This window comes from Chitinophaga sp. 30R24, assembly GCF_049056765.1.
GTDB lineage: Bacteria > Bacteroidota > Bacteroidia > Chitinophagales > Chitinophagaceae > Chitinophaga.
In genome coordinates this window covers 115,344-173,014 of record NZ_JBJGXX010000001.1, presented here as the reverse complement: position 1 = coordinate 173,014, position 57,671 = coordinate 115,344, and the positions used below count along the sequence as shown (strand labels likewise).

Genomic DNA, 57,671 nt, shown 5'->3' with positions numbered 1-57,671 from the left:
ACAGATCCTGTTCCCAATACCAAATGGGGGAAAGAGCTGGAATATATCCGCCTCATCGCCAAGCAAACCAACAGCTACGAACAAGCCATTAAAAAGGCCGCTGCTAAAGTAACTTCCCAGGGGCCTTATCCGGCTAACAATAGCCTGGCAGAACAGCTGAAAATTGTGGCCAGATTAGTGGCCGGCGGTCTCAAAACCCGCTTGTATATGGTGAGTACCGGCGGTTTTGATACACATGCCAATCAAGCAGAGGGAGGAGACACGAGTAAAGGTGGGCATGCCAGCCTGTTAGGAGGCGTGTCTGATGCCATTAAGGCGTTTATGGACGATCTCAAGGGCTTACAGGCTTCCCGCCGGGTAGTGGGTATGACCTTCTCCGAGTTTGGCCGCCGTATTAAATCTAATTTCAGCATGGGTACCGACCATGGTGCTGCTGCCCCCATGATCATTTTTGGCGACTATGTAAATCAGGGTGTGCTAGGCAATTCCCCGGCGCTGCCAGATGCCAGCAGTGTGGTAGATAATATTCCTATGCAATACGATTTCCGCTCCGTATATGCGTCTATCCTGGAACAGTGGTTCTGCATAGAGCAAAACACCCTGCAAAATATTTTGCAGAAAGATTATCAACGCCTGCCGCTCATTAGTGGAGTGGCCTGTGGCACCGTTACCGGTTTGCCGGATCTGAATACCGATGATAAAAAATTGATTACCAACGCGCCCAATCCCTTTACTGGGTATACCAATATTACCTATGTTACGGGTAGCGGCAACACGCTGATACAGATTTTTGATACCACCGGCCGGTTAGTGAAAGTGCCAGTGAATAAAGTGCATACTCCGGGTACTTATTCTTTTACTTTTGATGCCCATCAACTGCCTAGCGGCATCTATTATGCCCGTTTCCAAAATGGCCCGGTACAGCAGGTAAGGCCTATGCTCAAAGTAAATTGATCTTATAATTTCATTAAAATGATGCAACGCTGTTGCAAATAGGTGAATTTTATTACCTTTGCCCCGTGTATAAACGGTATCTGCATAAAATATTAGCAATTATTCTCCTGGGGGTGTTCATGATGGATACCTTCCCACGGGAATTTATACACGATTTTGCCGGCCATCACGATACGGTGGATACACCCCATCATCAGGATGGCCCAGCTTTTTCAGTGCATCACCGTCACTGCGGTTTTCTCCAGATCGGAATAGAGCCCTATGAACCATTTGTTACTTATTATATAGCGCCGGTACAACAGGTGATCTGGATCTTTTCCCCGCTCCCGATACCTGAAACCCCGCACACGGATTATTATAACCTCACACCCAGGGCGCCACCATATATTATCACCTGATTTCTTTCATGGCAATGTGAACAATCCGTACACATTGGTTATTCATTATTGGGTAATCCCCAATATTTACTGATTCTATATTTATATTTCTCTGATATGCATTATTTGCGTGTATTTATACCAGTACTTTGGAGTGTCTTGCTCCTGGCCTTGCCTGCTGCCTATGCCGGCACTAACCCTAACGATGGGGTATATACTAATTCGCTGACGGGTAAGGTAGTAGATAAAACTTCCCATACCCCCCTGCCCGGCGCTACTGTTTATTTGCCAGACCTCCACGTAGGAGCTGCTGCCGATGCACAGGGAAATTATACAATCAAAAATCTTCCTAAAGGAAAATTTCTTGTGGAAGTACATTATATCGGTTATGCCGCCTATACTGAAACGGTGGTAATATCCGGCAATACAAACAAGGATTTTGAATTGTCTGAAACATTGATCGAAAAGAACGAAGTGGTGATTACGGGCGTCAACCTGGCTACTTCGGTGAAAAAAACACCGACGCCTATCAGCGTAATCCGCCGCGATTACCTTGATGATAACATTTCTACCAATATTATTGATGCTATTGCTAAAGTGCCTGGTGTTAGCCAACTGTCTACCGGTCCGGCTATTTCCAAGCCATTTATCCGTGGCCTGGGTTATAACCGCGTAGTGGTAGTGGGAGATGGTATCCGTCAGGAAGGGCAGCAATGGGGAGATGAACATGGTATTGAAATAGACGATTATAACGTAAGCAGGATAGAGGTACTGAAAGGCCCTTCTTCCCTGATCTATGGCTCCGACGCATTGGCTGGTGTAGTGAATATTGTGCCGCCGGCTCCCCTGCCTTTAGGTAAAATAAAAGGTAACCTGGACGCAAACTATCAGACCAATAGTGGTTTGATGGCCTACCATGCAGATATTGCCGGTAATAATGATGGTATTAGCTGGAGTGCATATGTTACGCAAAAACAGGCACACGATTACAAAAATAAATACGATGGTTATGTGTTCGATTCCCGCTTTAATAACACCAACTATGGCGCAGCTATCGGCATCAATAAACAATGGGGGTTCTCCCGGTTGAGCTTTACCTCCTTTAACCAGCATTTGGGTTTGGTGGAAGGTGACCGCGATAGCACCGGCGGATTTGTAAAACTGGTGAATGATAATGGGGAAGAAGCTGAGGTGCCGGTAACCAACAGTGATCACCGCTCCTACAGCATGACGATTCCTAAACAGCAGATCAATCACCAGAAAATAGTATGGGATAACAGCCTGTATCTTCATAATGGTAGCCGTATTGGCCTCACCCTGGGATATCAGCTTAACCAACGCCGTGAATTTGGTGATGTGCTGGAGCCTACTACGCCCGGCCTTTACCTGTACCTACAAACCTTCAATTATGGAGTGAAATATTACCTGCCGGAAATGGGCGGTTGGCAAACTACGGTTGGCGTGAATGGGATGGCACAGAAAAACCAGAATAAAGGAAATGAGTTTCTCATTCCGGCGTATAACCTGTTCGACTTCGGCGCCTTTGCTGTTACCAGCAAAACCTGGAATAAACTCACCCTGAGCGGTGGTCTGCGGTTCGATACCCGCACGCTTACTTCAAAAACATTGCTCCTGGATGAAAATGGCCAACCTGCCAAGATTGGCGATGTGAAGTTTGAAGCCTTTAACCGTAATTTCGCCAATGTGTCCGGAAGTGCGGGTATCAGCTATGAAGCCAGCGATCGCGTAGTCCTGAAGTTAAACGCCGCCCGCGGTTTCCGCGCTCCCAATATTGCGGAATTGTCTGCCAATGGTGTGCATGAAGGCACTATCAAATATGAATACGGTAACCAGAACCTGAAACCGGAAGTAAGCACCCAGGCAGATGCCGGAATAGAGTTCAACACACAGCACATTTCCTTAACTACCAGTGTGTTTTACAATCATATCAGTAACTTTATCTTCTCCCGCAAACTGTTCAATGTGGAAGGCACCGACTCTATCCCTGCTACAGACAATGAAGAAGGTTATGCAGCGTTTAAATACCAGCAAACTAATGCTAACCTGTATGGTGGTGAAGTAATGTTGGATATCCATCCGCATCCGATCGATTGGTTGCACTTCGAAAACACTTTTTCTTATGTAAGAGGAAGGGCTGTTAACGGTACCGACTCTACGAAGAATTTGCCCAATATACCGGCTAGTCGTTGGCTGTCTGAATTAAAAGGCACTTTCAAGAAAATAGGCAAAGGCCCGTTGAAGAATGCTTACATCGGTGTACAGATGGACCTCAACTTTGCGCAGAACGATGTGTTTTCGGCCTATGAAACAGAAACGCCTACCGCTGGCTATACCCTGTTTAATGCCGGATTTGGATCTGATTTCGTGAATAAACAAAATAAAACCCTGTTCTCTCTGCACTTTGCAGTGAATAACATTGGAGACGTAGCTTACCAGAATAACCTGAGCAGACTGAAATATGCGCCGGTTAACGAAGCAACTGGCCGTGCAGGCGTGTTTAATGTAGGACGGAACTATAGTGTGAAGCTGTCGATTCCGATCGATTTCAAATAAAGTTACTTTAAACGTTAAAAAGCTCCTGCGGCAGCAGGGGCTTTTTTTATTGTATCGTTATCATTGCCCGTAGCTGCTTTGCTGTAAATGGCCTGGTTGTTCTTGATCCGGAAAAAGAAATTCCCAGTACTAAATCCTACCACTGTATCTCCGTTATCAACAATAAGCTGTGGTACCGGAAATGTTTTACTGACAGAGGAATCAATGGCACGTATATAATTGATCAGCCGTTTTCCCTGCCGGATCAGCTGAATGGTTTGCATGCCGGCTTCATAGGTAAATGTAGTTTTTATATCTCCCCGCTCAAATGCCGCACTGTCTCCATCTTTCTGCCCGCTAACCAGTTTAAATGGCACAGGCACAGCACCTTCATGATGCGGTTGTGCGCCTTTTTGTTGCGGCACTTGTTCACATGCTAATAACAAAACCGGGAGTAATAAGAAATATCTATACACAAATAATAGCTATTTTAATGATAAAGCTATTGAATTTTAAAGGAATTCAACGGCCCCCGGATTCAGTATTTTTATTTTTTATGAATTAAAAAATAAAATAATATAATTAAAAAATCACCTACTGAATTTATTTGTTCCGATATGCTTAAAACCTATACAGGCGACAGCTATCGGGGAATGAAGCTAGTTACCATGAATTTACCACCGATGTAAATAATTAATTAAAATAGGGATAGATTTTGTAGTTTTAGCAAACTATTGTCTACAACATTATAAAAGATCCTGCCGGGATTATACACAGTTCCCTCAATTTTTCAACAATTGGTTTTTTGTATTGAAAGATTTTTCTGACCACCATTGGTTCAGATTTTGGTTGAAAAAGAAAGGGGCTGTTTTTACAGCCCCATATTTTTTGATCATATTTTTAAAGATAAACCAACTCAATAATGAACCGGTTTTTCCAGGTGAGCGGTGCTTTCATCGTAATACACAAAGAAGTATAAGTAGATGACCCGCGATATCCGCATTAGCCAGGGTTGCAGTAGCACTAACAGCACTCCGTTCACACCCAGCCACACCAGGATACTATTGTCTCTCCAGGTTAATCCGAAAAACAGCCAATACCAGATCAGGTTGAATACGCTGAACGCAACCGATAACGCATAACTTACGTATCCTGTACCAAACCAGAAGCCAGTTTCCAGCTCATATTTTTGGCCGCATACCGGACAGTTTTCGTACATGTCGAAGATCTTAGAGAACTTTAAATGGAACGGATTGGCGTCCTTAAACATGTCTCCTTTCCTACATCTTGGACACTTCATCGTCAGCAAGCTGATAAAGTAATTCGGGCGTTTGGGTTGCTGTGTACTCATATTACAAAATTAGTCAATTAAGTGGATTATCACACTGCTTCTATTTTGCGCTCTCCGATCTGTTGTCTCCACATAGCATAGTACAGTCCTTTTTCATCTACCAGATCCTGGTGTTTGCCTACCTCTACAATGCGGCCTTTTTCTAATACATAGATGCGGTCTGCATGCATAATAGTGCTCAGGCGGTGCGCAATCATTACTGTAATATGTCGTTTACTGGAAGTAACCTCCCTTACAGTAGTGGTGATTTCTTCTTCTGTAATAGAATCCAGGGCAGATGTAGCTTCATCAAATACCAGCAAACGTGGTTTACGCAATAATGCGCGTGCGATAGACAAGCGTTGTTTTTCTCCGCCGGAAATTTTAATGCCACCTTCCCCGATTACAGTTTCCAGACCTTTGTCGGCCCTTGCCAGCAGTGAATAGCAAGAAGCTTTATCCAATGCGTCCATTATTTCTGCATCGGAAGCGCCTGGATTTACAAACAACAGGTTTTCTCTGATAGTACCAGCAAAAAGTTGGGTATCCTGAGTTACAAATCCCACCTGGTGGCGTAGCTCTTCCATATCTACTTCGTTGGCATCTATACCATTATAGTAAATATTACCTTCGTTTGGTTTGTATAATCCTACTAAGAGCTTTACCAGCGTGGTTTTACCGGAGCCAGATGGACCTACAAATGCAATGGTTTCTCCCAAACTGGCAGAGAAGCTTACGTGATCCAGCGCCTTGGTGGCGGCAGTCAGGTGTTTAAATCCTACTTCTTCAAACAGCAGTTCGTTAATATGCGTTACTTTCACCGGATCGGCGGGCATTTCTTCTACTGGCGTGTTCAAAATACTTTGGAAGTTCAGCAGTGATACCTGTGCTTCCCGATAGTTCAGAATGATATTGCCCAACTCCTGTAAAGGTCCAAAAATAAAGAAGGAATAAAGCTGCAACGTCATCAGCTGTCCAATGCTCACTACATCGCGGTAAATGTAAAATAACAACAGAAACAAAATGCTCTGGCGCATCAGGTTTACGAAAGTACCCTGCACAAAGCTGATACTACGTATGCTGCGCACTTTTTTTAGTTCCAGCATCAGGATCTTCAATGTTGTGGAGTTCAGGCGGCGTATTTCCTGATGGGTAAGCCCCAGGCTTTTTACCAGTTCAATATTGCGCAAAGACTCTGTAGTGGCGCCTGCCAGCGCAGTGGTTTCTTTCACAATCGTTTTCTGTATTACTTTAATCCTGCGGCTTAATATGCTCATCAGCACTGTTAGCAAAGTACAGCCGGTAAGGTACACAAAAGGTAAGGTCCAGTGAACGGTGATGGCATATACCATCACAAACAATACGCCTATCAGCGATACAAAGAGCACATTTACAAAAGAAGTAATGAATTTTTCGCAATCAATCCTTACTTTTTGTAAAATAGCCAGCGTTTCTCCGCTTCGCTGATCTTCAAACTGCTGATACGGCAGTCTCAGGGAATGTTTAAGTCCGTCAGTATATACCTGTGCACCGAATTTTTGTACAATTACGTTTACAGCGTAGTCCTGAAACGCCTTCGCTATACGTGATACCATGGCTACTCCTATAGCAGCGCCTACCAGCAGCAGTACTCCCCATAAATATTGATTTTCCGGCCTGAAAATATTGCCTTCCTTGGCAGTAGTGGCAGGGTGGGAAGCAAACCTGTCTATGATCCAACCAAAAATCATCGGGTCCATCAGCGAGAAAAGCTGGTTTATACTGGCTAAAGCCATTGCTAATACCACCAACCATTTATATCTCTTCAAATAATGCAATAATAGTTTCATATATCCAATTTCCTGAGCTGCAAAGTTACTGCATGTTGCCACATATTCTTGAGATGATGTTGGCTATTTTAGTCAAAAAATGTTAACTTAATAGTAAGTTCTTTTTTAAGGGATAGGTGATGCTGGATTATCTAAATAAATCTCCACATATGAAAGCGTATGATGAAAAGCATGTTAAGAACATCGTACTGTTAGGCGCTCCCAAAAGCGGCAAAACAACCCTCTCTGAAACAATGTTATTTGAAGCTGGTATCATCAATAAACGTGGAACGATTGAAGAAAACAGCACCATTTCCGATTATCACGATATAGAACACGAACGTGGCAACTCTGTATATGCTACTTTGCTGCACACGGAATGGAAAGATTATAAGATAAATATTATTGATACTCCCGGTTTGGAAGACTTTATTGGTGAAGTGATTGCAGCCATCCGCGTATCCGATACCGCTGTGATGCTGCTTAATGCCCAATATGGGGTGGAAGCGGGTACAGAACTTATCTGGGATTATGTGGATAAATACCGTAAGCCTACCTTGTTGGCCGTAAACCAGCTGGACGCTGAGCTGGCTAATTTCAATAAAACGGTGGAAGATGCTGCCAGGGTGTTCGGGCACGGGGTTACCATTGTGCAATACCCTGTTAGTACAGGTCCGGGATTTAATGCCATCATCGACCTGCTTAAAATGACGCTGTACCGTTTCTCCGAAACAGGCGGAAAACCCGAAAAATTGCCGATTCCTGACGAAGAAAAGGCGCGGGCCGCCCAATTACATAATGAATTGGTGGAAAAAGCTGCGGAAAATGATGATGCGCTCATGGAGCTATATTTCGAGAAAGGAAGCCTGGATGAAGATGAGCTTAGAAAAGGGATCAAGATAGGTATGCTGCAGCACCAGGTTTTCCCCGTTTTTTGCTTGTCTGCCAAAAAAGATATGGGTAGTGGCCGTTTGATGGGCTTTATCGATAATGTAGCCCCTTCTGCACGGGAAATGCCGGCAGAACTCACTACCGGCAAAAAATCTGTTCCCTGCGACCCGGCTGGCCCTACTGGTATATTCGTGTTCAAAACCCTGCAAGAACCACATATTGGCCGGCTTTCTTTTTTTAAAGTAGTGTCGGGGGAGATAAAGGCGGGTATGGAGCTGATCAATGAAAACACCAACAGCGCAGAACGCATCAGCCAGCTCTTTATTGCTGATGGCAAAAACCGTAATGCGGTAGAGCGCTTGCAGGCAGGAGATATTGGCTGTACCCTTAAACTGAAAAATACGCTTACTAATCACACGCTGGGAGATAAAAACTTCCCGGGAGAGATTACCCCTATAGTATTTCCGGCACCTAAAGTAAGGGTGGCAATTGAAGCGAAGAACAAAGGGGACGATGAAAAACTGAGTGAGGTATTGGCAGAGATTCACATGGAAGATCCTACACTTTCCGTAGAATTTAACCGTGAGCTTAAACAGGTGATTCTGCATGGACAAGGAGAACTGCACCTGCAGGTGACGAAATGGAGGCTGGAGAATATTTATAAGATGCAGGTAGCTTTCCTGCCCGCCCGTATTCCTTACCGGGAAACGATTCAGAAGCCCGCGCTGGCTACCTGGCGGCATAAGAAACAATCTGGCGGCGCCGGCCAGTTTGCAGAAGTGTTCATGGAAATAGAGCCCTGGTACGAAGGTATGCCTCCTTACAAAGCCCATCCGGTAAGGGAAACAGAAGAAATTGATCTGAGCTGGGGAGGTAAACTGGTGTTCAACAACTGTATCGTAGGTGGTGCCATAGATAACCGCTTTCTTCCTTCTATCCTCAAAGGAGTGATGGAAAAAATGGAGGAAGGGCCCTTAACAGGGTCATATGTTCGGGATATACGGGTAAGCATATACGATGGAAAAATGCACCCGGTAGACAGTAACGATATTTCATTCAAAATTGCGGGTATGATGGCTTTCCGGGAGGCCTTCCATCAGGCGGCGCCCCAGCTGTTGGAGCCCGTGTTCGACCTGGAATTGGTGGCCCCCGATGTAATGATGGGAGATATTATGAGTGAACTGCAAAGTCATCGGAGTATTATAACTGGAATGGATACACTAAATAGTAACCAGGTCATCAAAGCCCGTACGCCACAGGCGGAGATAGATAAACTGTTTGCCGGCTTGCGCAATATTACACAAGGCAAGGCAAAGCTCACCACACAGTTTGCAGCGTATGTCCCTGTGCCGGCAGACCTTCAGAAAAAATTAAGCGAAAACTATAAAGAAGAATTAACCGTTTAAAACCATGCTCAACAGAAAGTGCTCCTTTATCTGCTCCCTCAGCATTACCGCGTAAGCTTTTCCCTTAACTTAACCATACTGTATAAGCAGGTGCTTAGTTTCCCCATCCTTCCCGGTCGAGGCTCCTGAATTGGATAGCTTCTGCCATATGCGAGGGTGCCACCTGCTGGCATCCTTCCAGATCGGCAATAGTTCTGCTCACCCGCAGTATTCTGTCGTAGGCCCGGGCAGAAAGTTTCATTTTTTGCATGGCCAATGCCAGCTGCTGCAGGCAATTATCGCTGATCTCGCAGATGCTGGTGAGCAACCTACTATGTATTTGCGCATTGCTGTAAATACCTTCATAGGCGGCGAAGCGGTTGGCTTGTATAGCCCTGGCGGCTGTTACACGGTCGCGGATATACGTACTTTTTTCAGCAACCCGGTTGGCTGTTAGTTCAGAAAATTTCACCGGGGTTACTTCTACATGCAAATCTATACGGTCTAGCAAGGGGCCCGAAACTTTATTCAGGTAGTCTTGCACCTGCCCGGGAGCACAGGAGCATTCTTTTTCGGGATGGTTGAAATAGCCGCAGGGACAAGGGTTCATAGAGGCCAGCAACATGAAGCTGGCAGGAAAGTCGATGGCTATTCTGGCCCGGGAAATAGTTACCTGTCGTTCTTCCATAGGCTGCCGCAATACTTCCAGCACTTTGCGTTTAAATTCCGGTAGTTCGTCCAGGAATAATACGCCATTGTGTGCCAGCGAAATTTCTCCTGGTTGAGGAATACTGCCTCCGCCTACCAGTGCGGTGTCGCTGATGGTATGATGGGGACTGCGAAAGGGGCGGTGAACGATCAGCGAAGTATGTGCCGGTAATTTACCGGCTACAGAATGAATTTTTGTGGTTTCCAGGGCTTCCTGTAGGGTAAGTGGAGGCAGAATAGTAGGTAGCCGCTTGGCCAGCATGGTTTTTCCGGCGCCAGGCGGCCCTATCAGGATAGCGTTGTGTCCGCCGGCAGCGGCAATTTCCAACGCACGCTTAATTTGTTGCTGGCCCTTTACATCGGAGAAATCATCGGCAAAAGCATGGGTAGTTGAATGGAAAATATTAGAAGCAGGTTTTACGGGTGGTATGCTTTGCGGTGTATTGAAATATTGTACTGCTTCGGAAAGATGCGCCAGGCTAAATACATTCAAACCACTTACCATAGCTGCTTCCTGTGCATTTTGCACTGGAAGGAGGAAGTCCCGGAAACCATCTTTTACAGCTTGCATGGCAATAGCTAGGGCGCCTTTGATGGGGAGCAGGGTGCCATCCAGTGAAAGTTCTCCCATCATCAGGCAGCGGCCTGGCTCTCCGGTAGGGATCTGCCCGGAAGCAGCCAACATGCCTATGGCAATAGGCAGATCATAAGCGGCGCCTGCTTTCCGTATGTCTGCCGGGGCCATATTTACCACTGTCCGGGTTCTGGGCATACGGTAACCCATATACTGAATAGTGGATTCAATACGTCTTTCACTTTCCTTAACGGCATTATCCGGTAATCCTGTAATGTAAAATCTGGTGCCCTGGGAAGAAACGTTTACTTCTATAGTAATGGTGATGGCATGAACGCCGTGGATGGCGCTGCCATAGGTTTTAACAATCATGGTTATTGGGTTAACATCACGAATATAAAGAAAAATGGCTGTATCATTCAATGATACAGCCATTTTTCTTATTTGATCGCTTTTAGCAGATCCAGTACTTTTTCGCGTTTCAATATCAGGTAACCGATTTTTTCTTTGGCAATGCCATCTTTCAGTAAATAGGTAAAATGGAGGTCATCATTAATAACAGTCGATTCAAAATATTTAAACTGGATACGTTTTTCCGACTGTAGTTCTTCCGCTACTTCGTAGAGATGAGTAGACAGAATAAAAAGACAGTTACTGCTTTGTAAAAAGCCGCGGATCACTGCCAGGGAACAATTGCGGGCATCTTCTACGTTGGTGCCTTTAAACATTTCATCGATCAGCACCAGCCAGTTTTTACCATTATTGATCTGAAGGATGGTATTTTTGATGCGTTGTACTTCACTATAGAAATAGCTTTCGCCCTTAAAAATATTATCCTGTACCTGTATGTTACTGAAAATACCATGGAAGAAACCCAACTCCATGTGCTGAGCGGGTACGCCCATGCCTATATGTGCCAGGAACACCGCTACCCCAACCGCTTTGATAAAAGTGGTTTTGCCGGCCATATTGGCGCCGGTGAGGAACATAAAATGTGCGTTTTCATCCAGCGTTACGTCATAAGCTACTGGTTGTGGCAAAATAATATGATACAGTTGTGTTGCTTTAATCAATGGCCGGCTGCTATCAGCAAAGCGGGGAAACGATAGCCCGAAATGCCGGATGGCTTTAGCCATGGCATAATAGGCATCTAACTGTTGGTAAAGGGCCACTAATTCAAGGATCACTTTCCGGTGCCTTTTTCTAATGAAATTATCATACCGGAGAATAGCGATGAAGTTCAGTTTCCCTTCTTCTTCCGTTTTCAGGATATCATAAAAATCTTTTTTGGTTAACAGTTGCTGTGCTCTGTCCAGTAAGGTTTTTAATTCGCTGGGGGTATCGTTGGTGTTAAATACGTTGATGAATGAACGGAAACCTTTTAATAATACAACCAGTTGCGTAAAAGAAAATTTAATGAAGCCGAAATCCGGAGCATACAACGTTTTGTTGATCACAGATTGTATGTATAAGCCTGCTCCTTCTGTGTGGGAAATGGGTTCTATATGGGCTTCCATATAGTTTTCCACCACTACGATAGTGCCATTGGAAATAATGGAAGGCCAGTTGTTTTCTTGTTCCAGGATATATTGAAGGGCTTTTTGCCGCTTGCCGATAGCATTGATATCTCCTAATGGATTGCTGAATAACTGGCGTAGGTATTCCCGGCCTCCTGCGGTGGTAGTAAAGTCGAGCCGGTGAAACAGGGAAAATTCTTCGTCGCGGTTAAAAATAGACAGATCGTAGTAGGATGTTTTGTCCAGTTGCATGCAGCGTCGTTTTAGTGAGTATAAGTTGATAGATGCAAGGAAGGGAAAATTCCACACTCATTCAATAGAGATATGCAGATTTTTTATTCAGTAAAGCTGGCTGGCCCTGAATAAAAAAATCTGCATATTTTATCGCTAAGAGCGGTTAATTACCTGTTAAAGGCCAGGCGCTGCCCCTGTATATTTTCATTGAAAACGCCGTTGGCATATGCCAGGTGCCCGCTTACAAAGGTATGGGTAACAGCTGCCGGGAAGGTATGGCCTTCGAACGGGCTCCAGCCGCATTGATAGTAAATATTTTGTTTTTCTACTGGAGAGTGGCCTGCCAGGTCTACAATTACGCAGTCGGCGTAATAGCCTTCCCTTAAAAACCCTCTTTCTTTTATCTGGAAGCAGATAGCGGGGGCATGACTCATTTTTTCCACTACTTTTTCCAGTGAGATATCTCCCTGGCGTACATGTTCCAACATCAGCAACAGGCTGTGTTGTACCAACGGAACGCCGGAAGGGGCTTGCAGGTAAGGCAGTTGTTTTTCTTCCCAGGTATGTGGGGCGTGGTCGGTGGCAATAATGTCCAGGCGGCCGTCCAGGAGGCCCTGCCATAGTGCTGCTTTGTTTTCCGGCGCCTTGATGGCGGGATTGCATTTGATCAGGTTGCCGTACTGGGCATAGTCATCTGCAGTAAAGTGAAGATGGTGTACACATACTTCTGCGGTGATCCTTTTCTCTTCCAGCGGTAACATATTGCCGAACAGCTGAAGTTCCCTGGCGGTGGAGATATGAAGGATATGCAAGCGAGCATTGTGTTTCTGGGCAAACTGTATAGCTACGAGCGATGATTCAAAGCAGGCTTCTACGCTGCGTATCAGCGGGTGATCTGCTGCCGTGAGATGATCGCCTTTTTCCCGCTGGAATTCGGCCATATTGGCACGGATGATCTTTTCATCTTCACAGTGGGTGGCTATCAGTAACTCACTGTTGGAAAACACTGTTTCGAGGGTCAGGTAATTATCTACCAGCATGTTACCGGTAGAGGACCCCATGAATATTTTTACGCCGCAAACGCTGTTTTTTTTGGCGTTGGTTTTTAATATTTCTTCCACGTTATCATTGGCTGCTCCCATAAAAAAGGAGTAGTTAGCCAGCGAGTGGTGTTGCGCGATGGTGTATTTATCTTCCAGCAGTTCCTGGGTAAGTGCGGCTGGTTTGGTATTGGGCATTTCCATGAAGCTGGTGGTGCCGCCGGCTACGGCAGCGCGTGCTTCCGTATAGATAGTACCTTTCTGGGTTAACCCTGGTTCCCTGAAATGAACCTGGTCGTCGATAACGCCAGGTAGCAGGTGCTTGCCTTCTCCGTTGATTTCTGTATATTGACCGCTAACAGTAATACTAGGCGCTATTTTCTCAATACGGCTATTTTTGATCCATACATCCTGTACCGTGGTGCGCCCTTCATTTACCACGGCTATATTCCTGATGAGATAGTTTTGCATGGCGCAAAATTAATCAAATTTCACGCAAGGAGGTGGCCATTATCCTTCCAGGTGAATGGAAAACACGATCATGCGCGATTGCAGCTTGTCGATAACGTTAGAATAACGCAGGCTGGGATCTTTTACGTGCACATTGCCAAAACCATTACTGATCTTGAACTCGGGCGCGAAGATGAAGCTTTCAAAATAAAATTCAAAGCCGGCGCCGGCTTCATACCCGTAATCCCCCTTTTTCACTTTTACCAGGTTGTCTGCCCGGCGGGTACGGGCATTGGAGGCGAGGTCGTAATCGTATTTAAGCCCGGCAATGGTGTATACGCGCATATTGCCGATGCGGTCTGATTTAAATTTGATCTGCAGCGGAAAGCTGAGTAAAATGGATTCAATTCTTTGTACGGTATCCTGTTGTGGTTTAGGATAGGTTTCCCGGTAGTACAGGTTTTTAGAAGCAAATACCAGCTGCGGGTTTATGCGCAGGTCGAAGTGCTCGCTGAGGCGGGCGTTAGCCAGCAATCCCAGGTTAAATCCCATTGTTCTCAGCGGCTCAGCCACCATAATGGAATCAGTAGCCAGGAAGGCATTGGAATGTCCTAATTTAAAATTAGATTGGTTGGCGGCTAATGTAATGCCGAAATAATAGGGTTTTGCATCGTGTTCCAACATATTCAGATTGGTTTGCTGCCCCTTGGCTGGAAGCACCAGTACCAGCAATAAGAATATTAGCGTGTAGCGCAATAGATGGAACATATGCCGAATGATAGCGTTTTGCATGTAACGGCCTGGAAACCTGTGTTAGTTAAAATTGTTCGCATTGCTTCTCCCTGTGGGAACGCTTTCACAGATTCCGGCAGATAACTGTAGGCCGCCTGGCTTTTGGCTATCCATTTCCCAATCAGGGGTGTGATGTAACGAAAGTACGAATTATATAATTGTTTAATAGGAAAAACTGTAGGATTCGAAAATTCAAGGATCACTAATTTGCCGCCTGGCTTTAGTACCCGGTACATTTCAGATAGTCCTTTTTCCAGGTTTTCAAAATTACGTACCCCGAAAGCCACTGTTATGGCATCAAACGTTTGGTCCGGAAAACTTATTGTTTCACTATCACCGCTCTGCAGGGTTATTTTATTGCTCAGTCCCAGTTTATTGATTTTTTCCCTTCCATGGGTCAGCATGCCTTCGGAGATATCTATCCCTACAATGCGGTCGGGATGCAGGCGCTTTTCGGCCATAATGGCAAAGTCGCCGGTACCGGTAGCCACGTCCAGCATAAGTTTGGGCTGCAGCGACTTCAAATACCCCAGGGCTTTTTTACGCCAGATAATATCGATACCGAGCGACATAAAATGGTTGAGAAAGTCGTAGCGGAAAGCAATATCATCAAACATGGTCGCTATCTGCTCCTTCTTGCTTAATTTTGATCCTTCAAAGGGAACAATCTTCTGAACATTTGCATTTTCTGACATAGTGCGCAAAGTTAAAGAAATGTAGTCATGTGACAGTATGCAATTACAGAGATCCGCGATTTTTAATGGAACAAAGCAATATCATTATGGTGATTAAATCAGCAGAATATCTTATCAGCAGTCCCAGTTGGGAAAAATGCCCCAATCCCATCTGGCCGGAATACGCTTTCATAGGGCGTTCCAATGTGGGTAAGTCTTCTTTGATCAATATATTGGCCAACAATGAGAAATTAGCCAAAACATCGGGTACTCCCGGTAAAACGCAGCTAATCAATCATTTTACGATCAACGATTCCTGGTACCTGGTAGATTTGCCTGGTTATGGATTTGCTAAAAGAAGTTTGTCCCAGCGCAAGCAATGGGAAAGGATGATCGAAGACTATCTGCGCAAGCGCCCTAATCTGATGACCGTATTTGTATTGATTGATAGCCGCCATCAGCCACAGAAGATAGATATTGATTTTATTAATCAGTTAGGAGAATGGAATATACCCTTCAGTTTGGTATTTACCAAGGCAGATAAAAGCACCCAGGCAGAGGTAAGTAAAAATGTAAAAACTTTCCTCAACAAAATGAGGGAAACCTGGCAGTTCCTGCCTCCCAATTTCGTTACTTCTACCGTTAAGAAAACCGGCAGGGATGCTATCCTGGGCTATATAGAAGAGTTGAACATGCAATTCAGGGCTATTGCCTGATTGGAGGCTGTAGATGTGGTTCTTTTAAGGCAAAAGGATCACATCTATAGTAGATGAGCAAATGTGGTGGGTATAAACGGTAAAAATTGGGTGGATAGGGGGAGAAAAAGCCACCCGACGTGGTGTGTCACGTCGAACATATCTGAGAGAGGTACAAAACAGGCGCCTTAATTCACTACTTTATTGGCGCAGCTACTGCTGGCAAAGGCTTCGGGTTTAGCTTTAAAGGCAAATCCCATTCCCAGGATATAGCCCATTGCTTCCCGTAAAGCCAGGTTACTTTTAAACTGGGGATTAGTATTGATGTCTGCATGTACTTCCATATCTACATCATAAGCTGTAAACAGGTCGCATAATTCATAGGCGATCTCAATACTTTTGGCCACTTCTATGAGCATGCGCTCTTTGATAGAGTAACGGTCTTTGGTTTTTTCGTTGTGGATAAACATAAACCCGCCGTGGCCTTCCCGCAGGAATACAATAACGGTGGCGAATTCTGTATCCATTCCTTTTACCTGGGAATCGGTACCAATGCAAACTTTGAGGCGGAAACCTTTGGCGGCTTCCCGGACAATGGCTTCCCGTACTTCTTCCTTGATCGGAAGGTGGATAACCTCTCCATTAAATCTTCTCCATTGCATAAATGTATAGTTAAAGGGTGAACATGCTTATTGGGTATTGCTATAATGCCAGCCTGATGAAGTAATGCCATGCGGTGAATGGTCAACAATATGGGATGTATTCATTGGGGATAACAGCCATTTCGATATATACGAATATACGAAAAGCCGTTAGCATTTTACCAACAGCAGCCGATTAAATTTAGGGGAAAAGCGGTAGCTAGAATTGTCCGGTACTCAGTAGTACCAGGGTGCAGGCTTCTATTGGCTGGATCTGATGTTGCCGGGCAATGGCCTCCAGTTCTTCATTTTCTGTTCCGGGATTAAAAATAATGCGGCGGGGCTGCAATTGCAGGATATAATCGTAATATTCCTTTTGTGCAGCCGGGTTCAAATACAGGGTGATGGTATCTACCTTTTCCAACGGCAGGAGTGTGGTAAGGATGGGAGTATCTCCAATGTTGGCGGCACGTTTTCCGATGGCTACTACTGGGTGTTGGTGGGCTTTCAGGCTGTTAACGGCAATATTACTGTATCTATCCGGGTTAGGCGAAGCTCCTAGTACTACGGTAAGCTTTTTATCTGTTCTTTCCATATTACTAATTTACGTATTTCGCTGTAAGTGATAAGCGTCCGGGGCAGGTGCGCTAGTATGTCGGTAGAGCGAATGTTTCAAAAATTTCAGAAAAAAATGAAATTTTTGAACAAAAAATTTTATTTAATGAGTTTCAGCAAGCTGCTGTAAAACCAACTTTCTTCAGATTTAATGAAAGCGCTAATGGTTTTATCTGTTTGCTGGGCAAATTTGGTAATGTTGGAGATAGAGTCTTTGAAAGCTTTCATCTCTTTGTCTTTAGGATCGCCTTCTGCTTGCTGCAGTTGTTGCAGTACTTTCATAATAGGGTCTAACTCACGTTTCTTTCTCTCTCTGGCAATATAGGTCGCTACTTTCCAGATATCTTTCTCTGCTACAAAAAACTCCTTTCTTTCTCCGGGAATCAGGATACGCTCTACCAGCCCCCAGTTAATCAGTTCCCGTACGTTCATATTGGTATTTCCGCGGGAAATATTCAATTCCTCCATGATATCATCGGCACTCAACGGATCGGGCATAATCAACAACAACGCGTGGATTTGGGCCATGGTGCGGTTAATCCCCCACTGGGCGCCTAAAGATCCCCATGTTTGTATAAACTGCGCCTTTGCTTCCACTAAGTTCATTGTAGGTTGTATTTTTTGTAGCGTGTTTTAATTAATCTTGTCAAAAATAAACCAAGTTTTTGAACTTTCAAAACATAATGAAACATTTTTACCTGGTAATGACGGGTATTCATTAATACGGAATAGTAAATAATAGGTAACAAGGGCGGTACATGCTCTTTTCCTGTTTACCTGAAAAATAAAAAAGGCGGAGTATGTACTCCGCCTTTTTTATATAGTAAATAATATAATAATATAAGCTTATGCCAGCATGGTTACCGGGTTTTCCAGGTAGCCTTTCAGGGTAGCCATAAAACGGGCGCCTACAGCTCCATCCACGCTTCTGTGGTCGCAGCTCAGGGTTAGCTTCATGATATTGGCTATTTTCACCTGGCCTTTTTCCACAATGGCGGTTTCAGTGATACCACCTACTGCCAGGATAGCTGAATCTGGCGGGTTAATGATAGCAGTGAATTCGTCGATACCCAGCATACCGAGGTTGGAGATGCTGAAAGTATTGCCGCTGAATTCCTGTGGTTGCAGTTTTTTGTTTTTGGCTTTATCGTACAGGCCTTTGGCGTCGCTTGCAATCTGGCTCAATGATTTTTGGTCAGCGAAGCGGATCACCGGTACTATCAGGCCATCTTCAATAGCTACGGCAGAACCGATATGGATATGGTGGTTCTGACGGATAAAGTCGCCCATCCAGCTGCTGTTTACATCCGGATGTTGACGCAGTGCCATGGCCGAAGCCTTGATCACCATATCATTGAAGGAAATTTTAACAGGAGATATTTCGTTAATAGCTTTACGTGCTTCGATGGCTTTATCCATGTTTACATCTACTTTCAGGTAGAAGTGAGGCGCAGTAAACATGCTTTCGCTGAGGCGTCTGGCAATAGTTTGACGCATTTTAGTCAGCGGAACATCGGTATAACCTTCCTGGCCGGCAGGCATAAAGGCAGGAGCTGCAGGAGCCGCTGCTTTGGTGGCTGCAGGAGCTGCTTGTGGAGCGGGTACGAAGTTATCCACATCTACCTTGATGATACGGCCGCCGTCGCCGGTACCGCTGATCTGGCTGATGTCGATGCCTTTTTCCTGTGCTACTTTCTTAGCCAGTGGAGAAGCTTTTACGCGGCCATCTGTATGTGCTACCGCAGCAGCAGGTGCGTAGGCAGTAGTGGTAGCAGCAGGAGCAGCCGCTTCGGTGGGTGCAGGAGCCGCGGCGGGAGCGCCGTTTTCTGCTGCCAGAATAGCGTCTACATTGGTGCCTGCTTTACCTACAATGGCAATAATGCCATTTACTTTAGCAGCATCGCCTTCTTTTACGCCTATATATAATAAAGTACCGTCTGCATAACCGATTACTTCCATGGTAGCTTTATCGGTTTCTACTTCGGCCAGTACGTCATCGCTTTTTACGGTGTCGCCTACTTTTTTATTCCAGGCAACTATTTTACCTTCTGTCATGGTATCGCTCAACAGCGGCATACGGACAACAGTAGCATTTTTCAGCGCTTCTTTTAATGCAGCATCATCAGCAGGAGCTGCCTGAGGAGCTGGCGCAGCGGCCGCCTGTGCAGGAGCGGCAGGTGCTTCTTTTTTACCTTCCAGCAGAGAAGAAAAGTCTTCCCCTGGCTTGCCTACAATGGCTATGATCTCGTTTACCTTAGCTGCTTTCCCTTTTTCCACACCAACATAAAGGAGGGTACCTTCTGCGTAACCCATCACTTCCATGGTTGCTTTATCCGTTTCTACTTCAGCTATAACATCGTCTGCCTTTACTGTATCGCCCACCTTTTTATGCCATTCCGCAATCACCCCTTCCGTCATCGTATCACTCAAAAGGGGCATTCTGATAACTTCTGCCATAGTGTTTTATTCAAAATTTTGTTCAAACCTACATGTTTTTGCGCAAAAACGCAAAGAAGGAATTGTAAACTGTTTAAAAATGTATATCTATCGTTAATATTCAGTCACCCGCTTTCTGCTAGAAATCCAGTTCCATATTCAGTCTGTCTTTCAGCTCTTTAACCAGGGGATATTTTTCCGACATCTGTTGAAACTGTTCCCTGCTGGAAAGAGGTGCAGGGCCTATATCTTGTGCCTGTTGACTTTCGTCCAGTTGCAGGGTAAGTACAATAGCCGGATTGTTAAATTTCTGTTTCAGGAATTCAGCAATCACGAGTTTTTCTTCTTCCATAAACCGGAACTGAACGATATTCCGGCTTACAATACCTACTTCGGTAGCCCCGAGCAATTTTAGTTGTGCCAATTGCAGGTTGCTAACCACCGTCATTTTATTGGCCTGGCGGTATTGGTGTATAAACTCTTCCCAGTATACATGAATAGCTCCCATGGTAAGTGGAGTGGCTTGTAACGGGGTACTTCCCTGTTGCTTGGAGGCCATGGCTTCTTTCATGGCGGCAAGGCCGGTAAGTTTGCCGGTAGCTGCTGGTTTGCTTACTGGAGCTGTAGCGGTATGGATGGCGGCAGGTGCTGTAGGTGCGGTAGCCATAGCAATGGGCGCTGTGATAGCCGGTGTTGTTGCAGCAGTTGTTTGTACGGGCATTGTAGTAACCGTATGGTGGTCTGTTTGCACCGGAGCAGTTGGGATTGCCGGGGTGCTAACAGGCGATGTTACCGGGGGAGCCGCTGCAATGCTATTGCTGCTGGTAGGAGCCGACGCAATTGTTTGGGCTGTTATCGGTTGTGCTGCCCGGAGCTTTTGTGGGGCCGCGCCATCAGGTACTAATTTTTTTTTTGATATTTCCCCGCTACTATCATCACTCACGAGGGTAACCGCTTGCTGCAGGTAACATAATTTGATCAATGCCATTTCCACATGCAACCGCTTATTGCGGGCCATCCGGTAATTGATCTCTGTTTCGTTGAGCAAATGCAGGGCGGTGATCAGCCAGGCCGGACTTATTTGCCCGGATAACTGTTTATAACGTTCTTTCAGGTTGCCGGATACTTCTACCAGGTGCAGGGCTTTATCTTCTTTACATAAAAGGAGGTTACGTAAAAATTCTGCCCACCCGTTCAGGAAATTGTCTCCTTCAAAGCCCTTTTGCAGGATCTCATCAAAGAGCAGCAGGGCGCCGGCTACGTCTTGTTCCAGTACGGTGGCCATTACCCGGAAAAAATAATCGTAATCCAGTATATTCAGGTGTTCCAGTGTGTTCTGGTAGGTAAGATGCCCGCTGGTAAAGCTTACGATCTTGTCTAGTGTGCTCAGCGAGTCACGCATGCAACCATCTGTTTTTTGCGCTATCAGGTGCAAGGCATCTGTTTCCGCCTGGATATGCTCTTTGGTGCATATCTCCTGTAAATGCTCTACAGTATCCTGTATGGTGATACGCTTAAAGTCGAAGATCTGGCAACGGCTCAGAATAGTAGGTAATATCTTATGCTTTTCGGTAGTGGCCAGAATAAAAATGGCGTAGGAAGGTGGTTCTTCCAGTGTTTTTAGAAAAGCGTTAAAGGCGGAGGAGCTGAGCATGTGCACCTCATCTATGATATAGATCTTATATTTTCCTGCCTGTGGGGCAAAACGCACTTGTTCTACCAGGGTACGTATATCATCTACTGAGTTATTGGAAGCTGCATCCAACTCGTGAATGTTGAACGAACTGCCTTCATTGAAGGATTTACAGGAATGGCATTCATTACAGGCTTCTCCATCCGGCTGCAGATTTTCGCAGTTAATGGTTTTAGCCAGGATACGTGCACAAGTGGTTTTGCCTACTCCACGTGGACCGCAAAATAAAAAGGCATGCGCCAGTTGGCTATTGCGGATCGCATTTTTGAGAGTAGTGGTAATATGTGCTTGTCCTACAACAGTTGAAAAATTCTGTGGACGGTATTTACGGGCTGAAACGATAAAATTCTCCATATGACTGCAACGCTTTCGCGAGCGCCGAAAATACGCACAAATTCAGTAAGAGAAAAATACATAGCAGGAATGGGGGTTCGGGTGAGGCAACGGCTTATCTGGGAAATGAGCGGATCACCCTGGTCAGGAAGACGCCGGTTCCTGCGCTAAAATAAATTCTAAATATTCTTTTTTTAATAATATAACACCATTATTGTAATGCTCCATCAGTGCCGAACTGATTTCATGTAATTCCTGTATGGCTACATAATCCGGGATCATATCGTCCATAAAAGAACAATCTTGCTGCTGGAATTTGCGTAGTTTCTCTTCCAGGCCGTCCGGAAAAGAATTGTATAGTGGGGCATTGAGGATACGTTCTGTTAGTATGCGGAAACTCCAGCATTCAGCCGACAGTTCGTCGAAAAGACCGGGTAGCAAATCCATGTCCTGCTCTCCGGAATTAAATAGTTGACTGATGCAATGTATGATCCGTATCACCTGGTCGTTCAGTTGCTGGCCGGTTTGCTGGTATTGCAGTACCTGTTTGTATTTTTCGAGCAGTAACGCACCTGCAGCGGGACTTTGCTGCAGCGCTATTGTATAATGATAGCGGAAAGCAAAGCGGTCGTGGGCCAATAGCCATTCCTGTTCTTCCCCTACTTTCGTATAGAGCATACGTGCCAGCTGCCTGGCCCTGGGCGCACTGTATTTTTGTCCGTCGAATTCAAAGAAACGGGTCTGGAATTGCCCACAGCTGATAGCTTGTAGTGTTTCTGCATCCTGGCGGTCGCGGTAAAAGGTCCGCATCTTTGTAATCACATCAGGATGATAAATGCTTTGGAGGTTGCCGTGGAGCATTTCTTCGGCAGATAGTGGCAGGACGGCGTCGTCTTTTATTTCATTAAACGGCCGGTTGTCGTAATAATCATTAAATACCTTCGGATATTCATATAGGCGATGACGTTGGGAAAGCTCTGTTATATACGCTTCAGGTGTCATCTCCTGGAAATCTGCTGTAGAAGGCCGGACGGTGAGACTGTACACAAGTGTAGTCATGTGTTGTTGCAGGTTTTCCGGCTCATTAAATAATACCCAGGCGCTGGTAGTAACAGGCGTACAGAATACATTGGCTTGTATATAATGCTCTTCCCTGGCTTCGCGGCTAAGATGAGATGTCCATTGTTCGCGCAATTGTACCCGGCTTTTCAGAAAGGTTTGGAAGTAGTTGTTGGTAATAACCGGAAGGGCTGCATCATCCAGCGTCAGATGATTTTGTGCAGCAAAATAGCGGATCAAGGCATGTTGTATGGAAAAAATATTCTGGAACCGTAAAGTCCGTTCAGCAAGGTCTGGTAATTTATGGATGCAGTGATCCAAGCAATAACCACCCATTTCTACACGGCGTAAGCTGCTGATAGCGGTATCTGTACTGCTCAGGCTTACGGCTACCGTATCTGCGTGAAATTCCATTTCCTTGCTCAACTGTAAGTATCTGCGGTTAATGAGGGAATAAATTTTCCTTAGCAAAAACTGCATCGCTGTTAATATCTGTGTAGTGATATGTGCAAAAAAACTTAACAGGCTGCTACCGCTGCTCCAGCGTATTTCCAACTCCTGCCAGCGGTCGTTTTCATATAACATGTTATACAGCCGTTTATTTAAAGCATATATATAACTGCCCAACTTCATACTTCTCTGCGAAAAATGAGAGAATTCATAGGCCAGCAACGTTTTAAATTCGCTGATATTAACACTGTTAATTAATCCTAACCCGATCTCCAGATTTTTCCGGGGAGGCCAGAACAGGTTTAAAAAGCTGGAATTATAAAATATAGCTGCATTCATATCTGGCACCACAAATATTTTTTGGGGAAACCGGATACGGGTATCCTTCACCAGTTGAGTAATAAAATCGAATAAGCGGGGGTGATGATCAGCAAAGACCTGCATCCGGTAAGGATTGGCAGTTTGACGGGTATTAAACAGGAACTTGAACAGAAAAAACAATACCATGCCACCCAGCAATACAAGGCTGAGTCCTATGACGCCAGTAATCCAGGTGGGATAAGTGCGGAAAAGTATTATCCCTCCTGATACACAGGCAACAGCCAGGGCAATGGCTGTAAATAATAATACCACGTAAAGGATAAAGAACAACACAACGCAACTGATTGCCTTGATTATTTGTTGCCTAAATAATAACGTGGGTTCGATAAGTGCCTGGTCCGCATTTTTAGGGCACTCAGGATATAAGTTGGTCATAACAAAACATCAGGTTAAATACGATCGTAACAGCAAAAGGGATTTAAATCTATATAATATTCATTAACTAATTATGCTACTCACAGGGTCGGATAATGATATGATAAGGGAATAAGGGCCACTGCTACGACTTTAAAGGGATAGGCAAGTTGTATTTTTTAAAGATTTATATATAATTGGTAATATGTTTATAACCAATGCATTAAAGGTGCCTGGTGATCATCACCAGGCACCTTTAATGATTATCCGATTAGCGGGTGCCTTTTGAATGGCCGGCTTTGATCAAACAAATAGCGGTAGGTGGTAAGTACCCTGGAAGGCTTTGATCCCAGGCTTTCTGCTACGTTTTGCATCTTTGGATTAAAATCGCCGATCCACTGCATTTCATAGTCCGAATATTTCAACTTATTTTGGATCACTTTGGCGCCTTCTACAATAAGAAAAGCATCTACCCCTTTGCCCTGGAACTCAGGTACAACGCCAAATATGATCCCAACCATTTTAGTGCAATAGCCGGTTTGTTTCATCCACAGGAATTTCAGTTTTTGCCATAGCCCCAACTGTCCATTCATATGCTTTACGTACTGGTTCATATCCGGTAGGTTTAACCAGATGGCTATTGGTTCTTCATGATAAAATACAAACCAAGCAATTTTTTCATCTATCAGGGGCTTCATTTGTTTAAACAGGGCCATGGCCTGCGCTTTCCCCATTTCCTTGCCCCCGGCATGCTTTGCCCAGGCTTTATTATATACAATGCTGAATGCTTCCGCATATTTATCCAACTTATTTTTCTGGATATGCTCTGCCCGGAATGCAGGGTTAGCAGCAATGGCATCGTGGCGGCTATAGAATTTGGGTTGGATCTGGTCTTTTACTTTCATGCCATAACATATCTGGTTAAAGAAAAGCCGGAAACCGTACTGTTCAAAAAGCCGGATATAATAAGGCGGGTTGAAGTTCATGCAGTACATAGGTTCGTAAAAGCCCTGGGTGAGCAAGCCCCACCAGTTATTGCGCTCACCGAAGTTAATGGGGCCGTCCATCGCTTCCATTCCTCTTTCCTGCAACCACTGTTGGGCGGTGTTGAAAAGCAGGTTGGCGGCTTCCTGGTTATCAATACAATCAAAAAAACCTACACCACCTACCGGAAATTCATCTTCTTTTGATTTGTACTTTTTGTTAACAAATGCAGCAATCTTCCCGATCAACTGGCCATTGTCATCTTTTAAAAGCCATCTTACGCATTCTCCATGACGGAATGCTTTATTGTGTTCAGGATCAAATACGGCGTTAATGTCTTTGTCCAGCGGTCGTATCCATCCCGGAACGTCCTTATTTAGTACGATGTGGGTGTCGATAAACTGCCTAGCTGTTTTTTCGTCCTTTACAATAATCAGTTGCATATTGACCATTTGCGCAAAAATAAGGTATTGGCATTATTTTTTCTCTGCCCCTGGCATGAAAAGAAATTATCTTTACCCGGTTATCTTGTTGCTACTAGTTATCCTATTTAGTTTGGGGTATTGCCAGCAGCAACGGTACATTCGCAAAGTGTTGGCTGAAAATCAACGCCTTTTGAATGAGAACCGGGACCTGCACAAGGGATTGGCACAATCAGACGCTGTAAGCCGGCAAATTGCAGGTCATCGTGAAGTACAGCAACGGGTGGCAGGCCAGTTCATTGAACGCCGCGCCTATTATCGCCGCAACTGGCAACAATTTATTGCCGTTACTGCCAGCGATTACCACACCGGGTTACTTGGAGGGATCAAAGACCTCACCATCACTGTTAGGAACCAAACAGAATATCCCCTGGACAATGTAGTGGTAAAAGTAGTATACATGCGCAATAACAACGAGATCTTTAAAACGGAACAATACACGATTAATAATATCCCAGAAAAGGATATTCGCAGTATTACCGCTTCTAATAGCCGTAAAGGCAGTAAAGTAGAGATACAATTATTGAGCATTACCAGCCAGCCGATGAACTTCTGCTGGTCGGTAGATAAACAGGTGGTGCCTGGTGATCCAGATCCTTATCAGTGCAGCAAGTGAGAAAAAATGTTGATGATACAACAGCGTGTAATTAATTTTGAAGTGATTTATCGGATATTAATATGATTTATTTGATACCCCAGCCAGTGGCTACCCCGCTAATGAAAGATTTATATGAAGAAGCTTTTCCTGAGCAGGAAAGAAGACCCTGGGAAAAGGAGCAGCAACTCATTGCTGAAGGAAGACTGCAATTGTGCCACATTGTTCTGGATAATACCTTTGTTGGATTTGTGTGCTATTGGCAATTACCATTATTTAGTTTTATTGAACATTTTGCGGTTCATCCGCAGGCGAGGGGCGGTGGTATGGGCACTCAGGTAATGCAATTATTGGAAGCAGCTTTGGAAAGTATTGTGCTGGAAGTAGAGCCTCCTGTAACGGAACAAGCTATACGTAGAATAATCTTTTATGAAAGGTTAGGATATCATACTTTTAAGGAAAGCTATTTTCAACCTTCCTATTCTCCAGATTATCCTCCATTGGAGCTGCGTTTGATGTATAAAGGACTTTCTTCGCATATTGCCGAATTTACACAAGTACGCGAACAGTTGTATAAACACGTTTATCATCAATAAAAAAATACGAATGAAATCCAGTAAATAACTATGCTACTGATTTCATTCGTATTTTTCTATTTTACAGGCTGTCATCTTTCACGGACAGGGCGCTGTTGCGGCGCTTGTTCCTGTTTTTGTTGCTGCTGTTGATTCCTTTGCTGTTGTTCTCTTTGTATTTGCTGTTGTTGTTGATTCCTTTGCTGTTGTTCCCTTTGTATTTGCTGTTGTTGTTGCTGTTGATTCCTTTGTTGTTGTTCTCTTTGTATTTGCTGTTGTTGTTGCTGTTGATTCCTTTGTTGTTGTTCTCTTTGTATTTGCTGTTGTTGCTGTTGATTCCTTTGCTGTTGTTCTCTTTGTATCTGCTGTTGTTGTTGCTGATTCCTTTGTTGTTGTTCTCTTTGTATTTGCTGTTGTTGTTGTTGATTCCTTTGTTGTTGTTCTCTTTGTATTTGCTGTTGTTGCAGGGGTGTTTCCCGTGTAGGTCTATTCCCGGGTAGATTACCATCTTGTCCGGGAGTAACCCTACCTGGTTGGTGTCCTTTGTTATCGTTACCTGGTACTCCTCTGCCAGGATTATTATCATTACCTGGTACTACGCGGCCGGGCTGATTGCCAGGGTGATTGTTATTGGCTGGGTTTACCGGCTGCACTGGTTTGTTGCGGTCTGCCTCCCTGCCACGTTGAAGGGCGGGGGCTGCCGGACGGAATAATTGCAGGCGGTTATTATCTATCCTGCCCGGTCCTGGCTTATTGGTATTTTCGATTCTGGCTGGCCGGATTTGTTGCCCGGTATAGCGTTGTACTTCTTTTGCTGAAGGACCTGCATATACCCGGTTACCCAAATAATTGGTGGTATTATTAATAACAGTGGTATTGTTGATGATAGTAACATTCCTGCTGTTATTAACATAATAATTGTTGATGTGTGGGTTACCAATGTATTGTCTGGGTACAAAAGACCAATAAGCGGCTGGTGCATTATAGGTATACTGAGGTCCCATAGGCGCCCAGCCATAATAATCTCCACCTGTTCTCCAACTTACCCAGGCGGGGCCCCACTCGTTGCCTGGTATCCACATCCATCCTTGAAAATCGTCGTATAGCCAACGGCCGTAGTGGAAGGCTGCCCATCCCCAGGGATAGTCAGACACCCAGGTCCAGCCATAGTCGGTATACACCCAGTGTCCATCGGTGTAATAAGGTCTGAAACCGGTGCCGGCATTGGGAATCCACACCTGGCTGTAGCCAGGGTAGCTAACCCACCGGCCATAAGGGCTCAGCTGATCATAAAAAGAAATAGAAGCGCTTACTTGTACTTGCGGCCCGGAAGCATAACCGGCGTTGTATTGTTGACTATCGCCGTAGGCTGGGGAATAAGAAGCGCAACTAATCATAAAAAATGATATAATTACTAGTGATATTCCTGTGTATTTTATTGTATTGTTCATACTCCCATTTTTAAGTAAAACCAAACCCTTAAAAGCGTTGAGATTGTCGGGTAAATGTCTGTTACATCAACGTGCAGTTTTTTAAATTTAATGATGTGCTGGCGGAATCATGGCATAACTATTAAGGATGATGCTAAATTTTTTATAACGCAAATACTGTAGCTACAGCGTTATAGCAGGAGTAAGACAAAAATGGTTCCAAAACTAAAAAATCCATTAAAATGCTGTATTACAGCCTTTTAATGGACAGAGCATCATTATAAAACCTCCCTGTAATATTGTAACCATTCCTTAATTTTAGAAATGTCTTCATTTTTCAGTATCCATCACTATTTCTTTACGGTTTTAGGCTACGCGGTGAGCTACGTTGAATTTATTGGCACAGTAACGGGATTGTTGTGTGTATGGCTTGCTGCTAGGGATCATATCCTTACCTGGCCGGTAGGATTGGTGAATGTAAGCTGTTTTTTTATCCTGTTTTGGCAATTGCAGTTATACGCTGATATGTTGCTGCAGGTGTATTTTTTTGCTACTGGGGTGTATGGTTGGATATTCTGGTATCGGAAGAAACCTCAGCATGAGCCGGTATATGCTCTTTCCGTTCGTTTTCGCTGGTGGCTGGGAACCGTTGCTTTGTTGTTATCAATAGTTACCGGATTTGTGATCAGCCACCTACACTTATGGTGGCCTGGCATATTTGTGCGCCCCGCCGCTTATCCTTACATCGATTCACTGGTAGCTGTGCTGAGCGTGATTGCTAATATTTTGCTGGCAAAAAGAATTTGGGAAAACTGGCTGCTATGGGTATTGGTAGATGCCGTGGCTACGCTGATTTATTTTATGAAAGAGGTAAAGTTTCTCGGAATAGAATATTTTATTTTGCTGATCATCGCTGCTATGGGGTTGGTAAAATGGATAAAAGCCTATCAACGGCAACATGTTGCATAAGGCATTATGTGGTAAGTAACCATAAAAAGGCTGTCTCCCTAATTGGAAGACAGCCAGGTTTTGTACTTACACAGTGTATTCACCCACTTTAGTCCCGTCGTCTTTTAGCATGGTCAGTACCAGCTTTTGCTGGTCTGCTTTTATTTTTATCAGGGTACGGTATCCATCTTTAGGGCCTCCGCCTATAATCAGCGGGTATTCGTGCTGTCCCTTAACGGGTGCATATACGCCATATTGGTGGGTATGGCCACAGATAAGGATATCGATTTTATATCGGTTGAACAGGTCGCCAAACATTTCCCGGCAGTGTTTCACGCCGTGCCAGTCGCCGGAATGGTAATGGGGGATATGCATCATTACTACCTTATGTTTGGCTTTTTTGAAGGCGGGGCTTTGTAGTTGTTGTTCCAGCCACTTGGCCTGTTGCGCTCTATAAGCGTCGAAATCCACAATGCCGGCATATGCAGGATGCTCATCTTCCTTGTCTTCTCCCGTATCCAACACAATGGCAAATACAGGACCTATGTGAAAAGAAAAATAGCTGCCGTTACCGGGGTTGTCGAAATATTGATGCCATTCGCGGGCATATTTACCGCGGGTTTCGTGGTTACCTCTTACGTACATAAAAGGTGTTTGGGTAGAGAAGGTATCGCTGCAGGGTGCCAGCATATGGTCGATAATCTGCTGCTCGTCCAACTGGTAGTCGAATATATCTCCGTTGAAAAACACGAAATCGTAGGGAGCCTGGCCGTTTAGTCCCATTAGATGGGGAATAGAGGCAGGGCGGTCGTGAATATCGTTGAGTATTAGCCAGGATACTTCCTTTGCTTGTGGATCAGGTGCTGTGAAAGTATATATTTCACTTTCGATGGTGGCGCCATACACCAGTTTATAGGGTTCAAATAATAATATATCTTTTGAGCACACCTTATAGCTGTACTGTTTCCCGGGTTCCAGGTTTTCCAGGCTGATCCGGTGCAGGCGGTTGTTGGCGTCTACCAGGCCATTGGTAACATGGTGGGCCTTTTGGTTCAGTTGTCCGTTGACGCCGTATTCCACCCAGCTATAGCAGGGGCGGGAGGTAAGCCACATTACGGAAATGGTTTGCGGGCCAGGATATTGTAGGTAAGGTTTGCAAAGAAAAGTAAGATCGGTGTTGTTGGTGTTAGGAGCGGCAAGGGTGCCTGCCTGGGCAATGGCCGGCGCTATACCGCTGATACTCAATAAACCTGCTTTGGAAAGGACGCCGAGAAAAGATCGGCGGGATTGTTCACTATTGGTTTTTTTCATATGTATATATACTATATATCAGGACAACGCCTAAAAATAGTAAACGAATCAGGAAAGGAAAGTTAATTTTACAATAATACTTATTGGCGGGTATCTTATTTATAGATAGGGAAAATTTGTAATTTAATAGACTGTGCCTTTAATTGCAGGAGAGTAAATGTTTTATAACGAACAAAAGGGTGAAAAATGCCGCGGGAAAAGGATTTTTTTCGTCATTAGCGTTTTGATATTCACCCAGTAACTCTTACCTTTGCGGCAAATTTCGGAAACTGCCTGTATGTAAGCGGTTTTTAGAGATGTAACATTTTAGTATTTATAAACCTTAATAAAAATATGCCTAACACAGGTAAGATCAAACAAATTATCGGTCCCGTGGTGGACGTGCACTTTGACGACAAATTGCCCGAAATCTACAGCGCATTGGAAATTACCCGCGAAAATGGTCAGAAAGTAGTACTGGAAGTACAGCAGCACCTGGGTGAAGACAGCGTACGTACAGTGGCTATGGACTCCACAGACGGTATGGTTCGTGGCATGACTGTAGTTGATAAGGGCGCGCCTATTAAAATGCCAATTGGAGACCAGGTGAAAGGACGTTTGTTCAATGTGGTAGGTGAGGCGATCGATGGTTTGGGTGATATCGATACTTCTAATGGTTACCCCATTCACCGTGAGCCGCCAAAATTCGAAGATCTGGCAACTGAAACAGAAGTACTGTTCACTGGTATTAAAGTAATCGACCTGATCGAACCCTATGCCAAAGGTGGTAAAATTGGTTTGTTCGGTGGTGCCGGTGTGGGTAAAACTGTATTGATCCAGGAGCTGATCAACAACATTGCAAAAGGTTACGAAGGTTTGTCCGTATTTGCTGGTGTAGGTGAGCGTACCCGTGAAGGGAACGATCTGATGCGTGAAATGATCGAGGCAAACATCGTAAAATACGGTGATAAATTTAAAGAATCAATGGAACATGGTGGCTGGGATGTAGCTGCTGTGGATAAAGAATTGCTGAAACAGTCTCAGGCTACTTTCGTGTTCGGTCAGATGAACGAACCCCCTGGAGCTCGTGCCCGTGTTGCCCTGTCTGGTTTAACCCTGGCAGAGTATTTCCGTGATGGAGATGGCAGTGCTGGTGGTGGCCGCGATATCCTGTTCTTCGTAGATAACATCTTCCGTTTCACCCAGGCAGGTTCTGAGGTATCCGCGCTGTTAGGCCGTATGCCTTCTGCGGTAGGTTACCAGCCTACATTGGCTACTGAAATGGGTCTGATGCAGGAGCGTATCACCTCTACTAAAAACGGTTCCATCACTTCCGTACAGGCGGTTTATGTACCTGCGGATGACTTAACCGATCCTGCTCCGGCTACTACCTTCTCCCACCTGGATGCTACCACCGTATTGGACCGTAAGATTTCCGATCTTGGTATCTATCCTGCTGTGAGCCCGCTGGAATCTACTTCCCGTATCCTGACGCCAATTATCGTGGGTGAAGCGCACTATAACTGTGCTCAACGCGTAAAAATGATCCTGCAACGTTATAAAGAACTGCAGGATATCATCGCTATCCTCGGTATGGATGAATTGAGCGATGAAGATAAACAGACCGTATCCCGTGCACGTCGTGTACAACGTTTCTTGTCACAGCCTTTCCACGTGGCAGAACAGTTTACCGGTCTGAAAGGTGTACTGGTGCCAATCGAAGAAACTATCCGTGGTTTTAACATGATCATGGACGGTGAAGTAGATGAGTATCCAGAAGCAGCTTTCAACCTCGTAGGTAACATCGAGGCAGCTATCGAAAAAGGTAAGAAATTACTGGAAGCAGCGAATAACTAATTGGGTCGGTGATCCCGGATGCTTCCGGGATCATTCTCCTTCACCATTTACGATCATAACATGCTATTAGAAGTATTAACACCAGAAAGAAAATTATATGCCGGCGAAGTGTACGGAGTACAGCTCCCAGGCGTTGACGGTTCTTTTGAAATACTGGATAAACATGCGCCATTAATTGCAGCTCTCGGAAATGGTAAAATGAAAGTGCTGAAAGATAAGGCTCATGCAGAGTTCTTTACAATCAGCGGAGGTTTCGTAGAAGTATTGCGCAATAAGGCTACTGTGCTCGTAGAAGGCGCTGTAGCAGTGGAAAAATAAGCATCCAGCAACATTATAAACAGCCAGGCCGGGTAAGATTACCCGGCCTTCGTTTTGTCCTAACTATTCCAATCTTAGATAACCCGGTTGCGAACAGGAATATCCAGCCGGGATTCCCTCTATATCCATTATGCACAATACCCTATCGCTACGGCTATAGTAAATAGCCGCAGGTATTGCATGTACACAATAAACAGCCTCAATGGCCGTATATCACCTAATGAATATGCTTTTTGACGATCATGTCAGGTAAGTTTGATATCGGTCTGTGATCTATAGAAGGAGCAAAAAATTTTCTTTCATAGGTTTTGCCTTCATAGGTATTCTTATCGGTTATATTACCTGAAATGGGTTATGTAATTTATATTATAAATATAATTACTTTAGCAAGATATTTAATTTGTTTTAAAAAACAGCATTCGAAGTATCATTTTTAACTTTAATCTCTGGAGTGTTGCTTTGTAATTAGTTATAACTAGTTCAGGGAAGGGTCTATCGGGTAGTTTGCCATCAGGGCGAAAGAATTACCCAGGTTTTTAAGCGATTGCTGCCATATTTGCTGCTCATGGGGATCAAATATCAATTTTGCCTCCGTTTGGGAAAGTATCCAGGACTTCTCCCGCACTTCCTCTTCCAGCTGCCCTTCTACCCATCCGGAATAGCCTATAAAGAACTTCACCCGGTCGGTTCCCAGTAAACCCTGGTTGAGCGCCCCTACCACTTCATCGAACTTACCGCCCCAGTAAATACCCGGCAATATTTCTACTCCACCACTAATCAATTCCGGCTCCCGGTGAATAAAATGTACGGTATCCATTTGTACGGGCCCCCCATAGTAAACAGGAACATTGCTGGCTAACACTTCCGGTACCAGGTCGCTCAACGATTGGTCAAATAACTTGTTGATGATAAATCCAAAACTACCTTTTTCCTGGTGTTCGCAAAGGAGTACTACCGTGCGTGCAAAATTTGGATCTTTTAAGAAGGGATCAGCTATCAGCAAAATGCCGGGCGACAAACTTACCATAACATACAATTTTATAGCTGTTTCAAATTTAACTAATTGACTGAATATTATAGTTAAAAAGAAATTAAAGAGAAAATAATGGGAATAAAAAAAGGAGGCTAGAAAACCTCCTTACCATTTTATCAACCAAAATCTAAATCGCTTATGGAACGAATCCACATCGATGTATGTAGAAAGTTTAATTTACTTTTTTTGTTATGATCCTTAACTAACTAATCAAATTTAGTACCAGATCATGGAACAAAGGTAATAAAGATTGCAATAAGAAAATCAGGAATACCCAGTTAAAATTACGTTAAAGTGATGGTGTATTGCGGAAAATAAGTAGGGATACAGTATGCGTTCCGAATTTTGTATTACAGTTGCTATAGCAAATATCTTTTTTAACAAATTTTAATATTCCTGTACACTTATCTTTGGGATAATTAAAGCCTGACATTTTTACATGATACCACTGAAGAGGATTTTCCCTGTTATCGTAGTCCTTATAACGTTATCCCTATTGGGGATTATCTTTATTCAGGTAAGCTGGATAAAAAGCGCTGCGCAATTAAAAAAAGACCAGATCTTTCAGCGCTCTGTAAGCATGGTGAGAGACGTGCTTAACGATATGCTAGCTACCAGGCAAGCGGCTATGATGTTTAGACTGGATAACCGTACGCCTCCCCCTAAAGGATTTACCCTCGACATGAACGGGCTGCCCTATACGCATCCCCCACTGAGCGATTTCTACAGTGTACAGGATTTGAAGAAATGCATACAGGCCAACCTGAGGAAAAACTACCTCGATACCGCTAATTTCGAATTTGCTGTAATAGTGCCCGCTGCGGGATATTATGCCAGTATCAAAAAACAGTCTGCCGGTTTCGAAAGATTATATCATGACGCAACCGACTCTACGAAAAATCCGTCTAACCTTGGCAAATATATTGCACAGGTAATACCGCTGGCAGACCCCAGCGATTTTAATCAGCCTGTGGAGAACCTTATTGTGGTGATACCAACAGACGATTCTATCGCTAAACAATTAGGAATCATGATTACCGGTGGTGTGCTCTTTACCATGATCATCGTCACGGCATTTGCCCTCACATTACGCACAATGCTGAATCAGAAAAAGTTGTCTGAAATAAAATCGGATTTCATCAACAACATGACCCATGAGCTGAAAACGCCATTGGCTACTATTTCTTTGGCAATAGATGCTATCAGGAATGAAAAGGTAATGACGAAGCCCGAGAAGATTCAATATTTCTCCGGTATCATCAAAGAAGAAAATAAACGCATGAACAAACAGGTGGAAAGCATCCTGCAATCTGCCCTGTTGGAGAAAGATGAAATAGCTCTGAAACTGCAGGCTACAGACGTGCACGCGGTGATTCAGCATACTGCCGATAACCTGCAACTGCAACTGGCGGCAAAAAGTGGGATGGTAGACCTGCAGTTAGACGCCATCAATCCCGTGATTATGGCAGATGATGTGCATTTCTCTAACCTCATCTTCAACCTGATGGATAATGCAATCAAGTATTCTAATGAGAATCTGGAAATCCGGATACAAACGTATAACACACGTAGAAGCTTGTTCATTACAATTGCAGACAACGGTATCGGCATGAGCCGCGATACTATTTCGCGTATCTTTGAAAAATTTTACCGCGCACACACTGGTAATGTCCACAATGTAAAAGGTTTTGGCCTTGGGCTTACCTATGTGAAGGCTATCGTGGATGCACATAAGGGAAAAATTAAAGTGGAAAGCACCTTGGGCAAAGGCAGTAAATTTACCCTGGAGTTTCCGCAGGAATTGGATAAAGCATAAAAGCAAATGATACTCAGCGAAAAGGAAATACAACATTTCAAACATCCCATCGCCGTACCGGGTATGGGCGTTAGCATGCAGGAAAAATTAAAGGAAGCCCGCGTATTGGTAGTGGGTGCCGGCGGACTGGGCAGCCCGGTTGTGCAATATCTTAGTGCGAGTGGGGTAGGCGTAATCGGTATAGCCGATTATGGTGTTATCAACGATGAAGACATGCACCGTCAGCCTATTTACCAGATGCAGGATATCCGCAAGCATAAGGCAAAAATGGCTGCCAGCCGATTATGGGCGGTTAACCCGTATACGAAACATTATCCCATCCTGATGCAGGTAAAACCGGAAACTATTGGTATGATGCTGGTAGGATTCGACCTCGTGATTGATTGTTCCCAGCACGCTCCTACGCACCTCGTTGTTAATGATGCCTGCCTGGTGCATAATAAACCTTATATCATAGGAGAAGTACATAATTGGGTGGCTTGGTTTGGCGGCTTCAATATGCCGCATCCAGACGGGAGTACCGCCGCTTCTTATCGCTGTGCGTTACCGATTACGGAAGACTACCGCAATTTTGACGCAGGCGCTATTGGCGCTACGCATGGCGCTACCGGTATGCAAATAGTGTGCGAAGTGGTGAAATACCTGATGGGCGTACAAGATGGAATTGCCGGCAAATTATATGGCATCGATTATCTGCATAATACTACGCAGGTGCATACCCTGCAACCAGATATGGCTTTACTGGAAAATATCCGTACTGCCGGTATCCTTACTGCAGAGGAATATGGGTTGGAGATTGTACCAGATGTTGAGGATTAATGTAGGATGATCAGATTAATCCGATTACTGCTTTGGCTCCTACCTTTAACTCATGTGGCACGCCCAGTTTGAGGGAGTAATTGGCATCCTGGTGGCCTACAGGAAAGCCAAAGCATACGGGGTATTCGTATTCCTTTACAAGGTTGCTGATGATTTCATATTCTGTTTGTCCGAAAGGGGTATTGGTTTCTTTGCCGTCAGTAAAAGCGCCCACTACCAGTCCCGCCAACTTATCCAACCAACCAGCTCTTTTCAGGTTATACATCATACGGTCTACGTTGTAACGGTATTCGCCGATATCCTCCAATACCAGGATTTTACCTTTGGTATTGATCTGGGAAGGAGTGCCGGAAAGATTGGAGAGAATAGACAGGTTACCGCCTACCAATGCGCCGCTGGCTTTACCTTCTCTGTTCAGGGGATGCGGAGTAACGGTATAACGGTAGGTTTTGCCTTTTAATACATTAGCGAGGCTGTGTACATATTCGTTGTCGATTGTATCGGGGGTGATGCCGCTGCACATCATAGAATGGATGGTGGCAATACCCAACCGCCTTTGTACATGTGCATGAAGGGTGGTAATATCACTATAGCCGCATAACCATTTGGGGTGCTTGCGGAAATAGGTAAAATCTAGTTTGTCGATAATACATACCATGCCGTAGCCCCCGCGGCCAAATATAATCGCCTTGATTTCCGGGTCGTCCAACATATCCTGTAATTCCTCCAGGCGCAATTCGTCTGGCGCCGAAAAATTATGGAAACTGGTGCCTACAGTGATACCAAGATGTACACGATATCCCCAGGAAGTAAGTACGCCGCGTGCATACTCGGCTGCTTGTAAATCCATTTTACTGCTAGAGCAGGTAATTCCGATCAGATCACCTTTTTTCAAATATGGCGGAATTTTTACCATTGTACCTTTTGTTTACCTTTGCAGATTAGTGAGTATAAATTCAGTGTTTATTCGCTGACTAAGGTGATAAATTGTAGTGGTGATTCCAAAAACATTATCCGATTTAAAGTTTATTTAAGCATTCTTTAAAAGAATATGGCAAAATTTAATAGATATTTAATAACTGCGGCATTGCCGTATGCCAATGGCCCGGTGCATATAGGCCACCTCGCCGGCTGCTATCTGCCTGCAGATATTTATGTACGTTATTTACGTGCAAAAAAGGTAGACGTAAAATTCGTTTGCGGCACGGATGAACATGGCGTCCCTATCACCATTAAAGCGATGAAAGAAGGCGTTACGCCACAAGATATCGTAGATAAATATCATAAGATCATCGGCGATAGCTTTGCAGCGATGGGTATCTCCTTTGATATCTTCTCCCGTACCAGCAATGCCATACATCATAAAACCTCTCAGGATTTTTTCCTGAAAATGTATAACGATGGCTTATTTGAGGTAAAAGAAAGTGAACAATATTTTGATCCGGAAAAGAATGTTTTTCTGGCAGACAGATATATTATCGGTACCTGCCCTAAATGTGGCAATGACAGGGCCTACGGTGATCAGTGCGAGCGTTGTGGCAGCTCCTTGAGCCCCGATGAACTCATTAACCCGCATTCTGCCCTCAGTAATGCCGTACCGGTGAAGAAAAAAACAAAACACTGGTACATGCCTTTGCAGAACTACGAGCCATGGCTGAAGCAGTGGATATTGGAAGAGCATAAGGAATGGAAGAATAACGTATACGGCCAATGCAAAAGCTGGCTGGAACAAGGCCTGCAGAGCCGCGCCATGACGCGCGACAGCAACTGGGGTATTCAGGTGCCGCTGCCCGATGCAGAAGGCAAAGTGTTGTATGTATGGTTTGATGCTCCTATCGGTTATATCTCCGCCACTAAAGAGCTTACAGATAACTGGGCCGACTATTGGTGTAAAGACGATACGAAATTGGTGCACTTCATCGGAAAAGATAACATTGTTTTCCACTGCGTTATTTTCCCGGCCATGCTGAAAGCCCACGGCGACTTTGTACTGCCGGAAAACGTACCGGCCAACGAGTTCCTGAACCTGGAAGGCGATAAGGTATCTACTTCCCGTAACTGGGCGGTGTGGGTAAACGATTATATCGAAGACTTCCCGGATCAGCAAGACGTGCTGCGCTACGTGCTGTGCAGTATCGCTCCTGAAACCAAAGACAGTGATTTTACCTGGAAAGATTTTCAGGATCGTAATAACAATGAGCTGGTAGCGGTATTTGGTAACTTTATTAACCGTGCAATGGTGCTGATGCACAAATTGTGCGGCGGAAAAGTACCCCCTTTGCATGAAGCATTCATAGAAGAAGGCGACCGCGACATGTTGAAAGAGTTTGGTATCGCGAAAGAAAAAATCGAAAATAGCCTCGAAAACTACCGTTTTAGGGAAGCACAGGCAGAAGTAATTGAATTTGCCCGTAAAGGCAATGGATATATGCAAAAGACAGCGCCGTGGATATTGGCTTCTGTTATAGAAAACCTGACTAACGGTAAATCAAATGAGAAGTATCCGCAGTATGTACACTGTACAGAACAGGATATTCCTTATCTGAAGGCACGCATAGATATCTCCTTGCATATTTCCTTGCAAATGACGGCCAACCTGGCTATCTTCTCCCATCCGTTCCTGCCTTTCACTGCCAGGAAGATCTGCCATATGCTGAAAGTGGTAGACCGTATGCTGGAATGGGAAAACGCTGGCAGCGATAAACTGGTGAACGTTGGTTACAGCCTCCGGCCACCAGAACTGTTATTCAAAAAAATTGAAGATGCGCAGGTAAAAGACCAGGTGGAAAAACTCCATGCCCGTCTTAAAGCCGCTACCGCGGCAGCAGCAGCAGCCGATGCAGCTTTGGCGCCGGCAGCGGAAACGCCTGCAAAACCAGAAATCCAGTACGACGACTTCGCCAAACTGGACCTAAGGGTAGGCACCATCCTGAAAGCAGAAAAAGTAGAAAAAGCAGATAAATTGCTGAAACTCCTGGTAGATATTGGTACAGAACAACGCACAGTGGTGTCTGGCATCGCGATGCACTTTAACCCAGACGAGATCGTTGGTAAACAGGTAACCCTGGTGGCCAACCTAGCCCCCCGCAAAATGCGCGGTATCGAAAGCCAAGGCATGATCCTGATGGCAGAAGACAATGGTAAACTGGTGTTCGTGAATCCTAATGAGGCCGTGAAACCAGGTAGTGGTGTTAGCTGATGTGGTAGCACTGAATTTTAATAAAGCCGATACGTAATATATCGAACCCAGGTTAAACTATTTGGGCACACGATCATAATCGTATCGGCTTTATTTTTTATCTTTTCTATACTTTACAAGTGGGTTTTTATAAATAGATGTAAGCCTGTTAACCCTTAATCCCAAGAGAAGTCTCATTGTGGTAGGTTCATCTGTTAAATGGAAATACAATGGTTCCTCTCCACCAGATTTTCCCCTATTTACAAAAAAGTATTACAGAAAACATCTTTCCCTTGATGACGGAAGTCCAAAAAATGCTAAATTCAATGATCAGTAAACTTAAAGTTACAACCGCTGAAAACGCAACTAAGATGAGCCAGGATTTGCAAAGATCTGTACAGAAGGGACTTGAACAATAATCAAACACCCGCAACGGTATCCATAATGGTTTTCCGCTACGATCTCCGCCCTAATCTCCGCTCTATCTAGCAGCTAGCAGCTAAAAGCGATAAGCCATGAGACATATTAATAAGGTAGCCGTTTTAGGCTCGGGAGTAATGGGATCAAGGATTGCCTGTCATTTTGCGGGTATTGGCGTACAGGTATTACTGTTGGACATTGCACCCAAGGAATTGAATGATGCTGAAAAAAAGAAGAACCTGACATTGGACAGTCCCGCAGTGAAAAACAGGATTGTAAATGACGCCTTGCAGGCCGCGGTTAAATCAAACCCCTCGCCTGTATTCACCAAGGATGTAGTGCAACGCATTAAAACGGGTAACTTTACGGATGATATGAAACGCGTGGCGGAGGTAGACTGGATCATTGAAGTAGTGGTGGAAAACTTGGACGTGAAGAAAATTGTTTTTGAGCAAGTGGAGAAATTCCGGCAACCAGGCACCCTTATTACTTCCAATACCTCCGGTATTCCAATCCACTTAATGACGGAAGGCCGTAGCGCTGATTTCCAAAAGCATTTTTGCGGTACCCACTTTTTTAACCCTCCACGTTATCTCCGCTTACTTGAAATTATTCCCACACCACATACCGATCCTGCTGTAATCGACTTTTTGATGCATTATGGCGATTTGTACCTCGGCAAAACTACGGTGTTGTGTAAAGACACGCCCGCATTTATTGCTAACAGGGTGGGCGTATTCTCGATCATGGCTATATTTCACATTATGGCGGAAATGGGGCTGGGAATAGATGAAATAGATGTACTAACAGGTCCGGTGATAGGCCGTCCCAAGTCTGCTACCTTCCGCACTGCCGATGTAGTGGGGATAGATACGCTGGTAAGAGTAGCTAAAGGAGTAATGGAAAATTGCCCGCAGGACGAAGCAATCGGTATCTTTAAAATACCACCTTTCCTGCAAAAAGTAGTAGAAAACAACTGGCTGGGAGATAAAACCGGACAAGGTTTCTATAAGAAAACCAAAGGTGAAGGGGGAAGTAAGGAGATACTCACCCTTAACCTGCAAACCATGGAGTATGGGCCTAAGCAGAAGACCAGGTTTGGAAGTATAGACGCCGCTAAACCGGTAGAAGACCTGAAACTACGGATAAAGATGCTTTCGGCCGCTACAGATAAGGCGGGCGAATTCTATAAAAGTTTTCATGCTTACCTGTTTTCTTACATATCCCACCGCATCCCTGAAATTGCAGACGATCTCTATAAAATCGACGATGCCATGAAAGCCGGCTTCGGTTGGGAAATTGGCGCATTTGAATCCTGGGATTTACTGGGTGTAGAAGCTATGGCAAAAGCCATAGAAGCTAAAGGTTTTACCGTGGCGCAGTGGGTAAAAGATATGCTGGCGAAAGGCATTAAGAGCTTCTATAAAGTAGAGAACGGCAAGAAATCGTATTATGATGTTGCCAGCCAGGGCTATAAATCATTGCCAGGGGAAGGACAGTTTATCATCCTGGAAAATTTTTCCAACAACATTGTTTGGAAAAACAACGCCTGTAACCTGATCGATATTGGTGATGGCGTAGTTTGCTTCGACTGGAAAACTAAAATGAATACTATTGGCGGTGAAGTACTGGAGGGGTTGAATAAAGCAATAGACCGCGCGGAAAAAGATTTCCGTGGCCTGGTGGTAGGCAATGAAGGAACCAATTTTTCTGCCGGCGCTAATGTTGGTATGATTTTCATGTTGGCGGCAGAACAGGAGTTTGATGAGCTGGATATGGCTGTGCGCCTGTTCCAGCGAAGTACCATGCGGTTGCGTTATTCTGCTATACCGGTAGTGGTAGCGCCACATGCGCTTACCCTGGGAGGCGGCTGTGAAATGTGCCTGCACGCAGATAAAGTACAGGCAGCAGCAGAAACATATATTGGCCTGGTAGAATTGGGGGTGGGCCTTATTCCCGGCGGTGGCGGCACCAAAGAAATGGCGCTGCGCGCCAGCCTCGAATTCAGGGAGGGACGTATTGAAGAAGAGCCCCTTAAAGATTACTTCATGACCGTAGCCACTGCTAAGGTAGCCACTTCAGGCTTTGAAGGCTTTGATATGGGCGTATTACGCAAAGGGCATGATGAAATTACCATGAACCCCGGCCGGTTGATAGCAGATGCTAAACGCAGTGTAATTGCCCTGGCAGACGAAGGATATACCCGTCCGGTAGAACGCACAGATATTAAAGTAATGGGCCGTAGCGCCTTGGGCGCCTTGCTGGCAGGCGTATATGCCATGAAATTCGGTAATTATATTTCTGAACATGATCAGAAAGTAGCAAATAAACTTGCTTACGTGATGTGCGGCGGCGATCTTACTGAGCCTTCTTATGTAAGTGAGCAGTACCTGTTGGACTTAGAACGGGAAGCTTTTCTGAGCCTTTGCGGTGAGCGAAAAACATTGGAACGCCTGCAAAGCGTAATTAAAACAGGCAAGCCTATACGAAATTAAGTAATGTTATCATCGTTATAGGGGAGATGTAGTGAAAGGTTAGCCATAAGATCGGCCACTGCATTTCCCCTTTTTTATGTTCGGCCCTGTAGTCGTTCTCCTATGCCTTGCAAAACGGTGAAGAGCTGCCGCCATTTCCTTTGGTGGGCAAAGTACTATCATTACAACAATGAAGTATATGTATTAATTATGCTAGCTTATCTCAGTTTAGGCATCTGATTGGTTTTCAGGAAAATATTAAGATCCGGTCTGTAAAAATATCCATATATTTCACATTCTTTTAAAGCGAAATGTTTAAGAGAGAGCTTAAATTTGTTTTGCAAAAATAAAATGGCAGCATATGGCTACGAAGGAACGTGTTATTCTGGTAACAAATGACGATGGAATTACTGCCCCGGGTATACACGCACTGATAGAGGCGGTAAAACCATTGGGAAAAGTAGTGGTAGTGGCGCCAGACAGCCCTCAATCAGGAAAAGGACATGCCATTACCATTGGGGTTCCTTTACGTTTAAATCAGGTAGATATTTTTGGGGATATTGAGGCCTGGCAATGTTCAGGTACGCCAGTAGACTGCGTAAAACTGGCACGTGATAAAATTTTGCATGGTAAACCGGATATTTGTGTAAGTGGTATCAATCACGGCGCTAATCACGCTATCAACGTTATTTACTCTGGTACGATGTCTGCCGCTATGGAAGCCGCTATAGAAGGGATTCCTTCCGTAGGGTTTTCTTTTCTGGAATATGCTTACGATGCAGATTTTTCTTTGCCTAAAAAAGTAGCTTACGAGGTAACCAAACGGATGTTGGAATCTGACTTGCCTCCGGGTAGCCTGTTAAATGTGAATATTCCTATTGTTAGTGAAAAAGACTTTAAGGGGCTGAGGATCAGTCGGCAGGCCGATGCTAAATGGGTAGAGGAATTCGATGAACGCCGCGACCCACATGGTAAAAAATATTACTGGCTCACCGGAGTATTCAAAAACAGGGATGTTGGAGAAGATACAGATGTGTGGGCGCTTGAGAATAATTATGCTTCTGTAGTACCTGTGCAGTTTGATCTGACCAACTACACCCTGAAAAAGAAGTTGGAAAAGGACTGGCATCATGCGTCGGGAACCAAACACAACTAGTAAAAGCCAAATGAACTATGTTAAAAAAAGATAATCTTTCGTTAGGGATATTATTGGGGTTCCTCACTCCATTGGTCGCCTTTTTTCTGTACTATTTTATAGTGATCAGGCCGCATAACGATATCGCTTTCGGGCAGTTTATAGGCATTCTGAAAGATAACCGGCAAATGTTGCCTAAATTGGTCAGCGTATGCCTGTTATTGAACGGAGCCGTATTTTTCCTCTATACCAGAAAACGGCTGGATATCACAGCTAAAGGTATTTTTCTGATGACTATGCTTTACGCGATTGGTATCATTTTATTGAAACTGATCAGATAATCTTTAATCTACATAATATTGAAATATTACATCATTGCAGGAGAAGCGTCTGGTGATCTGCACGGCAGCAATCTTGTAAAACAATTAAGGGAGCTGGATACCTCCGCGGATATACGTAGCTGGGGAGGCGATCTGATGGAAGCTGCCGGCGCTAAGGTGGTAAAACATTACAAAGACCTGGCGTTTATGGGTTTTGTGGAAGTATTAATGAACCTGCGGACTATTTTACATAACATAGATCTTTGTAAGAAAGATATTGCTGCGTTTAAACCGGATGTACTGGTATTGGTAGACTATCCCGGCTTTAATATGCGTATTGCCGAATGGGGCAAACAGCAAGGTTTTAAAATTGTATATTATATTTCTCCACAGGTATGGGCCTGGAAAGAGAACAGGGTAAAGAAGATTAAACAAAATGTAGATAAACTGCTTTGTATCCTGCCTTTTGAGCAGGAATTCTACCGTAAATGGCAGTATGATGTGGAGTATGTAGGGCATCCTTTGGTAGAAGTGATAAAGGCGGCTAAAGAACAACCTGCAGATGCTCCCCTGTCTGATAAACCAGTGATTGCCATACTTCCCGGAAGCCGCAAGCAGGAAGTAAGCGTAAAACTGCCCATCATGCTTACTATGGCCAGGCATTTCCCGGAATATCAGTTTATAGTGGCCCAGGCGCCTAGCCTCGACGATCATTTCTTGGAAAGTCTTACAGGTCATCATCCCAATGTTACAATGGTAAAGGGGCAAACGTATAAATTATTGCGGCAGGCTAAGGCTGCCCTGGTTACTTCCGGCACCGCTACCTTGGAAACGGCTTTGTTTGGTGTGCCACAAGTGGTGTGCTACAAGGGCAATCCTATTTCTTATTTTTTTGCAAAAAGACTGATAAAAGTAAAATATATATCGCTGGTAAACCTGGTAATGGACAAGCTGGTAGTGAAAGAACTGATCCAGCACGACCTTACAGCAGCCAATTTGCTGAAAGAACTGACCGCACTCCTCAAAGAAGACGATACCCGTAAACAGGTGATGAAAGATTATGCCACATTATGGCATAAACTGGGTGAAAAGAATGCTTCCCGGCGGGCAGCGGAAGTGATCTACGAGTATGCGATCGCATAATCAGGTTAATGTCTCCTGATTAACCGGATCACCATAATAATCAACGCAATCAGAAAAAGTAAAAGAGATATTCTGTTCATCCCATGCATCATTGCCACGTAACGTGTTTTTGGTGCATTGGGATCTTTTTTGCCAATGTAGAGATACCTTAATATTTGTTGCCAGATACTTTTCATTCTTCAAAGATCGTAAATCAGTGCTATTTTTGGTCCTGCTGAAAAAATAAGGACAATGAAATATCTGCTGTTGACAACCTATTGGTGTGTAGCTTTTTTTACGGGCATATCCGCGCAAAATCATGTAATCAATCCCTTGGCATCCGGTTGGGAGTTTTCCCGTACCGATGAGGGTGTTTGGCGTCCGGCTACCGTGCCGGGTACTGTGCATACCGATTTATTGGCGGCCGGCCTTATACCAGACCCTTTTGTTGGCGCCAATGAAAAAGCGGTGCAATGGGTAGACAAAAAAGATTGGGAATACCGTACAAGATGGGCCCTGAAAAAACAAGACCTGAACTTTGACGTAATAGCACTGGAACTGAAAGGATTAGATACCTATGCAGCAGTGTACCTCAACAATCATTTGATACTGCAATCGACCAATATGTTTGTGGGACATACCATAAATGTGAAAAAGTGGCTGGTGGCAGGCAGTAACGAATTACGTATCCTGTTTAAGAGCCCTGTTAAAATGGATATGCCGGCATTTTTACGGGATAGCATACTCTATCCTGCCGGCAACGATGCCAGCGATATTCCTTTAAGCATTTATGCCCGCAAGGCGCCTTATCATTACGGATGGGATTGGGGGCCGCGGCTGGTAACTACCGGTATCTGGCGGCAGGTATGCTTGCATAGCTGGAATAAAGCAGCCATCCAGGATGTATACTGGCAGCAACAACAAGTAGACACTACTAAAGCAATCATACAGGCACAGGTAACCATAGCAGCAGCAGTAGCGGGCGATTATACGCTGCTGCTCCGTAGTAATAATAAGGAGCTGGTTTCCCGGCAGGTAAGCCTGCACGCGGGCGTTAATACCTGCAACGTACCTTTCTCCATTGAAAAACCGGCGTTATGGTGGCCTGCAGGCATGGGGCCGCAAACGAGGTATATGCTGGAAGCAGTATTGAGTAGCAACAAAATGCCCGTCGACAGCCGTAAAGATCTGGTAGGTTTGCGCACCATAGAGGTAGTAAACAAGCCGGATAGCTTGGGAGAATCCTTTTATGTGAAAGTAAATGGCCGTCCGGTGTTTATGAAAGGGGCTAACTATATTCCGCAAGACAATTTTTTGCCCAGGGTAACCGCAAAGCAGCAGGAGCAATTGTTTCTGGACATGGCAGAATCCCATTTCAATATGGTACGCGTATGGGGAGGTGGAATATATGAAGACGATCAATTCTATTCCCTGGCAGATGAAAAGGGTATCCTGGTATGGCAGGATTTTATGTTTGCCTGTACACTTTACCCGTCGGATACGGCTTTTCTGGAAAATGTAAAACAGGAAGCTGCCTATAATATAAAACGTTTACGGAACCATCCGGCCCTGGCGTTGTGGTGCGGTAATAATGAAATTGCCGTTGCCATAAAGAACTGGGGTTGGCAGAACAGTTACGCCTATACGGAACAGCAGTGGGGCCAATTGCTGCATGGATATGATCAGCTATTTAAAGAAGTACTGCCTCAGGAAGTAGCTACTTACCAGCCGGGTATCTTCTACTTTCCTTCTTCTCCTATTAGTAATTGGGGTAAAAAAGAAGATTTTGCGAGAGGAGATAACCACTATTGGGGAGTATGGCATGGTATGGAATGGTTTGAAGCCTTTAATACTCATATTCCCAGGTTTATGAGTGAATATGGTTTTCAATCGTTTCCATCTATGGAAACGATCCGCACTTTTGCTACCCGGGAAGAAGAAGATATTTTTTCCAATGTGATGCAGTCGCATCAAAAGAGCCCTGCCAAAGGCAATGCAGCCATCAAAACGTATATGCTGCATTACTACAAGGCACCGAAAGATTTTCCTGCTTTTGTTTATCTCAGCCAGGTGTTGCAGGCAGAAGGCATGAAGATAGCTATAGAAGGACATCGCCGGGCGATGCCCTGGTGTATGGGCACTTTGTATTGGCAATTAAACGACTGCTGGCCAGGACCTTCCTGGTCGGGCCGCGATTATTATGGCAGGTGGAAGGCGTTGCAGTACTACGTAAAAGAAGCTTTCAAACCGCGTTTAGTGTCTAACGTTATAGAGCAGGGGCAATTATGCACCTATGTAATCACAGATGAATACAGCGGCCTGGTAAACCTGCAGCTTACGGCGATAGATATGCAGGGTAAAGTGATCTGGCAACGGGAATTAAAGGAGGTGTTATTGAAAAGTAATACCAGCGAGCGGTTATATGCAATAGATACTGCGGCCATTTTACAGGGACGAGACCCTGCCACGGTAATATGGTATGCACAACTGCGAATAGACAATAAGGATATGGAGCGGAATATTTTTTACTTTGCTCCTGCAAAAGAAATGAACCTGGAAGTGCCGCACCTGGAAGCCGTAACCAGTAAACCTGCGAGTGAGAAAGGAGCGGTATATATCCGTCTCAGTACAGATAAGTTGGCAAGGAATGTTTACTTGTCTTTAGATAAAGAGATAGCAGGAGAACATTTTGAAGAAAATTATTTTGACCTGTTGCCAGGAGAAACCAAAACAATCCGTTTACAAACCACGCGGTTGCCCGAGACCATACAACAGGTATTGAACATAACCACTTTAGTAGCATCTTATAAACAATGACAATGAAAAAATGCTGGATTTTGCTAGGTAGCGCGCTGTTATGGATCAGTGCCGCATATGCCCAGAACGAAGTGCCTCCTTATGTTCCTGAAACAGACCAGGCGGTGCTAAAGCAACTCGACGAATGGCAGGATTGGAAATTAGGTATCATCATGCATTGGGGGCCTTATTCCCAGTGGGGGGTGGTAGAATCATGGAGTATTTGTCCTGAAGATGAAGACTGGACTCAGCGCAAGCCCTATGGCATTCCCTATTACGATTATCTGAAGAAGTATGAAGCTATGGGGAAAACTTTTAATCCAGTACATTTTGATCCCGAAAAATGGGCGAAAGCCGCCAAAGATGCGGGGATGAAATACCTGGTATTTACTACCAAGCACCACGATGGATTCTGTATGTTTGATACCAAGCAAACAGATTACCGGATCACCGCTCCGGATGGCGCTTTCAGCAAAGATCCCCGCGCTAACATTGCAAAAGGAGTATTTGATGCTTTCCGTAAAGAAGGGATTCATGCCGGTGCTTATTTCTCCAAACCCGACTGGCATTCGGAATATTATTGGTGGAACTATTTTCCGCCAAAAGACCGGAATGTGAACTACGATCTGCAGAAGTATCCGGATAGATGGAATCAGTTTAAGCAATATACTTATAAGCAGATCGAAGAATTAATGACAGGCTATGGTAAACTGGAGATCTTATGGCTGGATGGAGGCTGGGTGCGCCCATTGAAACAACAAACCAAGGAGTCTCTTTCCTGGAGTAAAATGCCGCCGCAAGACCAAGACATCGATATGGCCAGTATAGCTACCATGGCACGTAGTCATCAGCCAGGATTGATTGTAGTAGACCGCAGTGTGCATGGGCCGTATGAAAATTACCGCACGCCAGAGCAACAGATCCCGGAAAAGCCCCTGGATTATCCATGGGAAACCTGCATGACAATGGGCGGTTCCTGGTCTTATGTGCCGGGCGATAAGTATAAACCCGTTAACGTCTTGGTTCACAATCTGGTGGATATCGTAGCCAAGGGAGGTAACTATCTGCTCAATGTAGCGCCCGGGCCTGATGGTAGTTTAGACGAAGCAGCTTATACTACTATGCAGGGAATTGGTGAGTGGATGCGCATCAATGGAAGGGCTATTTATGGTACCCGTGCAGTAGCGCCTTACAAAGACGGTAAAGTATGTTTTACCCGCCAGAAAGATGGCAGTGTGTATGCTATTTATTTATTGGATGAAAACGAAGCCTTGCCCGCGCAGATTTCTTTTAAAGGATTACAGCCGGTGAAGGGAGCGCATTTACAATTGCTGGGAAGTGAAAAAAAGCTGATGTGGAAAACTTCGGATGCCGGCGTAGTGGTGGAAATTCCTGCATCGTTGCGGGGTGGCGGATTTAAGCACGCCGTGGCTATACGAATTTCAAATGTGGAAAAAGTGTGAAAATAATGTGAGTTTGTGTGAATTGATGTGAGTAAATAAAAAAAGGGCTGACCGCTTACCCATGGTCAGCTCTTTTTTGTTTTATAGTCGATATTATCACAAATGGTAGCTTTATGAACAGAAACCCAAAAGTTTTGCTGGTAGAAGATGATAAGGCATTCGGCGGTATTGTTAAACAACACCTGGAGCAGGCCGGTTACAGTGTTGAGCATTGCTACGACGGCGTGGAAGCATGGAATCTCTATGTCAGAAACCGCTACGATATCTGCCTGATAGACATTGTTATACCAAAAATGAACGGATTTGAGCTGGCGAAGGAAATCCGTAATACCACCATGCTGACACCCATTTTTTTTCTTTCCTCTGAGCGGGTTTTGGAAGAAGACCGTATCAATGGCTTTCAGTTGGGAGGGGATGGCTACCTGATCAAACCTTTCAGCTTTGAGGAATTGTTGAAAAGAATGAAAGTGATCCTGAAATGGACCCGTCCCAACCGGACGGAGTTGCTTATCGGTCATAACCTGGGTACTTATACCTACCATTACCGGAAGCTTAAGATCTATGAAACAGAGAGTAAGCTAGTGAAAAGCAAAATTTCGCCTATTGAAGCCAAAATGCTGCGCTATTTCCTTAGCCGCCCTAATATTATTGTCCAAAAAGATGAAGTATTACTGCGGGTATGGGGAAAAGAAGATTTTTATGCCAGCCGCAGTATGGATGTGTTCATTGGCCGTATCCGCAAACAGCTGAAACTGGAGCCCCGCGTAGAACTGGAAACAGTATACAATGTAGGGCTACGGTTGAATGTGCCGGAAACCATGCTGCCGGTAAAAATCTGCGTGCCGCTCACCTGATTTCTCTTTAACCAATCATATCATCTTCACCTGCCTCTTCCTGGTACAAAATCGGGAAGAGGTTTTACGCCTGACATTGCTTTTTCGTGCCCCCGCTTTTCTTTCCCATTATATTAAATCGTAACTTTATAGCGATGGAAACAGTGGCAGCACAAAAATATAATTTAGACGAAGAGCAGGAAAAGAAAGAGATTGTCCGGCATTACCGGGCCTTGTTGAGGGCTTTAAAACCCCGTTTGAAAAAAGGTGACCGGGAATTGGTACGTACTGCTTTTGAAATGGCAGCAGATGCACATAAGGAAATGCGCCGTAAATCGGGGGAACCTTATATCCTGCATCCGTTGGCAGTAGCACAAATATGCGTGGAAGAAATAGGGCTGGGGGTGCGCTCCGCCATCTGCGCATTGTTGCACGATACCGTGGAAGACACAGAAGTAACCCTGGAAGATATTGCCCGTGAATTTGGTAGTGAAATCGCACATATTGTAGATGGCCTTACCAAAATATCCACCGTCATAGATTCCGGTACCAGTACCGCCCAGGCAGAAAACTTCAAGAAGATCCTGCTCACCCTGGCGGATGATCCCCGGGTAATCCTGATTAAACTGGCCGACCGCCTGCACAACATGCGCACGCTCGACAGCATGAGCAGGGAAAAGCAATTGAAGATCGCTTCTGAAACAGTGTTTATCTATGCGCCCCTGGCGCACCGTCTCGGATTATACATCATTAAGTCGGAGATGGAAGACCTGTCTATGAAGTATACCGAACAGCAAACTTACCGGGAGATTGCTAAACGCCTTAAAGAAACCAAGCGCGAACGAACCCGTTATATCAACGAGTTCATTAAGCCTATCAAGGAAGTATTGCAAGAGGAAGGCTTTCAATTCGAAATTTATGGCCGGCCTAAATCGATCCATTCCATTCATAATAAAATCAAAACCAAAGGCGTTGCCTTTGAAGAAGTATATGATCTTTTCGCTATCCGTATCATCCTGGATTCTCCAATAGATAAGGAAAAAGCAGACTGTTGGAAAGTATACTCCATCATCACCGATTTTTATCACCCCAGTCCGGAAAGGACCCGCGACTGGCTGAGTAATCCTAAATCTAATGGATATGAGGCTTTGCACGTAACGGTAATGGGTCCCAATGGTAAATGGGTGGAAGTGCAGATCCGTTCCAAACGGATGAACGATTATGCGGAAAAAGGCCTGGCCGCCCACTGGCGCTATAAAGAAGGCAGTGGTAACCCTCAGCAGGAATCCAAATTCGACCAGTGGTTTACACAGATCCGGGAAATCCTCAGCAACCCCGATTCCAATACACTCGATTTCCTTGCTGATTTCAAGAGCAACCTCTTTACAGAAGAAATCTATGTATATACCCCTAAAGGGGATCTTAAAATATTACCGGTCAACTCTACCGCCCTTGATTTTGCATACTCTATCCATAGTGCTATAGGTAACAAATGTATAGGCGCTAAAGTGAATTATAAACTGGTGCCCCTGAGCCATAAATTGCGCAGTGGAGACCAGGTGGAAATCATTACTTCCAATAAGCAAAAACCTTCGGAAGACTGGCTCAATTTCGTGCTCACTGCCAAAGCAAAGTCCAAGATCAAGGATGCGCTGAAGGAAGAGAAACGTAAAGTGGCGATGGATGGGAAGGCCGCGTTGGAACGCAAGTTTTCACATATGGGCGTTTCTGTGAGCCAATATAATATCAATGAACTGGTACAGTTCTATAAACAACCTTCTCCATTGGATCTGTATTATCAGATTGCAGTGAAGAATATTGATATGAAAGAGCTGAAGCAGTTTTCTGTATTGGGTGATAAGCTGGAACCTCCTAAGCCGGCAAAATTGCCGGAGCACCTGCCGGAAGAACAGATCAGGCATCAACTCCCCTCCAAAAAAGACGCAGAACTGATCATCTTTGGAGAAAGCTCCGATAAAATTGCCTATAAGCTGGCTAACTGTTGCCGGCCAATTCCTGGAGACGATGTATTCGGCTTTATTACCGCCAGTGAAGGGTTGAAGATACACCGTACAAATTGCCCCAATGCAGCGCAATTATTGGCGAACTATGGTCATCGGGTGGTAAAAACCAAGTGGGTGAAGAACCGCGAAATCTCTTTCCTGACCGGACTGCGTATCATTGGTATGGATGATGTAGGGGTGATCCACAAAATCACGAACATTATTTCCGGTGAATTAAAGATCAATATCTCAGCCCTCAGTATTGAATCAAAAGAGGGCTTATTTGAAGGGTTAATCAAAGTATACGTCCACGATAAAGAAGAGCTGGACGAGCTCGTAGAAAGGCTTAAAAAGCTCGAAGGAATTCAATCTATACAGAGATTGGAGGAAAGTTGACGGGCTATTAGTCCGTATGAGCTCCTCTACTGTTAGCTACCGGCAGCTAGCCGCTGGTAGCTAATCGCTTAATGGCCTGGCTATCAAAATTTGTATTTGTTAATATTCGCCTTAATTTTGCGTCTTCTTTTAAAGCAACAACCTCCGATAATTAATTAAATCATTATGGTAGACGTTTTGTTAGGCCTGCAATGGGGCGACGAAGGCAAGGGTAAGATTGTGGACTATTTCGCCGGCAGGTACGACATTATTGCCCGTTTCCAGGGTGGACCAAACGCTGGTCACACACTGTATGTAAACGGACAGAAAGTGGTATTGCGTACTATACCTTCGGGTGTATTTCATGATAAGACCATCAATCTTATTGGAAATGGCGTGGTGCTGGACCCCGTAGCTTTCAAAAAAGAAAGCGAAGACATTGCTGCGCTAGGCGTGGATCTGACAAAAAATCTGTTTATTGCCGAAAAAACCCATATCATTGTTCCTACACATCGTGCATTGGACAAGGCTTCCGAAATAGCCAAAGGTAATGATAAGATAGGCTCTACTTTAAAAGGTATTGGCCCCGCTTACATGGATAAAACCGGAAGAAATGGTTTGCGTGTAGGAGATGTGATGTCACCAGAGTTTAAAGAACGTTATGAGAAACTGAAGCAGAAACACCTGCAGCTGTTGTCTCAATACGATATACAGGAATTCGCTGAAGATATTGCCAACTGGGAAGCTGAATTTTTTGAAGCCATTCCTTTCCTGCAACAAATGAATGTAGTGAGCGGCGAATATTTCATCAATGAACAACTGAAAGCAGGTAAAAAAGTATTGGCAGAAGGAGCGCAGGGTAGTATGCTGGATGTGGACTTTGGTACTTATCCCTTTGTTACATCTTCCAACACTATTTCTGCCGGCGTATGCACCGGTTTGGGCATTGCACCGCAGTGGATCAAGGAAGTAATTGGTGTTACCAAAGCTTACTGCACCCGCGTAGGTAGCGGACCTTTCCCTACCGAACTGCATGATGCAACCGGCGAACAACTGCGTGCTGCCGGTAACGAGTTTGGCGCTGTAACCGGTCGCCCCCGTCGCTGTGGCTGGATTGATCTGGTAGCACTGAACTATACCTGCATGCTGAGCGGCGTTACTCAGCTGGTAATGACCAAAAGCGATGTGCTGGACGAATTTGAAGAAGTATTGGCTTGCACTGCATACAATATCGATGGACAGCAAACCAAACAACTGCCTTTCCAACTAAACGGTCTGGACATTAAACCTGTTTGGGAAACATTTAAGGGATGGAGCCACAAAACTTCTACCTGTCAGCAATTCAACGAGTTACCTGTAGAAATGAAAGTATTCGTTGAGGCGGTGGAAACTTACTTGGGCGTTCCTGTGAAATACGTTTCCAACGGACCTGGACGCGATCATATTCTGGATAAGTAGAAGCAAAAAAGTAAGGAAAAAAAACGGCAAAAAAAATTTGGCGAATAAAAAAAACTATTAAAACTTTACGGCAAAGAAATAAGGTAACCTATTATGAAATCAAAATCTGATAAAGAGAAAGAGATCAAAAAAACTACTTCTCCTAAGACTGCAAAAGACGCTCCAAAAGCTGCGGCCAAGCCTAAGAAAGAAGAGGTGGAGGATGATGATGAGGAGGAAGATGGTGAAGATGTAAAGCCTTCTAAATCTGCCTCAAAGAAATCAGATAAGTCTACATCAAAGTCTAAACGCAAAGATGATGATGACGATGATGAGGAAGAAGATGATGATAATGATGACATGGATGATGCTTGGGAGAAAGGAGAAGATGATGATTATGACCCTGATTTTGAAGAATTTGACATGCCTAAATCAAAAGGTAAACGTGGTCGTCCAAGCAGCAGCGCAAAGAAAAGCGACGACGACGATGATCTGGGCATCGATGAGGAATTCAAAGATATGGATTTGTTCAACGATCGTTTTGATGATGACGATGATGATTTTTAAGCACTAAAAAAACGATTGTTATCAGGATTTTCCACACATTTCCAATTGATAATCAGAAGATATTCAAACAACAAATGTTGAATTGGGGCAACCAGTTCAACATTTGTTGTTTTTTGGACAATAATAAGTATGCTGCTCCCGGTCATCAATACGAAGCTGTACTCGCAGCAGATGCCCTGTATACGCTTGAACTGAACGCAGGAAATGCCTTCCCTGCTTTGCAACAATTCCACCAGCAACATCAGGACTGGCTGTTTGGACACCTTAGCTACGATCTTAAAAATGAAACATATCCAGGATTGCAATCTGCCCATTACGATGGCATTGGTTTCCCGGATATGTGTTTTTTTGTGCCCCGCGTAGTGATGCAGCTTACTGGTAGTCAGGTGCATATAGGTGGGGAATCGTTTAGTGAAGCGGAGGCAAAAGCAATATATGAGGCGTGCTTGTGTATGCCTGTTAACGCATTGCCGCTTACTGCCGCCACTTTGCCGCCATTGCAAAGCCGCCTGTCTCATCAGCACTATATCCATGCAGTACAGCAACTACAACAGCATATTCTTCGTGGCGATTGCTATGAGGTGAACTTCTGCCGCGAAAATTACCTGGAGCAGGTAAGCATCCATCCCCTTACTTTATTTAACCGGCTAAATAGCCTGTCGCCCGCACCATTTGCAGCCTATTACCGCCTGCAGCACCGCTATCTGGCCTGCTCCAGCCCTGAACGTTTCATACAGAAAAAGGGCAACACAGTGATATCCCAGCCGATTAAAGGTACCAGCCGTAAAGATGCTGATCCTGTTGCAGACTGGCAGTTAAAACAACAACTGTTGCACAGTGCTAAAGAGCGCGCAGAAAACGTAATGGTGGTAGACCTGGTGCGCAACGATCTTTCACATACTGCAATGCAGGGTACTGTAAACGTAACAGAGCTATTTGGTATCTATTCTTTTGCGCAGGTGCATCACATGATATCTACTATTTCTGCGCAAATAGCTCCGCAAACGCCTTTTACGGAAGTATTACGCACAACTTTTCCTATGGGGTCCATGACAGGTGCGCCCAAATTAAGGGTAATGCAATTGATAGAGCAGTATGAGCAAACCCGTCGGGGGCTTTACTCCGGAGCGGTTGGATACATTACGCCCGAAGGCGATTTTGATTTTAATGTAGTGATACGTAGTATGCTATACAATGCGGTAGATCAATACCTCTCTTTCCAAACCGGTTCTGCTATTACCTTTTACAGCGATCCTCAGCAAGAATGGGAAGAATGCTTGCTGAAAGCAGCTGCCATGGAAAGCTCCCTTATTGGCTGAACAGCTGTTCCATTGCCTCGCCGATAGTGGGATAGGAAAACTGGAATCCTGTTTGCTGTATCTTTGCTGCAGAGGCTTTTACGCTTTTTAATACTTCTACACTCATTTCCCCCAAAGCCAGTTTCAAAGCGAAACCAGGTACATAAGTCGTCATAAAGCTACGGCCCTTTGCTACCCTGGCCATAGTAAGAATCAGTTCCCGGTTGGTAACAGGGTTAGGGGCTACTGCGTTGTAAGTACCTTCCAGCTTGTCGTTTACAATGGCATTAAAGTATAGCCTTACAATGTCATGTATATGTATCCAGGGAATAATCTGTTCTCCAGATCCCAGTATTGTAGCAAATCCAAATCGCAGGGGCTGATAGAACTCCTTCAAAGCGCCGCCTTCCCTGCTTAATATGATACCTGTACGGAAAATAACCAGCTGCTTATCCAGCTCTTTTACTTTGGAGATACTTTGTTCCCAGGCAACGGTTGTATGGGCGAGGTAATCGTTGCCTGGTGGGTCTGTTTCTGTGAATATGTGGTCGTTAAACTCCCCGTAATACCCGGTAGCAGAAGAGCTGATCACTTTCTTTACTTTATTGGGAATGGTTTTCAGGGCAGTATAAATCAATTCACTGCTTTTGGTCCGGCTATCCACAATTTCCTGCTTACGGGCGGCCGTCCAGCGCTTTTCACCTACATTGGCGCCTGCCAGGTGTACTATATAATCTGCCTGTTGAATGGCCTCTTTATCTATGCTTTGTGTGTCTATATTCCAGTGGGCGTAAGTCACCCCATTGTTGTTGCCTTTTTCCGGATATCTGCTCAGGATGATCACTTTATAGCCACGTTCCAGTAGCAGCCGGGTTAATGCCGTGCCAACAAGCCCTGTTCCTCCTGTTATAATAACGGTTTCCATTCAGTAATAACTGCGTTTTAAAAATAATTTAATAAAAATACACAATAAATCTGCCCTTTTGGAATTTATGTAAATGTGGTACTTTTCTCCGCTTTAAAATGACAGCTTAATTTCTGAATTTTAATGTAAGTTTGAAAATGGTCACGTAAACGTGCCAACTTCTTTATCATTCAATATTTGAAATTTTTATTACTGCATGTATACGCTATACCGCCTACAGTTTTTATTGCTGCTGTTTTTTGCCAGCACCGCAGCAATGGCACAAAAAATCACCTATTCAGAGCCTGAAAAGGATGATTACAAAAGTACTGAGTTTGAGATCATCGGAAAGGTAGGAGGCAATATCCTGGCATATAAAACAGACCGGGGCGATTATGTAGTATCTGTTTACGATGGTGAAATGCAGTTGAAAGACCGGGTAAAGCTGGATTTCCTACCCAAAAAAGTGATCAGCATGGACTTTGTCGCCTATGGCAACAAAGTGTTCATGATCTATCAGTTCCAACGCAAAGATGCCGTATATAGCTTCTGCGCCACCATGTCGCCGGATGCCAGGTTCTACGACGCTCCGCTCCTCATAGATTCTACCCGTATCGGTATATATGCAAAGGAAAATAAAGTGTATTCGGTAGAGGTGTCGGAAGACAAGAACCGGATCATGGTATATAAGATTAACCAGGACAAGGAAGATAATAATGTATTCTATACTTTCCTGTACGACAGTACCATGAGCCTGGTGAACAACAGCCGTCTTTCCCTGCCCATGCAAGGCCGGAAGCAGTTCCTGAGTAATTTTAACCTGACCAATGGCGGCGATTTCATTTTCAATAAACTGGAGCGTACTGCTAACCGCGATTATGTTGTGAATGGCAGTTTAATCATAAAACGTTCACTGGTGGATAGTTTTGAAGCTACGCCCTTGGGTGTGAAAGCCCAGATCCTGGACGAAGTAAAAATGAAACTGGATAATAATAAGCAAACGGCCCTGGTTACCGCTTTTTATTACAAACAGAAAAGAGGAAATGTAGATGGCTTGTACCTATTTAAATATGATTACGCTAATCATAAGGTGATATATGAGAAATCGCAGGTATTTACGGACGACCTGAAAGCAAATGCCCGTGGTGAATCCAGTACTGGCGCTGCTTTTAATGATTATTTTGTCCGTAAGATCATTAATACGGCTAATGGTGGTTTCCTCCTCACAGCAGAATCTTTTTCCACTTCTTCCCGC

General features: G+C 44.5%; 46 protein-coding genes (2 of these 46 cut by a window edge). 25 read left to right on the top strand and 21 right to left on the bottom strand.

From position 1 onward, the window contains the following. The 3 genes from ACDQ55_RS00725 to ACDQ55_RS00715 form a co-directional block, all read left to right on the top strand. Positions 1 to 954 carry the 3' portion of a DUF1501 domain-containing protein gene (locus ACDQ55_RS00725; protein ID WP_420979082.1) on the top strand. It extends 627 nt beyond the left edge of the window, so only the last 954 of its 1,581 coding nucleotides appear in the window; the start codon falls outside the window, past its left edge; its stop codon occupies positions 952 to 954. Between the two features lie 65 nt (positions 955 to 1,019). After that, on the top strand, positions 1,020 to 1,352 hold the full coding sequence (locus ACDQ55_RS00720) for a hypothetical protein (protein ID WP_420979081.1): 333 nt from the start codon (positions 1,020 to 1,022) through the stop codon (positions 1,350 to 1,352). A gap of 96 nt (positions 1,353 to 1,448) precedes the next feature. Continuing rightward, the gene (locus ACDQ55_RS00715) at positions 1,449 to 3,905 is read left to right on the top strand and encodes a TonB-dependent receptor (RefSeq protein WP_420979080.1); all 2,457 of its coding nucleotides are present in this window, start codon (positions 1,449 to 1,451) and stop codon (positions 3,903 to 3,905) included. Positions 3,906 to 3,919: 14 nt separating this feature from the next. Here the strand turns inward: ACDQ55_RS00715 and ACDQ55_RS00710 are convergent, their stop codons facing one another. From ACDQ55_RS00710 to ACDQ55_RS00700, 3 genes are all read right to left on the bottom strand, one after another. After that, entirely contained in the window at positions 3,920 to 4,330 is a 411-nt protein-coding gene (locus tag ACDQ55_RS00710) for a hypothetical protein (RefSeq protein ID WP_420979079.1), read from the bottom strand. A gap of 470 nt (positions 4,331 to 4,800) precedes the next feature. Next, complete coding sequence (locus ACDQ55_RS00705) at positions 4,801 to 5,235, bottom strand: DUF983 domain-containing protein (RefSeq protein WP_420979078.1); 435 nt, start codon at positions 5,233 to 5,235, stop codon at positions 4,801 to 4,803. Positions 5,236 to 5,264: 29 nt separating this feature from the next. Beyond that, entirely contained in the window at positions 5,265 to 7,043 is a 1,779-nt protein-coding gene (locus ACDQ55_RS00700; RefSeq protein WP_420979077.1) for an ABC transporter ATP-binding protein, read from the bottom strand. A gap of 149 nt (positions 7,044 to 7,192) precedes the next feature. On the opposite strand from ACDQ55_RS00700, the gene ACDQ55_RS00695 reads away from it, so the two are divergent. Further along, positions 7,193 to 9,319, top strand: a complete 2,127-nt coding sequence (locus ACDQ55_RS00695) for an elongation factor G (RefSeq protein WP_420979076.1) — start codon at positions 7,193 to 7,195, stop codon at positions 9,317 to 9,319. A gap of 94 nt (positions 9,320 to 9,413) precedes the next feature. On the opposite strand, the gene ACDQ55_RS00690 is transcribed toward ACDQ55_RS00695, so the two are convergent. From ACDQ55_RS00690 to ubiE, 5 genes are all read right to left on the bottom strand, one after another. After that, positions 9,414 to 10,952, bottom strand: a complete 1,539-nt coding sequence (locus ACDQ55_RS00690; RefSeq protein WP_420979075.1) for a YifB family Mg chelatase-like AAA ATPase — start codon at positions 10,950 to 10,952, stop codon at positions 9,414 to 9,416. 68 nt (positions 10,953 to 11,020) lie between these two features. After that, positions 11,021 to 12,349 carry a MutS-related protein gene (locus ACDQ55_RS00685; RefSeq protein WP_420979074.1) on the bottom strand — a complete coding sequence of 443 codons (1,329 nt, stop codon included), beginning with the start codon at positions 12,347 to 12,349 and terminating at the stop codon, positions 11,021 to 11,023. A gap of 149 nt (positions 12,350 to 12,498) precedes the next feature. After that, the gene (locus ACDQ55_RS00680) at positions 12,499 to 13,842 is read right to left on the bottom strand and encodes a dihydroorotase (RefSeq protein ID WP_420979073.1); all 1,344 of its coding nucleotides are present in this window, start codon (positions 13,840 to 13,842) and stop codon (positions 12,499 to 12,501) included. 39 nt (positions 13,843 to 13,881) lie between these two features. Further along, positions 13,882 to 14,589 carry an outer membrane beta-barrel protein gene (locus ACDQ55_RS00675; RefSeq protein ID WP_420979072.1) on the bottom strand — a complete coding sequence of 236 codons (708 nt, stop codon included), beginning with the start codon at positions 14,587 to 14,589 and terminating at the stop codon, positions 13,882 to 13,884. Then, positions 14,562 to 15,308, bottom strand: a complete 747-nt coding sequence (gene ubiE / locus ACDQ55_RS00670) for a bifunctional demethylmenaquinone methyltransferase/2-methoxy-6-polyprenyl-1,4-benzoquinol methylase UbiE (RefSeq protein WP_420979071.1) — start codon at positions 15,306 to 15,308, stop codon at positions 14,562 to 14,564. The genes ACDQ55_RS00675 and ubiE overlap by 28 nt, the downstream gene beginning before the upstream one ends. Positions 15,309 to 15,394: 86 nt before the next feature. On the opposite strand from ubiE, the gene yihA reads away from it, so the two are divergent. Continuing rightward, a complete protein-coding gene (gene yihA, locus ACDQ55_RS00665) occupies positions 15,395 to 16,003 on the top strand; it encodes a ribosome biogenesis GTP-binding protein YihA/YsxC (protein WP_420979070.1) in 609 nt (202 codons plus the stop codon). Between the two features lie 167 nt (positions 16,004 to 16,170). Here yihA and ACDQ55_RS00660 read toward each other — a convergent pair whose 3' ends face one another. The 7 genes from ACDQ55_RS00660 to ACDQ55_RS00630 form a co-directional block, all read right to left on the bottom strand. Then, a complete protein-coding gene (locus tag ACDQ55_RS00660) occupies positions 16,171 to 16,644 on the bottom strand; it encodes a ribonuclease H-like YkuK family protein (protein ID WP_420979069.1) in 474 nt (157 codons plus the stop codon). A gap of 199 nt (positions 16,645 to 16,843) precedes the next feature. Beyond that, the gene (locus tag ACDQ55_RS00655) at positions 16,844 to 17,218 is read right to left on the bottom strand and encodes a CoA-binding protein (RefSeq protein WP_420979068.1); all 375 of its coding nucleotides are present in this window, start codon (positions 17,216 to 17,218) and stop codon (positions 16,844 to 16,846) included. Between the two features lie 119 nt (positions 17,219 to 17,337). After that, the gene (locus ACDQ55_RS00650) at positions 17,338 to 17,844 is read right to left on the bottom strand and encodes a GbsR/MarR family transcriptional regulator (protein ID WP_420979067.1); all 507 of its coding nucleotides are present in this window, start codon (positions 17,842 to 17,844) and stop codon (positions 17,338 to 17,340) included. A 240-nt stretch (positions 17,845 to 18,084) separates the two neighbouring features. After that, positions 18,085 to 19,695: a pyruvate dehydrogenase complex dihydrolipoamide acetyltransferase gene (locus ACDQ55_RS00645; protein ID WP_420979066.1), complete on the bottom strand. Its 1,611-nt coding sequence runs from the start codon at positions 19,693 to 19,695 to the stop codon at positions 18,085 to 18,087. A 118-nt stretch (positions 19,696 to 19,813) separates the two neighbouring features. Further along, the gene (locus tag ACDQ55_RS00640; RefSeq protein WP_420979065.1) at positions 19,814 to 21,721 is read right to left on the bottom strand and encodes a DNA polymerase III subunit gamma/tau; all 1,908 of its coding nucleotides are present in this window, start codon (positions 21,719 to 21,721) and stop codon (positions 19,814 to 19,816) included. Between the two features lie 123 nt (positions 21,722 to 21,844). Next, positions 21,845 to 23,863 (bottom strand): M48 family metallopeptidase, encoded by a 2,019-nt coding sequence (locus ACDQ55_RS00635; RefSeq protein WP_420979064.1) that lies wholly within the window; start codon positions 23,861 to 23,863, stop codon positions 21,845 to 21,847. 344 nt (positions 23,864 to 24,207) lie between these two features. Further along, entirely contained in the window at positions 24,208 to 25,371 is a 1,164-nt protein-coding gene (locus ACDQ55_RS00630) for a hypothetical protein (RefSeq protein ID WP_420979063.1), read from the bottom strand. Positions 25,372 to 25,543: 172 nt separating this feature from the next. Between ACDQ55_RS00630 and ACDQ55_RS00625 the strand changes: the two genes are divergently transcribed. Both ACDQ55_RS00625 and ACDQ55_RS00620 read left to right on the top strand, forming a co-directional pair. Beyond that, complete coding sequence (locus ACDQ55_RS00625; RefSeq protein ID WP_420979062.1) at positions 25,544 to 26,026, top strand: hypothetical protein; 483 nt, start codon at positions 25,544 to 25,546, stop codon at positions 26,024 to 26,026. Positions 26,027 to 26,088: 62 nt separating this feature from the next. Then, positions 26,089 to 26,601 carry a GNAT family N-acetyltransferase gene (locus ACDQ55_RS00620; protein ID WP_420979061.1) on the top strand — a complete coding sequence of 171 codons (513 nt, stop codon included), beginning with the start codon at positions 26,089 to 26,091 and terminating at the stop codon, positions 26,599 to 26,601. 71 nt (positions 26,602 to 26,672) lie between these two features. Here ACDQ55_RS00620 and ACDQ55_RS00615 read toward each other — a convergent pair whose 3' ends face one another. After that, positions 26,673 to 27,977, bottom strand: a complete 1,305-nt coding sequence (locus ACDQ55_RS00615) for a DUF6600 domain-containing protein (protein WP_420979060.1) — start codon at positions 27,975 to 27,977, stop codon at positions 26,673 to 26,675. A gap of 357 nt (positions 27,978 to 28,334) precedes the next feature. On the opposite strand from ACDQ55_RS00615, the gene pnuC reads away from it, so the two are divergent. Next, positions 28,335 to 28,979, top strand: coding sequence for a nicotinamide riboside transporter PnuC (gene pnuC / locus ACDQ55_RS00610; protein ID WP_420979059.1), 645 nt, complete (start codon positions 28,335 to 28,337; stop codon positions 28,977 to 28,979). A 66-nt stretch (positions 28,980 to 29,045) separates the two neighbouring features. Here the strand turns inward: pnuC and ACDQ55_RS00605 are convergent, their stop codons facing one another. Next, positions 29,046 to 30,269 (bottom strand): metallophosphoesterase, encoded by a 1,224-nt coding sequence (locus tag ACDQ55_RS00605; protein WP_420979058.1) that lies wholly within the window; start codon positions 30,267 to 30,269, stop codon positions 29,046 to 29,048. Positions 30,270 to 30,602: 333 nt separating this feature from the next. On the opposite strand from ACDQ55_RS00605, the gene atpD reads away from it, so the two are divergent. Next, positions 30,603 to 32,105 carry a F0F1 ATP synthase subunit beta gene (gene atpD / locus ACDQ55_RS00600; protein ID WP_420979057.1) on the top strand — a complete coding sequence of 501 codons (1,503 nt, stop codon included), beginning with the start codon at positions 30,603 to 30,605 and terminating at the stop codon, positions 32,103 to 32,105. Positions 32,106 to 32,165: 60 nt separating this feature from the next. After that, entirely contained in the window at positions 32,166 to 32,423 is a 258-nt protein-coding gene (gene atpC / locus ACDQ55_RS00595; protein WP_420979056.1) for an ATP synthase F1 subunit epsilon, read from the top strand. Between the two features lie 475 nt (positions 32,424 to 32,898). Here the strand turns inward: atpC and ACDQ55_RS00590 are convergent, their stop codons facing one another. Continuing rightward, positions 32,899 to 33,450 carry a YqgE/AlgH family protein gene (locus ACDQ55_RS00590; protein WP_420979055.1) on the bottom strand — a complete coding sequence of 184 codons (552 nt, stop codon included), beginning with the start codon at positions 33,448 to 33,450 and terminating at the stop codon, positions 32,899 to 32,901. A gap of 445 nt (positions 33,451 to 33,895) precedes the next feature. Between ACDQ55_RS00590 and ACDQ55_RS00585 the strand changes: the two genes are divergently transcribed. Together ACDQ55_RS00585 and ACDQ55_RS00580 are read left to right on the top strand one after the other, a co-directional pair. After that, positions 33,896 to 35,272, top strand: coding sequence for a sensor histidine kinase (locus ACDQ55_RS00585; protein ID WP_420979054.1), 1,377 nt, complete (start codon positions 33,896 to 33,898; stop codon positions 35,270 to 35,272). A gap of 6 nt (positions 35,273 to 35,278) precedes the next feature. Continuing rightward, positions 35,279 to 36,091 (top strand): HesA/MoeB/ThiF family protein, encoded by an 813-nt coding sequence (locus ACDQ55_RS00580; RefSeq protein WP_420979053.1) that lies wholly within the window; start codon positions 35,279 to 35,281, stop codon positions 36,089 to 36,091. 10 nt (positions 36,092 to 36,101) lie between these two features. Here the strand turns inward: ACDQ55_RS00580 and ACDQ55_RS00575 are convergent, their stop codons facing one another. Beyond that, a complete protein-coding gene (locus tag ACDQ55_RS00575) occupies positions 36,102 to 36,986 on the bottom strand; it encodes a S66 peptidase family protein (RefSeq protein WP_420979052.1) in 885 nt (294 codons plus the stop codon). A gap of 156 nt (positions 36,987 to 37,142) precedes the next feature. Here ACDQ55_RS00575 and metG point away from each other — a divergent pair, with 156 nt between their 5' ends. From metG to lpxB, 5 genes are all read left to right on the top strand, one after another. After that, positions 37,143 to 39,290, top strand: coding sequence for a methionine--tRNA ligase (metG, locus tag ACDQ55_RS00570; protein WP_420979051.1), 2,148 nt, complete (start codon positions 37,143 to 37,145; stop codon positions 39,288 to 39,290). A 494-nt stretch (positions 39,291 to 39,784) separates the two neighbouring features. Further along, positions 39,785 to 42,184 carry a 3-hydroxyacyl-CoA dehydrogenase NAD-binding domain-containing protein gene (locus ACDQ55_RS00565; RefSeq protein ID WP_420979050.1) on the top strand — a complete coding sequence of 800 codons (2,400 nt, stop codon included), beginning with the start codon at positions 39,785 to 39,787 and terminating at the stop codon, positions 42,182 to 42,184. Between the two features lie 340 nt (positions 42,185 to 42,524). After that, positions 42,525 to 43,319, top strand: coding sequence for a 5'/3'-nucleotidase SurE (gene surE / locus ACDQ55_RS00560; RefSeq protein WP_420979049.1), 795 nt, complete (start codon positions 42,525 to 42,527; stop codon positions 43,317 to 43,319). A 17-nt stretch (positions 43,320 to 43,336) separates the two neighbouring features. Beyond that, positions 43,337 to 43,639 (top strand): hypothetical protein, encoded by a 303-nt coding sequence (locus tag ACDQ55_RS00555; RefSeq protein WP_420979048.1) that lies wholly within the window; start codon positions 43,337 to 43,339, stop codon positions 43,637 to 43,639. Positions 43,640 to 43,657: 18 nt separating this feature from the next. After that, complete coding sequence (gene lpxB / locus ACDQ55_RS00550) at positions 43,658 to 44,761, top strand: lipid-A-disaccharide synthase (protein ID WP_420979047.1); 1,104 nt, start codon at positions 43,658 to 43,660, stop codon at positions 44,759 to 44,761. A 5-nt stretch (positions 44,762 to 44,766) separates the two neighbouring features. Here the strand turns inward: lpxB and ACDQ55_RS00545 are convergent, their stop codons facing one another. Then, complete coding sequence (locus tag ACDQ55_RS00545) at positions 44,767 to 44,937, bottom strand: DUF6728 family protein (protein ID WP_420979046.1); 171 nt, start codon at positions 44,935 to 44,937, stop codon at positions 44,767 to 44,769. Between the two features lie 55 nt (positions 44,938 to 44,992). Between ACDQ55_RS00545 and ACDQ55_RS00540 the strand changes: the two genes are divergently transcribed. From ACDQ55_RS00540 to ACDQ55_RS00510, 7 genes are all read left to right on the top strand, one after another. After that, positions 44,993 to 47,557, top strand: a complete 2,565-nt coding sequence (locus tag ACDQ55_RS00540; protein ID WP_420979045.1) for a beta-mannosidase — start codon at positions 44,993 to 44,995, stop codon at positions 47,555 to 47,557. A gap of 2 nt (positions 47,558 to 47,559) precedes the next feature. Then, positions 47,560 to 48,999, top strand: coding sequence for an alpha-L-fucosidase (locus ACDQ55_RS00535; protein WP_420979044.1), 1,440 nt, complete (start codon positions 47,560 to 47,562; stop codon positions 48,997 to 48,999). A 113-nt stretch (positions 49,000 to 49,112) separates the two neighbouring features. After that, positions 49,113 to 49,853 (top strand): response regulator transcription factor, encoded by a 741-nt coding sequence (locus ACDQ55_RS00530; protein ID WP_420979043.1) that lies wholly within the window; start codon positions 49,113 to 49,115, stop codon positions 49,851 to 49,853. Between the two features lie 134 nt (positions 49,854 to 49,987). Next, positions 49,988 to 52,231 carry a RelA/SpoT family protein gene (locus tag ACDQ55_RS00525; protein WP_420979042.1) on the top strand — a complete coding sequence of 748 codons (2,244 nt, stop codon included), beginning with the start codon at positions 49,988 to 49,990 and terminating at the stop codon, positions 52,229 to 52,231. Between the two features lie 165 nt (positions 52,232 to 52,396). Next, positions 52,397 to 53,668 carry an adenylosuccinate synthase gene (locus ACDQ55_RS00520; RefSeq protein ID WP_420979041.1) on the top strand — a complete coding sequence of 424 codons (1,272 nt, stop codon included), beginning with the start codon at positions 52,397 to 52,399 and terminating at the stop codon, positions 53,666 to 53,668. A 93-nt stretch (positions 53,669 to 53,761) separates the two neighbouring features. Continuing rightward, on the top strand, positions 53,762 to 54,214 hold the full coding sequence (locus ACDQ55_RS00515) for a hypothetical protein (protein WP_420979040.1): 453 nt from the start codon (positions 53,762 to 53,764) through the stop codon (positions 54,212 to 54,214). Positions 54,215 to 54,327: 113 nt separating this feature from the next. Next, positions 54,328 to 55,533, top strand: coding sequence for an anthranilate synthase component I family protein (locus ACDQ55_RS00510; RefSeq protein WP_420979039.1), 1,206 nt, complete (start codon positions 54,328 to 54,330; stop codon positions 55,531 to 55,533). Here the strand turns inward: ACDQ55_RS00510 and ACDQ55_RS00505 are convergent. After that, on the bottom strand, positions 55,523 to 56,437 hold the full coding sequence (locus ACDQ55_RS00505; protein ID WP_420979038.1) for a TIGR01777 family oxidoreductase: 915 nt from the start codon (positions 56,435 to 56,437) through the stop codon (positions 55,523 to 55,525). The two genes, ACDQ55_RS00510 and ACDQ55_RS00505, sit on opposite strands and share 11 nt — an antisense overlap. Before the next feature lie 196 nt (positions 56,438 to 56,633). Here ACDQ55_RS00505 and ACDQ55_RS00500 point away from each other — a divergent pair, with 196 nt between their 5' ends. After that, a protein-coding gene (locus tag ACDQ55_RS00500) for a hypothetical protein (protein ID WP_420979037.1) crosses the window boundary here: on the top strand, positions 56,634 to 57,671 show its 5' portion. The gene runs 486 nt beyond the window's last position; the window shows 1,038 of its 1,524 coding nt (coding positions 1-1,038); the start codon lies at positions 56,634 to 56,636; its stop codon lies off the right edge, out of view.

Excerpts from the sequence above, each read along its gene's own strand:
- ACDQ55_RS00695 (WP_420979076.1), top strand. The coding sequence starts at position 7,193 with ATGAAAGCGTATGATGAAAAGCATGTTAAGAACATCGTACTGTTAGGC.
- ACDQ55_RS00680 (WP_420979073.1), bottom strand. The coding sequence starts at position 13,842 with ATGCAAAACTATCTCATCAGGAATATAGCCGTGGTAAATGAAGGGCGC.
- ACDQ55_RS00590 (WP_420979055.1), bottom strand. The coding sequence starts at position 33,450 with ATGGTAAGTTTGTCGCCCGGCATTTTGCTGATAGCTGATCCCTTCTTA.
- ACDQ55_RS00515 (WP_420979040.1), top strand. The coding sequence starts at position 53,762 with ATGAAATCAAAATCTGATAAAGAGAAAGAGATCAAAAAAACTACTTCT.
- ACDQ55_RS00685 (WP_420979074.1), bottom strand. The coding sequence starts at position 12,349 with ATGCAACTGGACAAAACATCCTACTACGATCTGTCTATTTTTAACCGC.
- pnuC (WP_420979059.1), top strand. The coding sequence starts at position 28,335 with ATGTCTTCATTTTTCAGTATCCATCACTATTTCTTTACGGTTTTAGGC.
- ACDQ55_RS00675 (WP_420979072.1), bottom strand. The coding sequence starts at position 14,589 with ATGTTCCATCTATTGCGCTACACGCTAATATTCTTATTGCTGGTACTG.
- ACDQ55_RS00705 (WP_420979078.1), bottom strand. The coding sequence starts at position 5,235 with ATGAGTACACAGCAACCCAAACGCCCGAATTACTTTATCAGCTTGCTG.
- ACDQ55_RS00620 (WP_420979061.1), top strand. The coding sequence starts at position 26,089 with ATGATTTATTTGATACCCCAGCCAGTGGCTACCCCGCTAATGAAAGAT.
- atpD (WP_420979057.1), top strand. The coding sequence starts at position 30,603 with ATGCCTAACACAGGTAAGATCAAACAAATTATCGGTCCCGTGGTGGAC.
- ACDQ55_RS00660 (WP_420979069.1), bottom strand. The coding sequence starts at position 16,644 with ATGCAATGGAGAAGATTTAATGGAGAGGTTATCCACCTTCCGATCAAG.
- surE (WP_420979049.1), top strand. The coding sequence starts at position 42,525 with ATGGCTACGAAGGAACGTGTTATTCTGGTAACAAATGACGATGGAATT.
- ACDQ55_RS00715 (WP_420979080.1), top strand. The coding sequence starts at position 1,449 with ATGCATTATTTGCGTGTATTTATACCAGTACTTTGGAGTGTCTTGCTC.
- ACDQ55_RS00580 (WP_420979053.1), top strand. The coding sequence starts at position 35,279 with ATGATACTCAGCGAAAAGGAAATACAACATTTCAAACATCCCATCGCC.
- ACDQ55_RS00540 (WP_420979045.1), top strand. The coding sequence starts at position 44,993 with ATGAAATATCTGCTGTTGACAACCTATTGGTGTGTAGCTTTTTTTACG.
- ACDQ55_RS00555 (WP_420979048.1), top strand. The coding sequence starts at position 43,337 with ATGTTAAAAAAAGATAATCTTTCGTTAGGGATATTATTGGGGTTCCTC.
- ACDQ55_RS00655 (WP_420979068.1), bottom strand. The coding sequence starts at position 17,218 with ATGGAAAGAACAGATAAAAAGCTTACCGTAGTACTAGGAGCTTCGCCT.
- ubiE (WP_420979071.1), bottom strand. The coding sequence starts at position 15,308 with ATGTCAGAAAATGCAAATGTTCAGAAGATTGTTCCCTTTGAAGGATCA.
- ACDQ55_RS00605 (WP_420979058.1), bottom strand. The coding sequence starts at position 30,269 with ATGAAAAAAACCAATAGTGAACAATCCCGCCGATCTTTTCTCGGCGTC.
- ACDQ55_RS00630 (WP_420979063.1), bottom strand. The coding sequence starts at position 25,371 with ATGCAACTGATTATTGTAAAGGACGAAAAAACAGCTAGGCAGTTTATC.
- yihA (WP_420979070.1), top strand. The coding sequence starts at position 15,395 with ATGGTGATTAAATCAGCAGAATATCTTATCAGCAGTCCCAGTTGGGAA.
- ACDQ55_RS00650 (WP_420979067.1), bottom strand. The coding sequence starts at position 17,844 with ATGAACTTAGTGGAAGCAAAGGCGCAGTTTATACAAACATGGGGATCT.
- ACDQ55_RS00535 (WP_420979044.1), top strand. The coding sequence starts at position 47,560 with ATGAAAAAATGCTGGATTTTGCTAGGTAGCGCGCTGTTATGGATCAGT.
- atpC (WP_420979056.1), top strand. The coding sequence starts at position 32,166 with ATGCTATTAGAAGTATTAACACCAGAAAGAAAATTATATGCCGGCGAA.
- ACDQ55_RS00640 (WP_420979065.1), bottom strand. The coding sequence starts at position 21,721 with ATGGAGAATTTTATCGTTTCAGCCCGTAAATACCGTCCACAGAATTTT.
- ACDQ55_RS00565 (WP_420979050.1), top strand. The coding sequence starts at position 39,785 with ATGAGACATATTAATAAGGTAGCCGTTTTAGGCTCGGGAGTAATGGGA.
- ACDQ55_RS00520 (WP_420979041.1), top strand. The coding sequence starts at position 52,397 with ATGGTAGACGTTTTGTTAGGCCTGCAATGGGGCGACGAAGGCAAGGGT.
- ACDQ55_RS00700 (WP_420979077.1), bottom strand. The coding sequence starts at position 7,043 with ATGAAACTATTATTGCATTATTTGAAGAGATATAAATGGTTGGTGGTA.
- ACDQ55_RS00585 (WP_420979054.1), top strand. The coding sequence starts at position 33,896 with ATGATACCACTGAAGAGGATTTTCCCTGTTATCGTAGTCCTTATAACG.
- ACDQ55_RS00690 (WP_420979075.1), bottom strand. The coding sequence starts at position 10,952 with ATGATTGTTAAAACCTATGGCAGCGCCATCCACGGCGTTCATGCCATC.
- metG (WP_420979051.1), top strand. The coding sequence starts at position 37,143 with ATGGCAAAATTTAATAGATATTTAATAACTGCGGCATTGCCGTATGCC.
- ACDQ55_RS00615 (WP_420979060.1), bottom strand. The coding sequence starts at position 27,977 with ATGATTAGTTGCGCTTCTTATTCCCCAGCCTACGGCGATAGTCAACAA.
- ACDQ55_RS00505 (WP_420979038.1), bottom strand. The coding sequence starts at position 56,437 with ATGGAAACCGTTATTATAACAGGAGGAACAGGGCTTGTTGGCACGGCA.
- ACDQ55_RS00545 (WP_420979046.1), bottom strand. The coding sequence starts at position 44,937 with ATGAAAAGTATCTGGCAACAAATATTAAGGTATCTCTACATTGGCAAA.
- ACDQ55_RS00645 (WP_420979066.1), bottom strand. The coding sequence starts at position 19,695 with ATGGCAGAAGTTATCAGAATGCCCCTTTTGAGTGATACGATGACGGAA.
- ACDQ55_RS00530 (WP_420979043.1), top strand. The coding sequence starts at position 49,113 with ATGAACAGAAACCCAAAAGTTTTGCTGGTAGAAGATGATAAGGCATTC.
- ACDQ55_RS00525 (WP_420979042.1), top strand. The coding sequence starts at position 49,988 with ATGGAAACAGTGGCAGCACAAAAATATAATTTAGACGAAGAGCAGGAA.